Origin of the sequence: Polaribacter cellanae (assembly GCF_017569185.1) — a bacterium.
Lineage (GTDB): Bacteria > Bacteroidota > Bacteroidia > Flavobacteriales > Flavobacteriaceae > Polaribacter > Polaribacter cellanae.
This window is the reverse complement of record NZ_CP071869.1, coordinates 3,709,873-3,767,543: the sequence shown is the minus strand read 5'-3', so window position 1 is coordinate 3,767,543 and position 57,671 is coordinate 3,709,873. Positions and strand designations below refer to the sequence as shown.

General features: G+C 29.5%; 41 protein-coding genes and 2 tRNA genes (2 of these 43 only partly in view). 21 read left to right on the top strand and 22 right to left on the bottom strand.

Annotated elements, in window-relative coordinates:
- Positions 1 to 498 carry the 5' portion of a DUF6913 domain-containing protein gene (locus tag J3359_RS16705; protein WP_208078225.1) on the bottom strand. Its footprint begins 18 nt before the window's first position, so 498 of the gene's 516 nt are visible here — the first part of the coding sequence; the start codon lies at positions 496 to 498; the stop codon falls past the left edge of the window.
- Between the two features lie 37 nt (positions 499 to 535).
- Positions 536 to 1,618: an esterase-like activity of phytase family protein gene (locus J3359_RS16700; RefSeq protein ID WP_208078224.1), complete on the bottom strand. Its 1,083-nt coding sequence runs from the start codon at positions 1,616 to 1,618 to the stop codon at positions 536 to 538.
- Between the two features lie 85 nt (positions 1,619 to 1,703).
- Between J3359_RS16700 and J3359_RS16695 the strand changes: the two genes are divergently transcribed.
- On the top strand, positions 1,704 to 2,084 hold the full coding sequence (locus J3359_RS16695; RefSeq protein WP_208078223.1) for a DoxX family protein: 381 nt from the start codon (positions 1,704 to 1,706) through the stop codon (positions 2,082 to 2,084).
- A 344-nt stretch (positions 2,085 to 2,428) separates the two neighbouring features.
- Here the strand turns inward: J3359_RS16695 and J3359_RS16690 are convergent, their stop codons facing one another.
- From J3359_RS16690 to J3359_RS16680, 3 genes are all read right to left on the bottom strand, one after another.
- Positions 2,429 to 3,082: a lysoplasmalogenase gene (locus J3359_RS16690; RefSeq protein ID WP_208078222.1), complete on the bottom strand. Its 654-nt coding sequence runs from the start codon at positions 3,080 to 3,082 to the stop codon at positions 2,429 to 2,431.
- A gap of 26 nt (positions 3,083 to 3,108) precedes the next feature.
- Entirely contained in the window at positions 3,109 to 6,765 is a 3,657-nt protein-coding gene (locus J3359_RS16685) for an ABC transporter permease/M1 family aminopeptidase (RefSeq protein ID WP_208078221.1), read from the bottom strand.
- A gap of 62 nt (positions 6,766 to 6,827) precedes the next feature.
- A complete protein-coding gene (locus tag J3359_RS16680; RefSeq protein ID WP_208078220.1) occupies positions 6,828 to 7,715 on the bottom strand; it encodes an ATP-binding cassette domain-containing protein in 888 nt (295 codons plus the stop codon).
- A gap of 130 nt (positions 7,716 to 7,845) precedes the next feature.
- Here J3359_RS16680 and J3359_RS16675 point away from each other — a divergent pair, with 130 nt between their 5' ends.
- Together J3359_RS16675 and J3359_RS16670 are read left to right on the top strand one after the other, a co-directional pair.
- Positions 7,846 to 8,934 (top strand): M42 family metallopeptidase, encoded by a 1,089-nt coding sequence (locus J3359_RS16675; RefSeq protein WP_208078219.1) that lies wholly within the window; start codon positions 7,846 to 7,848, stop codon positions 8,932 to 8,934.
- 253 nt (positions 8,935 to 9,187) lie between these two features.
- Complete coding sequence (locus J3359_RS16670) at positions 9,188 to 9,730, top strand: NUDIX hydrolase (protein WP_208078218.1); 543 nt, start codon at positions 9,188 to 9,190, stop codon at positions 9,728 to 9,730.
- Between the two features lie 88 nt (positions 9,731 to 9,818).
- Here J3359_RS16670 and J3359_RS16665 read toward each other — a convergent pair whose 3' ends face one another.
- Entirely contained in the window at positions 9,819 to 10,586 is a 768-nt protein-coding gene (locus J3359_RS16665) for a DUF6503 family protein (protein WP_208078217.1), read from the bottom strand.
- Positions 10,587 to 10,952: 366 nt separating this feature from the next.
- Positions 10,953 to 12,860 (bottom strand): acetate--CoA ligase, encoded by a 1,908-nt coding sequence (gene acs / locus J3359_RS16660; RefSeq protein WP_208078216.1) that lies wholly within the window; start codon positions 12,858 to 12,860, stop codon positions 10,953 to 10,955.
- 553 nt (positions 12,861 to 13,413) lie between these two features.
- On the opposite strand from acs, the gene J3359_RS16655 reads away from it, so the two are divergent.
- The 13 genes from J3359_RS16655 to J3359_RS16595 all read left to right on the top strand — a co-directional run bounded on the left by J3359_RS16655 (position 13,414) and on the right by J3359_RS16595 (position 39,113).
- Positions 13,414 to 16,407, top strand: a complete 2,994-nt coding sequence (locus J3359_RS16655; protein WP_208078215.1) for a SusC/RagA family TonB-linked outer membrane protein — start codon at positions 13,414 to 13,416, stop codon at positions 16,405 to 16,407.
- 11 nt (positions 16,408 to 16,418) lie between these two features.
- On the top strand, positions 16,419 to 17,849 hold the full coding sequence (locus tag J3359_RS16650) for a RagB/SusD family nutrient uptake outer membrane protein (RefSeq protein ID WP_208078214.1): 1,431 nt from the start codon (positions 16,419 to 16,421) through the stop codon (positions 17,847 to 17,849).
- Between the two features lie 20 nt (positions 17,850 to 17,869).
- Positions 17,870 to 19,234: a glucoamylase family protein gene (locus J3359_RS16645; protein ID WP_208078213.1), complete on the top strand. Its 1,365-nt coding sequence runs from the start codon at positions 17,870 to 17,872 to the stop codon at positions 19,232 to 19,234.
- 31 nt (positions 19,235 to 19,265) lie between these two features.
- A complete protein-coding gene (locus tag J3359_RS16640; protein ID WP_208078211.1) occupies positions 19,266 to 20,618 on the top strand; it encodes a glucoamylase family protein in 1,353 nt (450 codons plus the stop codon).
- Between the two features lie 15 nt (positions 20,619 to 20,633).
- Positions 20,634 to 22,826 carry a beta-glucosidase BglX gene (gene bglX, locus J3359_RS16635; protein WP_208078209.1) on the top strand — a complete coding sequence of 731 codons (2,193 nt, stop codon included), beginning with the start codon at positions 20,634 to 20,636 and terminating at the stop codon, positions 22,824 to 22,826.
- 35 nt (positions 22,827 to 22,861) lie between these two features.
- A complete protein-coding gene (locus J3359_RS16630) occupies positions 22,862 to 25,390 on the top strand; it encodes a DUF8693 domain-containing protein (RefSeq protein ID WP_208078207.1) in 2,529 nt (842 codons plus the stop codon).
- A gap of 27 nt (positions 25,391 to 25,417) precedes the next feature.
- Complete coding sequence (locus J3359_RS16625; protein WP_208078206.1) at positions 25,418 to 25,597, top strand: hypothetical protein; 180 nt, start codon at positions 25,418 to 25,420, stop codon at positions 25,595 to 25,597.
- 108 nt (positions 25,598 to 25,705) lie between these two features.
- Complete coding sequence (locus J3359_RS16620) at positions 25,706 to 28,474, top strand: helix-turn-helix and ligand-binding sensor domain-containing protein (RefSeq protein WP_208078205.1); 2,769 nt, start codon at positions 25,706 to 25,708, stop codon at positions 28,472 to 28,474.
- A gap of 189 nt (positions 28,475 to 28,663) precedes the next feature.
- Entirely contained in the window at positions 28,664 to 29,944 is a 1,281-nt protein-coding gene (locus J3359_RS16615; RefSeq protein ID WP_208078204.1) for a T9SS type A sorting domain-containing protein, read from the top strand.
- A gap of 6 nt (positions 29,945 to 29,950) precedes the next feature.
- Positions 29,951 to 31,924, top strand: coding sequence for a carbohydrate binding domain-containing protein (locus J3359_RS16610; protein ID WP_208078203.1), 1,974 nt, complete (start codon positions 29,951 to 29,953; stop codon positions 31,922 to 31,924).
- Positions 31,925 to 32,057: 133 nt separating this feature from the next.
- The gene (locus tag J3359_RS16605; RefSeq protein ID WP_208078202.1) at positions 32,058 to 34,115 is read left to right on the top strand and encodes an MFS transporter; all 2,058 of its coding nucleotides are present in this window, start codon (positions 32,058 to 32,060) and stop codon (positions 34,113 to 34,115) included.
- A gap of 26 nt (positions 34,116 to 34,141) precedes the next feature.
- Positions 34,142 to 37,501 carry a GH36-type glycosyl hydrolase domain-containing protein gene (locus J3359_RS16600; RefSeq protein ID WP_208078201.1) on the top strand — a complete coding sequence of 1,120 codons (3,360 nt, stop codon included), beginning with the start codon at positions 34,142 to 34,144 and terminating at the stop codon, positions 37,499 to 37,501.
- A gap of 28 nt (positions 37,502 to 37,529) precedes the next feature.
- Positions 37,530 to 39,113, top strand: a complete 1,584-nt coding sequence (locus tag J3359_RS16595; RefSeq protein ID WP_208078200.1) for a T9SS type A sorting domain-containing protein — start codon at positions 37,530 to 37,532, stop codon at positions 39,111 to 39,113.
- A 454-nt stretch (positions 39,114 to 39,567) separates the two neighbouring features.
- Here J3359_RS16595 and J3359_RS16590 read toward each other — a convergent pair whose 3' ends face one another.
- The 7 genes from J3359_RS16590 to J3359_RS16560 all read right to left on the bottom strand — a co-directional run bounded on the left by J3359_RS16590 (position 39,568) and on the right by J3359_RS16560 (position 46,212).
- A complete protein-coding gene (locus tag J3359_RS16590; RefSeq protein WP_208078199.1) occupies positions 39,568 to 40,551 on the bottom strand; it encodes a hypothetical protein in 984 nt (327 codons plus the stop codon).
- Positions 40,552 to 40,640: 89 nt separating this feature from the next.
- On the bottom strand, positions 40,641 to 41,510 hold the full coding sequence (locus tag J3359_RS16585; protein WP_208078198.1) for a hypothetical protein: 870 nt from the start codon (positions 41,508 to 41,510) through the stop codon (positions 40,641 to 40,643).
- Between the two features lie 35 nt (positions 41,511 to 41,545).
- Complete coding sequence (locus J3359_RS16580; protein ID WP_208078196.1) at positions 41,546 to 42,541, bottom strand: head maturation protease, ClpP-related; 996 nt, start codon at positions 42,539 to 42,541, stop codon at positions 41,546 to 41,548.
- Positions 42,542 to 42,549: 8 nt separating this feature from the next.
- Positions 42,550 to 42,927 carry a hypothetical protein gene (locus tag J3359_RS16575; RefSeq protein WP_208078194.1) on the bottom strand — a complete coding sequence of 126 codons (378 nt, stop codon included), beginning with the start codon at positions 42,925 to 42,927 and terminating at the stop codon, positions 42,550 to 42,552.
- Between the two features lie 34 nt (positions 42,928 to 42,961).
- Positions 42,962 to 43,789 carry an AAA family ATPase gene (locus J3359_RS16570; RefSeq protein WP_208078192.1) on the bottom strand — a complete coding sequence of 276 codons (828 nt, stop codon included), beginning with the start codon at positions 43,787 to 43,789 and terminating at the stop codon, positions 42,962 to 42,964.
- Positions 43,790 to 43,857: 68 nt separating this feature from the next.
- Positions 43,858 to 45,942, bottom strand: a complete 2,085-nt coding sequence (locus J3359_RS16565) for a TnsB C-terminal domain-containing protein (protein ID WP_208078190.1) — start codon at positions 45,940 to 45,942, stop codon at positions 43,858 to 43,860.
- 3 nt (positions 45,943 to 45,945) lie between these two features.
- Complete coding sequence (locus tag J3359_RS16560; protein WP_208078188.1) at positions 45,946 to 46,212, bottom strand: hypothetical protein; 267 nt, start codon at positions 46,210 to 46,212, stop codon at positions 45,946 to 45,948.
- Between the two features lie 79 nt (positions 46,213 to 46,291).
- Between J3359_RS16560 and J3359_RS16555 the strand changes: the two genes are divergently transcribed.
- Together J3359_RS16555 and J3359_RS16550 are read left to right on the top strand one after the other, a co-directional pair.
- Positions 46,292 to 46,849: a helix-turn-helix transcriptional regulator gene (locus tag J3359_RS16555; RefSeq protein ID WP_208078187.1), complete on the top strand. Its 558-nt coding sequence runs from the start codon at positions 46,292 to 46,294 to the stop codon at positions 46,847 to 46,849.
- Positions 46,850 to 47,073: 224 nt separating this feature from the next.
- Entirely contained in the window at positions 47,074 to 48,372 is a 1,299-nt protein-coding gene (locus J3359_RS16550; RefSeq protein WP_208076639.1) for an IS1380 family transposase, read from the top strand.
- A gap of 619 nt (positions 48,373 to 48,991) precedes the next feature.
- Here J3359_RS16550 and J3359_RS16545 read toward each other — a convergent pair.
- Together J3359_RS16545 and J3359_RS16540 are read right to left on the bottom strand one after the other, a co-directional pair.
- A tRNA-Arg gene (locus tag J3359_RS16545) sits at positions 48,992 to 49,065 on the bottom strand.
- A gap of 58 nt (positions 49,066 to 49,123) precedes the next feature.
- Positions 49,124 to 49,208, bottom strand: a tRNA-Ser gene (locus tag J3359_RS16540).
- 240 nt (positions 49,209 to 49,448) lie between these two features.
- Between J3359_RS16540 and aroC the strand changes: the two genes are divergently transcribed.
- The 3 genes from aroC (at position 49,449) to J3359_RS16525 (ending at position 53,221) form a co-directional block, all read left to right on the top strand.
- Positions 49,449 to 50,516 (top strand): chorismate synthase, encoded by a 1,068-nt coding sequence (gene aroC / locus J3359_RS16535; RefSeq protein ID WP_208078185.1) that lies wholly within the window; start codon positions 49,449 to 49,451, stop codon positions 50,514 to 50,516.
- A 283-nt stretch (positions 50,517 to 50,799) separates the two neighbouring features.
- Entirely contained in the window at positions 50,800 to 51,399 is a 600-nt protein-coding gene (locus tag J3359_RS16530; protein WP_208078183.1) for a hypothetical protein, read from the top strand.
- Positions 51,383 to 53,221 carry an ATP-binding response regulator gene (locus J3359_RS16525; protein WP_208078181.1) on the top strand — a complete coding sequence of 613 codons (1,839 nt, stop codon included), beginning with the start codon at positions 51,383 to 51,385 and terminating at the stop codon, positions 53,219 to 53,221. Before J3359_RS16530 ends, J3359_RS16525 begins: the two co-directional genes overlap by 17 nt.
- On the opposite strand, the gene J3359_RS16520 is transcribed toward J3359_RS16525, so the two are convergent.
- The 6 genes from J3359_RS16520 to J3359_RS16495 all read right to left on the bottom strand — a co-directional run.
- Positions 53,214 to 54,575 (bottom strand): sigma-54-dependent transcriptional regulator, encoded by a 1,362-nt coding sequence (locus tag J3359_RS16520; protein WP_208078179.1) that lies wholly within the window; start codon positions 54,573 to 54,575, stop codon positions 53,214 to 53,216. The genes J3359_RS16525 and J3359_RS16520 overlap by 8 nt on opposite strands.
- A gap of 130 nt (positions 54,576 to 54,705) precedes the next feature.
- Positions 54,706 to 55,029 carry a hypothetical protein gene (locus J3359_RS16515; protein ID WP_208078178.1) on the bottom strand — a complete coding sequence of 108 codons (324 nt, stop codon included), beginning with the start codon at positions 55,027 to 55,029 and terminating at the stop codon, positions 54,706 to 54,708.
- 427 nt (positions 55,030 to 55,456) lie between these two features.
- The gene (locus J3359_RS16510) at positions 55,457 to 55,780 is read right to left on the bottom strand and encodes a hypothetical protein (protein WP_208078177.1); all 324 of its coding nucleotides are present in this window, start codon (positions 55,778 to 55,780) and stop codon (positions 55,457 to 55,459) included.
- A 509-nt stretch (positions 55,781 to 56,289) separates the two neighbouring features.
- Complete coding sequence (locus tag J3359_RS16505) at positions 56,290 to 56,853, bottom strand: hypothetical protein (protein WP_208078176.1); 564 nt, start codon at positions 56,851 to 56,853, stop codon at positions 56,290 to 56,292.
- Between the two features lie 11 nt (positions 56,854 to 56,864).
- Positions 56,865 to 57,368: a hypothetical protein gene (locus tag J3359_RS16500; RefSeq protein ID WP_208078175.1), complete on the bottom strand. Its 504-nt coding sequence runs from the start codon at positions 57,366 to 57,368 to the stop codon at positions 56,865 to 56,867.
- A protein-coding gene (locus J3359_RS16495) for a M48 family metalloprotease (RefSeq protein ID WP_208078174.1) crosses the window boundary here: on the bottom strand, positions 57,358 to 57,671 show its final stretch. It continues 541 nt past the right edge of the window; the window shows 314 of its 855 coding nt (coding positions 542-855); its start codon lies off the right edge, out of view; its stop codon occupies positions 57,358 to 57,360. Before J3359_RS16495 ends, J3359_RS16500 begins: the two co-directional genes overlap by 11 nt.

The following is a 57,671-nucleotide window of genomic DNA, read 5'->3' as shown; positions in this document are numbered from 1 at the left end:
TTGAAGGTATTTTTTTAACTCCAATGTAAATTCGTTTATATGTAAAATATCCTCTGAAATTTCTATTTCAAACAAGTTTGAATTTACATTCGAAAACCCCACTTTAAAAGTTGCTTTCGACTGTAAAACAGCACTTTCTATATACAAATTTGGTTTGTTAAAATAACCAATTAACAAGTCGAAAGGTTGTTGTAAAAAACTCTCGAAATTTTCTTGAACGAATGTTCCTTTCCAATTGATATCGTTTTCAGAAAAATGTTTATACGAAAATTCGTCTAACTTACTGTAAGGTCTAAAACTATATATTTTTGCATTTCTAACTTCTAAAACCTCTTCTATAATCGATGTAATATCTAGTTTCGAAAAAATTTCTTCTGAAGTTAAAATGCCTACAGACTGAATTTTCTTTTGAGAAACCATTCTATTATCAGTAGATTTCTGCAAAGCTTTGTCGAACTTTGTTTGAAGAATATTGTGTTTTAGTTTGGTAAATCTCATTCGAAAATATTAATTCTAAAGGTTGTAAAAATAAGAATTATTTGTGGGTAATTTCTAACAGAATAAATTGATTTAATTGTTTTCCATACGCTTGAAAATTATCGTCGGAAACCAAAATAAGTGATTTATTTCCATTGGCTAATTTGGGGCCAAATGTAATACCTTCTATATTATCTATAATTCCATCTGTTAATTTGTCTTTTACATCTTCAAAATTAAATAGTAATCGTTTTTTAAGAGGTAAAAATGCTGTATTGCTTAATGAATCTATTGCTATACTATTTGTTGAATTTTCTTCAATTTGAGCATCGAAAATTCGAATAATGTTTCCATAACTCCCATAACCACTTTGGTAGGTTCTTTCTATAACAAAAAAACAATTTTCTTCGTATTCTAAAATCGCAGTAACTCCATTTAAGTTTAAATTTCCTTTGGCTGGCTTTGTTATGTATTCTAATTGATAAGCAAATTGTTTTGTCGCTTTATTTGTTTTTTTATCGAAATAAGTAATTCTAATAGGAGAATTGGTTTTTGTAAATGTTGGCTCTACTCCATCCGATTTTAAAACACCTTCCATAGCTACCCAAAAACCTTTTTTATCGAAACTTTTGGAAGAAGCTTCAAAAGTGGCATTATGATGCATATTTTGTTCGTTTTCCAATGTTTTGGGAAGCGAAAAACTTTCAACAAAATTACCTTTTAAGTCAGTTTTAAAAACGGAAGGTGTTTTTTTATAGTGTACAGAACCTTCACTTACAAAATTGACTTCATTGGTAATTTCATCCACAAAAATAGATTCTAAATCTAAATGGTTTTCAGTATAAAAAGTAGTTGTGGAATCTTTTAAAAACACAACATCTTTAACTGCTATCTTTTTAATTTTATTTTCTTCAACAATTATTTTTGTTTTTAAAAATCTTGGTTTTTTTGCATCATCTACCACAAAATAATAAAATCCGTTTGCGTAATCTATTCCAGACAGCCCTCCTATTAAAGTATTTTTTATATACGTTGAATCCTGTAAAATATATTCATCTAAAAATTGAAGTTTTGTTTGAGGTTCTTTCTTGCAGCCAGCAAAAGCAATACAGAAAAAAATAAAGTAAATAAAATTTTTCATTTTTAAGGTTTCTTGCAAAGTTACTTTTTTTATGAATGAAGTAAGCTTAAAATGAATAATTCGTCTAAAAAAAAAAATAATCGACATGGTTTATAAAAGTATCTTCATTTTTAAAATAATTATATCTGTAATTATATTACAAACACTTTTTTATAAATTTTCGGGTGCAGAAGAAAGTGTTGTTTTATTTACAAAATTAGCAGGTAAAAATGAAGCTTATCTAAGAATTGGAACTGGTGTTTTAGAACTAATTGCTTGTATTCTTTTTTTTATTCCTAAAGCAATCTGGTTAGGAGCCATTATGATTGTTGGTTTAATGAGTGGAGCTATTTTTTCTCATTTAACTATTCTTGGTATCTCCCATAATAACGATGGTGGTTTATTGTTTGCTGCTGCGTGTTTATCTTTATTTGTAGCTTTTACTGTTCTTTATATTAAAAGAAAGAATATTCCTTTTTTTGGGTAAGAGTTTCAACTATTTTTTTTTTGAAATTAGACTGCTAAAAACCTCTTCTCTTTGCTAGAGTTAAGTTCAATTATTTTTTGGGCTTTAGATTTTAAATTTAAAATCTAATTAAAATAAAACACATTATTTTTCTTTTAATCTATTTTTTAACATTTTTTTCACTATAATTGCAACGTGTTAGAAATAAACATATTAAAAACACAATAACCCCTAACTGGTAAATAGAAAATTTTACTTGAGTTGCCCTAACAACAATAGTTAAAAGATATAGAAGTTTACCCCTATCTAAAAAAGCAACTACAAAAGTAGTTGCTTTTTTTGTTACTGCTTATGGGTAGTTTTCTTTAAGATTCTTTCGCTATTAAAGCCTTACATATTAAATATTGAGCTACAATATAGGTTACCATTATTATAATACCATATATTTCTTTGGCTTCGTAAAACTTGTTAATTGCCAAAACACTGTCTGATATTATAAAAATAAATGCTCCTAAAAACAACCATAGGTTTTCTGTACTTTTTTCTTGCACATAGTTTAAAAGAGTAACAGCTCCAAAAGTAGAAATGGTAATTCCATAAACAATTACTGGAATTAAAAAATCGCCTAAGTTATCTATTAAAAGCCATAATAGACTTATAAAAATAATTACAAATGGTATTGAAACTATTCGTATTTTCTGAGGTTTAATTTTCTTTAAAAACCTTGCTGAAATTTTTATAAATAAGAGATGTGCAAACAGAAAAGATGCCAAACCAAAAAGAAAGAACTCTTGTTTAAAAAGCAAGAAAACATCGCCCCAAAAAGAAAAGAATAAAGCAGAAACATACCAAAAATTAGGCTTTTTAACAGATACCAAGTAAATAATAACTAAAGTTATCATTAAAAATGGTTTTGTAAAAAATGCTAATGTATTGTTCTGTAAAAGTCCATATAAATGAAAAATAACAACTACTATAAAGAGTAAGGAAACAGCTGCTATTCTATTTTTTTTTGTCATGTTTAATTATAGTTGTTTTTGTCTGTTTATAATTTCCTTCTATTATCGTTAGATTTTGTGTCGATTAATTTGTTGTAAGGATCTACACCAACTTCTGTTGGTTTCTTATCTACAATAATGGTAATTTTATTATTAATTTGAGTAATCTTATGCTTTTTAAAGTACAATTGTTTTTCTTCCTTTTCACCATCAATTTCTTCTTCTGTAAAAATACCAATATCTATATAATCTGCCAAAGGAACCGAATAAATAGGTTTTTTAGAACCTTCTTTAGTATAGGAAATAGAATCTTTTTTATTATCACTATAATAACGTTTTCCTTTTTCGTTATTTCTATATTTAGAAACTTCAAATTCGATATCTACCTTATACTTTCCGTTTTCTAGTTCTGTAGAAGCTACGTTTACAATTCTATTTTTATATAAAGTAATGGTTTCGAACATGTCTTTAATTACATATTGTAAAGAATCTGGTGTTGCTTTTCTAATAAAATCGACCATTTCTATGGAGGTTGTGTAAGGTGGCTCTTGAAACTTTACTTTATTTACGTATTTTTTAATTGCTCCATTAAAGTTTTCTTCGCCAATATAATCGCTTATTGCGTATAAAACCATAGACCCTTTTTGGTAATGGATATATCCTTGACCATCGTTATACATTAAAGGTTTTTCTCTTTTAGATTCGAAAGTTCTTCCCATTAAGTAACCATCTAATGCATCTTTTAAAAACTTACGCATTTTTGTTTTTCCTTGTTGGTGTTCTAATACTTTTAAAGAAACATATTCCGACATACTTTCCGATGTTAAAGTTGCTCCTAAAACATCTGCTCCAATTACTTGATGCGCAAACCACTGATGTGCCAATTCATGTACTGTAATTGCAAAAGGATAATCTACACCTCCATCTTTTGTATCATCTACATCTGCAATAAAACCTACACCTTCCGAAAATGGAATTGTGTTTGGAAATGATTGCGCAAAACTTCCTCCTGTTCTTGGAAACTCTATAATTCTTACTTGTTTATGTTGATAAGGGCTAAAGTTCTTCGTGTTATAATCTAAAGAAGCTTTCATTCCTTTCATCATTCTATCTAAATTATATGTATGTGGTTTGTGGTAATAGATTTCTAAACTAATTCCATTCCACATTTCTTTTTTAATTTCATATCTGGCAGAATTAAAAGCATAGAAATTTAATATTTTACTATCCATTTTATAGTGGAAATATCTTCTATCTCCTTCCATCCATTCTTTTTGAAGATATCCTGGTGCAATGGCAATTTGATCTTTCGCGGTTGAAACTGTTGCTTCAAAATCTATCCAATCTGCATCTCTAGAAATATAGGTGTTTCCCAAAGCTGTAGAATCTGTTGGTTCTGGTTTTAATTTATTTGGTGGTAAATTGTATTTTTTTCTTGTTTGATCGTCAGACAATTCTCTTTCAGAAGAGTATCCTAAAGATGGAAACAAGGCTGTATTATTAACAAATGTTCCATTTTCTCTTACTGGAGATTTACTAGTTAAAAATGTGTTTTCTTCATTTTTAACCTTAAAGGAAAGAGTTACACTATCTCCTGGTTGTAATGGTTCTTTAAGCTGATAAATATCGAAATTATAAACAGTATCTTTTGAAACTAAATCATTTTCTCTATCGAAAGTAAATGTACTTGGATATTCGTTATAGCTCAAGAAAATACTATCGATAACCTCATTGGTTTTATTAATCATTTTATAAGTTCCAGATGATGTAAAATCTCTCGTTTTCGGAAAAATATTCATATCTACATTTACAGCAACAATTCTTGGCTGTGCACGATTTTCGAACTTTTTATAGGTTTTCTCCCATTTTACCCTTAATTTTTCTACTTCTTTTGAGGAAACACTTTCGTTTAAGTAATTGGTTTCGTAATAAATTCTACCTCCAATAGCCAAAAACACCAACGATAAAATAACAATAACTGCTGTTATTTTTCCATTTGCTCTTTTCCTCGCTATTCTTAAACGCTCTGCAAATGAATTCGGAACTCCTCTCGTCCAAAATAATTTAGCTAACATTAACAATACAATTCCACCAACAAACCAATAGGTTTTATAGGTAAAATATTTACTAAATGCGGCTCCATAACCATTCATATCTGAATAGCTATAACCTGGTGCTTGGTTGTATTTAAATACAATTTGCTCTATTCCTGCCAAAGACAATAGCGGAATTCCTATTAATAATATTAATAAAACAAATAAGCCTAAATACTGGTTCTTTACAATGGTTTGAACAAACATTGCCAATAAAGCCCAAATTGCAAAATGAATAAACATTAAAGCGTACAATTCAAATAAATAATGGCCAACTTCAAAATTATAATAGCCTTTATAAGTCTGGAAAACCATTCCAGCAACCATTATTACTGATAATAAAACCACTTGCATTTTTAATATGGCAACAAATTTAGAAAGTAAAAGTGTCCAATTTTTTACAGGAGTTACATCTACTAAATGATTTACTCTTGCAGTTTCTCCTCTTCTAATAAGCATTCCTGCGTATAGAAAAGTTAATAAATTAATAAAAAACGTAAATGTTCCTCCAGGTAAGAGTAGCATTTGCCAAGTTGTTGGTAATGTTTTTGTATCAAAAATTTCACCAGCAGTATTTGCAATTATTATTATGGAAATTAAACCAACTAACAAAATAGCTATAAATGGCCAACTTTTTACAATATATTTAAAATCTATATTTGAAAGCTTCCAAGTAATTTTTACATCATTCCAAAAAGAATAATCGTAAGTTGCTTTCGGTAGGTTAATTCTAGTAATACCTCCAAAGTTTTGTTTTATAGACCTTTCGCCTTTTTTCTTATTTAAGCTAAAAGTAAATGCATTCTGGCTAAACGAAAATAGCTTATATACCCCCAACATTACTAAACTAGCAACTCCTAACCACAATAACCTGTTGTAAATAATTACACCTTTTAATGGTGGCATTAATTCGTTTTGTTCTGCAACTGTCCAATAGCGCGTATAATAACTCGCTGCTTGACCTCCAAATGGGTCGAAAAGAGCACTCCAAAAACGGTGGTCTGGGTTTGATAGAAAACTTTCTGCAATAGATTGTACAAATAGTAACAAAACCACTGTTATAAAACCAGCAGCAATATTTCTTGTAAAAGTTACCACTCCAAAAATAATAATTCCAAACAGCAAAACATTAGGAATAATATACACCAAATAGGCATGTGCATAGGCAGAAAAATTAAAAGCATTTACCAATTCCTGGTTCGTTCCTGGCAATCGAAAACCAATAAACAAACCGAATCCTGCCATTAAAATAATTAGTAATACAATTGTAAATGCACTTAAAAATTTTGCTGATAAATAATTAAATTTCGAAAACGGATAGGAATATAAAATGGAATGCATATTGCTTTTGTAATCTCTATAAACCGCAACACCAATTATAGATGGAAATAAGAAAAATAATAGAACAGCCATTGTATTAAATAGTCCATTTATTGCCATTGGAGAATTTACTATTTTCGAAGAACCTGTTGTAACTGTTAAATTATCGAAAATTCCTGCGGAACTTGCAGATAAAAATACAGCTATTAAAAAGAAAATTACAGCGTAAATATAAGTTACGGGTCTATTAAACCAGTATTTTAATTCTTGTTTGAATATTGTTGAAAACATATGAAATGTGTAATTGTATAAATATTTAAATGTTTAGTATCTAAAATTTCGAGTATTGAACTTTAAGCTAAAACAGGTTCATCTTGTTTTAAAGCAATAAAATAAACATCATCTAATTGTGGTTTCGTAGCCACAAATTCTTCTGAAGGTTTTTCTAAAGCATGTACTCTTATGTTTAAGGTATTATCTTGATTGTAATTCGAAGATAAAATATTAAAACTTGCCTCTGCTGCATCTAAATCTTCTCTTTGAATTATTTTCGTCCAAATTGAGCCTTCCAATTCTTGCGTAGCTTCTAATGGAGTTGTATGTTTTAAAATTTTTCCTCCGTTTAAAATTGCCATTTCATTACATAATTCCTTTACATCTTCTACAATGTGTGTCGAAAAAATTACTGTACAATTCGTACCAACTTCACGTAAAACGTTTAAAAAACGATGTCTTTCTGCAGGATCTAAACCAGCAGTTGGTTCGTCTACAATAATTAATTTAGGGTTGTTTAATAGCAATTGTGCAATTCCAAAACGTTGTTTCATTCCTCCAGAATAACCTGCAACGTGTTTTCTTCTTACATCGTATAAATTCGTAATTTCTAAAACTTCTTTTACAATAGCTTTTCTTTCATCATTATTAGAAACTCCTTTTAAAGTTGCAAAATAATCTAACAAATCTTCTGCCGACATTTTTGGATATACTCCAAAAGATTGTGGTAAATAACCTAAAACCTTTCTTAAAGACATATTATCTTCTAGAACATTAATATCTCCAAAAGTAATGGAACCAGAATCTGGGCTTTGCAAAGTTGCAATTGTTCGCATTAAAGAAGATTTCCCAGCACCATTTGGCCCTAATAAACCAAACATTCCTGTACCAATTTCAATACTTAAATTATCTATTGCTTTTACGCCGTTTTTATAAGTCTTTGTTAAGTTTTTTATTACTAATTTCATTCTCTTAGTTTTAGATTTGTTTTACTTGTTGCATTAGTATGCAATTAACAACATTTGTTACAATTTTTTAAATTTTATTTGAATTGAAATCAAAAAAACGTTTTATTTTTACAAAAAATAGAAAGATATTATGGCAAAAAAATCAATATTAAATAAAAAATCCCTTACATTTTTAGAAAAATACTTAAACAATGCAGCTCCAACTGGTTACGAATGGGAAGGGCAAAAAATTTGGATGGAATATCTAAAACCTTATGTAGATGAATTTATTACAGACACCTATGGTTCTGCTGTGGGTGTAATAAACCCAGATGCAAAATACAAAGTTGTTATAGAAGGGCATGCAGATGAGATTTCTTGGTATGTAAACTATATTTCTGATAATGGTTTAATTTATGTGATTAGAAATGGAGGTTCAGACCACCAAATTGCACCAAGTAAAATTGTAGATATTCATACCAAAAAAGGCATTGTAAAAGGTATTTTTGGTTGGCCAGCAATTCATACCAGAGACAAATCGAAAGAAGAAGCACCAAAACCAGATAATATTTTTATTGATACTGGTTGTGCAACAAAAGAAGAAGTAGAAGCTTTAGGAATTCATGTGGGTTGTGTAATTACGTATCCAGATACTTTCCATATATTAAATGGCGATAAGTTTGTTTGTCGTGCTTTAGACAACAGAATGGGTGGTTTTATGATTGCTGAAGTTGCGCGTTTATTGAAAGAAAACAAGAAAAAATTACCTTTCGGATTGTATATTACAAACTCTGTACAAGAAGAAATTGGTTTAAAAGGTGCAGAAATGATTACCCAAAGAATTAAACCAAATGTAGCAATTGTAACAGATGTAACGCATGATACTACTACTCCAATGATCGAGCAAAAAAAAGCAGGACATTTAGAAATCGGAAAAGGACCAGTGGTTGCTTATGCACCTGCTGTACAACAAAAATTACGTGATTTAATTACAGAAACTGCCGAGGAAAAAAACATTCCTTTTCAACGCTCTGCTTTATCGAGAGCTACAGGAACAGATACTGATGCTTTTGCATATAGTAATGGTGGTGTTGCCTCTGCATTAATTTCTTTACCTTTAAGATACATGCACACAACTGTAGAAATGGTGCATAAAGATGATGTAGAAAATGTAATTAAAATGATTTATGAAACGTTATTGAAGATTAAAGATGGCGAAACTTTTTCTTATTTCGAATAGGTTATTGCACAGAAAATTATAGAGATAAAATTTAAAAACGAATTTCTCTAATTTTTACTGTTGAAAAAAAAGTTGACACAGATTTTTACGAATCTTTGTGTTGAAAAAATTTAAAATAGAGTTTAGACCCATCTGGTTTTAAAAACCTGAAGGGGCTTTCAACAATTAATTTAACAATAACAAACTAAAGAACAACATACTTTCACAAATATTCGCAAACCATTTTATCTGTGAAAATCTGTATCTAAAAAAAATGGACGAACTAATAGACATTATAACACCCGAAGGAAAACCAACAGGTAAAACCGCCCTAAAATCGGAAGCGCATAAAAATGGTTGGTTTCACGCAACTGTGCATATTTGGTTATTTACTGCAAACAAAAAAATCTTACTTCAAAAAAGAGCTTTTACAAAAGAAGTATTTCCAGGTTTATGGGATATTTCTGTTGCTGGACATATTGGAGCAGGAGAATCTGTTTTATCTGCGGCTAAAAGAGAGGTTTTCGAAGAAATTGGTTTAGAACTAAAAGAAAAAGAATTCATTAAAATTGGAACTACAATTCAAAATATTTCGCACAAAAACGGAATTCAAGATAACGAGTTTCATCATGTTTTTATTGTTGAATTAAAAGTGCCTGTGGAAAAATTAAAAATGCAAGCTGAAGAAGTTGCAGGTTTGCAATTATTTGATTTAACTGTTTTAAAAAATACAAAAAACCTCGAAAACGTTTTGCTTCCGAGGTTTCATGAGTATTATGTTTCTGTTTATGATGAGATTATTAAAGCTTTGTCGTAAAACCAATGACTTTTTTCTTTCGCAAAATCGCAAAGTTGATAACTGAACAATGCCTACTGAAGACTGAACACTACCAACTGAACACTACCTACTTACTAACTGGTTTATCAAAAAACGAATCCGCTAATTTTCCTTGACTTACCAGTGGCAAAGTAAACTCCATTGCAGGTTTTGCTGGTTCTGTTGGCATTCCTTTTTCGTCTTTTTTGTACCATGTAATTGCTTTTGGTAATAATAATCCGTTTACGTTTTCCCAAGAATTATAACGAATTAGATTGTATTTATCACTTGGTTCTTTAGAATTGAAAGTAACTGTATATGCCAACCATTCCATTTGATACGTTTTTGGATTGTAATAAATAATATAATTATCGTCTGGCGAAGTTCCTTTATCTGCATTATAAGAAATTTTATAACCTGGATAATTGGTTCCTTCGAAAGTAATCTCATCTGCTTTTTCGTACGTAATTCCGTCGTCGGCTAAAACAAATGGCATTGCATAAAAGTAGAAAAATAAATTGTAATAAAAATCTTTATTTCCTTTGTAAGCACCTTCTTTTGTTTCATCTAACCAAACTTCTTTTCCATTGTAACCTAAGGAATATGTTGGCGAATTTATTACAATGTGCCTTGTTTCTAAATCTGTTGTATGTACTTCTTCGTCTTTATTAAAAGATAAAACTTTGGCATTTCTCCACGCTTTAATTCCTCCATGTGCATCGAAAACTTTACTTAATTGGTCTGGAAAATGTTCTTTTTTAATAGTTGGTATTTCTTCTTTTTTTGTTACTTTTTTGGAATCTTTTTTACAAGAAACTACAAATGAGATAATTAGAAGTAAAATTAGTTTTTTCATTATTTAGTTTGTTCTTATTTCTTGATAAAGTTGAGTTTTAAATTCGATAATTACAAAGTAATATAAACAAAATATCGAGCGAAACATAGTGAAGTCTAGAAATTTCCATTTTTAAATTAATTCCTGAGATTTCTTCACAAGGTCGAAATAACCTGTGTTAAAAACCTAATTTTATTAAGATTCAGTAAGAGTACTAAATACAGAGCCTTTCGACTGCGATCAAGACAGCTATCTGTTTGAGCCCTTTTATTGCCCTTAGGTAATAAAAAGCGAGTAGCGAAAATCCGTGAAATCTATGTCAAAAAAAAATACAACTTTGCGTATCTCTGCGAAAAACTCTGAGCAACTCTACCTTTAAGTTCTCATCTACAATCTATTATCAATAATATTCTGCACTACTTCTGGATTTAACAACGTACTTGTATCTCCTAAGTTTTCTATTTCATTGGATGCTATTTTACGTAAAATACGTCTCATAATTTTTCCTGAACGTGTTTTTGGCAATCCTTCCGAAAATTGAATTTTATCTAACTTCGCAATTGGCCCAATATGTTCTGTAATTATCTGATTGATTTCGTTTCGTAAATTCGTTTGGTCTCTGCTTTCTCCTGTATCCTTTAAAATAACATAACCATACAAAGCGCTTCCTTTAATATCGTGTGGAAAACCTACAATTGCAGATTCTGCAACTGCTGGATGCTCGTTTATAGCATCTTCAATTGGTGCAGTTCCTAAATTATGCCCAGAAACAATAATTACATCATCTACTCTACCCGTAATTCTGTAATACCCAACTTCGTCTCTTAGAGCGCCATCGCCCGTAAAATATTTGTTTTCGTAGGCCGAAAAATAGGTTTCTTTGTATCGTTGATGATTTCCCCAAATAGTTCTGGCAATACTTGGCCAAGGAAATTTTATACACAAGCGTCCATCTACCTGATTTCCTTTTAATTCGTCTCCATTTTCGTCCATTAAACAAGGTTGAATCCCGATAAAAGGTAAGGTTGCATAGGTTGGTTTTGTAGGTGTTACAAAAGGAATTGGGGTAATCATCATTCCACCAGTTTCTGTTTGCCACCAAGTATCAATAATCGGACTTTTCTTTTTCCCAACATTATCGTTATACCAGTGCCAAGCTTCTTCGTTAATAGGTTCTCCAACCGAACCTAACACTTTTAAGGACGATAAATCGTATTTATCTACCAATTCTGTTCCTTGTTTTGCCAAGGCTCTAATGGCAGTTGGTGCTGTATAAAATTGATTTATTTTATGTTTTTCTATCACTTCCCAAAAACGACCAAAATCTGGATAACTTGGCACACCTTCAAACAAAACAGTGGTTGCTCCGTTTGCTAATGGGCCGTAAACAATGTATGAGTGTCCAGTAATCCAACCAATATCTGCTGTACACCAATACACATCATTTTCCGTATATTGAAAAGCATTTTTAAAGGTATAAGCTGTATACACCATGTAACCACCTGTGGTATGCACCATTCCTTTTGGCTTTCCTGTAGAACCAGATGTGTATAAAATAAACAACGGATCTTCTGCATCCATTACTTCTGAAGTACATTCTGTGGAAGCTTCGTCTAAAAGTGGTTGCAACCATTTGTCACGACCTTCTTCCATATGAATATCAGAATGTATTCTTTTTGCCACCAAAACGTTTTTTACACCTGCACAACTTTCTAAGGCTTCGTCTACAATTCCTTTTAAATCGATTGTTTTTTTCCCTCTGTAAGAACCATCTGCAGTAATGACCATCTTACAATCGGAATCGTTTATTCTAGTTGCTAATGCTGTTGATGAAAATCCTGCAAAAACTACAGAATGAATTGCTCCAATTCTTGCACAAGCCAACACAGAAATTGCCAATTCTGGAATCATAGGAACGTAAATACAAACTCTATCTCCTTTTTTAACGCCATTTTCTTTTAAAACATTCGCAAACTGATTAACTCTTTTGTGCAATTGCCTATAAGTGATGTGTTCTGCTGGTTCTTTGGGATTATTTGGCTCAAATAAAATGGCTGTTTTATCGCCACGAGTCGCTAAATGTCTATCGATACAGTTTTCTGTAATGTTCAATTTTGCACCTTCGAACCATTTAATTTCTGGTTTAGAGAAATCCCAATCTAAAACTTTATCCCATTTTTTACGCCATAAAAAATGCTCTTCTGCAACTTCTTCCCAAAAATTTTCTGGCTCTCGAATCGATTTTCTATAAACTTGATAATATTCTTCTAAGTGTTTGATGTGGTAGTTACTCATAATTCGGTTGTTTTTTTTGAGATTTTAAAAATATAAAATTTATATTTCTTTTTACTATTTTTTCTATCTATAACATTAATTTAACTACAAAAAACAATTTATTCTAATTTAAATGTGTAACCTGCACATCTCTACTTGATATTCTTATAGGCTCAACTAATATTTCTTGAACATTTTAGGAGGCACTATGATTATTTGTAAAATTACAATGACAATACACCAGATGCAGAGTCTTAATAATCGATTTCTAGAATTACAAAAAAAGGTTTTATTCATCAATTTTTATTTTAGATTAATAGTTAAAAACCATATTTATATCTATTGATTTTTTTTTATAAAACAATCCTTCTTCAATTTATACTCCTAAAAAAATCCAAAAACACCCACATCAATTATACATCAATTTGTTAAATAACAACATAAAACAACATTTTAAAACACTGAAAATAAAATAATTAAGTGAAAAAATAATTTACAAAAAACTACTACACTCTTGTTTTTAGAATAACAAACTATATTTACAGACACAAATAATATCAAATTACATTTCAATATGAAAATAAAGATTTTTTGCTTGTTTTTTTGCTTAACTATAGGACAAGTTACTTTAGCTCAAAAAAAAATTGAAGGAGTTGTTACAGACAAAAATAACTCCCCTTTATTAGGAGCTAGCGTTATTTTAAAAGGAACCACAAACGGAACACAAACAGATTTTGACGGGAATTTTTCTTTAAATGCAAAAAAAGGAGAAATATTAGTTGTACAATACTTAGGTTACTCCACAAAAGAGATTCAAGTAACTACAGAAACAAAATATAAAATTGTACTCGAAGAAGAACAGAATAGTTTAAGTGAAATTGTAGTAGTTGGTTATGGTACTCGTAAAAAAACAGTTCTTACGAGTTCTGTTGTAAGTATTAAAGGAGAAGAATTAGCAAAGGAACCTGTATTAAACGCTACACAGGCATTACAGGGGAAAGCTGCTGGTGTGCAAATTATCGCATCCGATGCTCCTGGCCAAGCTTCTAAAGTAATTATTAGAGGTTTAGGAACTGTTTTAGGGAATGAAAATCCATTATATGTTGTCGATGGAATTTTAACAGATAATATTAATAATATAAACACATCAGACATCGCTACAATGAATGTCTTAAAAGATGCTTCTGCTCTAGCTATTTATGGAAATAGAGCTTCTAACGGAGTATTAATAATTACAACTAAAAAAGGAAAAAAAGGAAAAATTAAACTAACCTTTGATACATTTACTGGAGCAAGATCCATATTAAACAAAGTTAAATTAGCGAATTCGAATGAGTTTATAACTTATAGTAACGAAGCTATTTTAAGAGATTTACAAAGAGATGATGATGCAACCAACGATAACGATAAAAGCGATTTTATTTTATCTGGTCAACCATACAACACAAACTGGTTAGATGCAATAACAAGAGTTGGTAGAGTATCTAATTATAATATCTCTGCTTCTGGTGGGTCTGAAAAAATTAGAGGTTTCTTTAGTGCTGGTTTTAATAAAGAAGAAGGTATTTTAATTGGTAACGATTTTAATAGACTAACACTTCGTAGTAATATCGATTACGAATTAAATAGTAAGTTAAACTTTTCTAACAGTATAAATGTACAATTAGCAAATTCTGTACCTAAAAATTTTAATGCATTTACAACTGCATATAAACAAAGCCCTACCATACCAATTAGAGATAAAAACGGAGCTTATGGTTCTTCTATTGGAATTAACAATGTGGGTAATCCTGTAAAAGATTTAGATTTTCAAGACGAAAAACAACGTTATTTTAAAGTACAAGGAACCTTTAAAGTAAATTACAAAATATTAGAATCTTTATCTTACACCTCTGCTTTCTCTATTGAAACAGAGTATGCTCGTTTTCATACTTTCGAAGATCGGTTAGGCTCTTTTTTAGCAAATAACCCATCCAATTCGGAGCAACTATATTTTAACGGAAATGCAGATAGAGAAAAAACTTTTTTATCCGTAAGACACACCAATAAATATCATTGGTTTATAGACAATTACCTAACCTATAATAAAACATTTAACGATATACATAATTTTAATGCAACTATAGGTACGAGCTCTGAAGAAGATAGGTCTGAAGAACTATTAGGTACTGCTATAAATGTTCCTTTAAATAAGAATTTAAGATACAACCTAAATAATGGAGATAATAACGAAACTAGAAATTCGTCTGGAGGTTTCTCTCCATACAAAAGATTAAACTCTTACTTTGCAAGGATTAATTACGATTATAAAAACAAATACCTTTTAGGCGCTTCTTTTAGAAGAGATGGTTCTAGTCAGTTTAAAAAAGATTTTAAATTTGGTAACTTTTACGCTATTAGTGCAGGTTGGATAGTAACAAAAGAGAAATTTATGGAAGATTCTTTTTTCGACAAGCTAAAACTAAGAGCAGGTTATGGTGAGGTAGGAAACCAAAATGTACCTCTACAAATAGTTACGTTATCTACTGGAGATGGAGGTTTTTATCCTTTTGGAGCTAATCAAAACCTTAATCAAGGTACAACAATATCTTCCACATTAGCAGAAAATTTAAGTTGGGAAACTACCAAAGAGTTAAATTTTGGTGCTGAGTTTACTTTATTTGACTACAAATTAAGTGGAGAAGTCGATTTTTACATCAAGAAAACTTCAAATGCTATTCTTCAAATAAAATTACCAGACGTTTTTGGTATAGACCCGTATTTAGACCATATTGGTGAAATAGAAAATAAAGGAATAGAAACTACACTTAATTGGCAAGACGAAATTAATGACAATTTAAAATACAATGTAGGCTTAAATTTTGCTTTAAATAAAAACAAATTAACCAAAGTAACCAATCCGTACTTTAATGAATCTATTGGAGGCTATCTAGGAAATGGCCAATACACAAAAAGAGTTCGAGTAGGGCAACCAGTAGGTAGTTTTTTCCTATACGACGTAATAGGAATAGACGATAAAGGAGAGTTTGTTTATGATGATGTTAATAACAATGGAATTACAGATGAAGGAGACAGAAAGTTTATGGGCTCTTTTATTCCTAAATACAATATTGGTTTTAATTTTGGTTTTAACTACAAAAATTTCGACTTGGCAGTAGACACCTACACAAGTTTAGGCGCTAAAGTATATAATGGTAAAAGAGCACAGCGTTTTGGAAACGAAAACATAGAACAATCTGTATTTAATAATCGTTGGACTTCTGGTAGACCAAGTAATACTGGACGAAGAGCTTTTAATGAAGTGCCATTATCTTCTAATTATTATTTAGAATCAGCAGATTTTTTTAGAGTAAATAACATTACTTTAGGCTACACACTAAAAGAAAATACGACTAGTTTCTTTAATAGAGTTAGAATTTATGCAACTGCTAAAAATCCTTTTATCGTTAAGAAATTTTCAGGATTCACAGCAGAATTACCTGGAGGAGCTTTATATAATGCTGGTATAGAATTAAGTGCATACCCTACATTAAGATCATTTTTTATAGGAATTAACACATCATTTTAAAAATTAAAAAAATGAACAATAAAATAACTAAAAATTTAAAATACGTTGCTTTTGCAATCTTATTACTCTCATTTTCTTGTAGTAAGGATTTTTTAGATGTTGAAGCAACAGGTGAAACTGAAGAAGCACTAACAGCAGACAAATCTATTGAGCTTGTTAATGCAGTTTACAATAGATTTCTACAATGGCAAATGAGCTCTTTTTCTTGGAATGGCTTAACAAGCATTACTACAGATGATGCAGATAAAGGAAGTAGCACTGGAGACACAGGAACAGATAAAGACATCTTAGACGCCATCGCTTTCGATCCAACAACAATTTCTATTGGAGAAGTTTGGAGTGAGCATTACAATGCAAACCAACGTATTACACAAGCTATAACACGTATTCCAGAATTTGATATCGATAAAAAGCTGAAAACAAGATTAATTGGCGAAGTTAAATTCTTAAGAGCATTAATATATTTTAGACTAGTAAAAACATTTGGAGGTGTGCCACTAATATCAGACAAATCAGATCTTTCAAGTCCAGATATCTTAAAAAGAGCATCTAAAGAAGAGGTATATCTATTTATAGAAAATGACCTACAAGATGCCATAAACTCATTACCAGAAAAAAATGAATACGCAGCCGCAGATTTAGGTAGAGCAACAAAAGGTGCCGCAAAAGCTTTATTAGCAAAAGTAAGTATGTATCAAAATAAATGGCAAGAAGTATTTAGATTAACAAATGAAATTATTGCATCAAACCAATACGATTTAACTCCCAATTACGAAGATATTTGGAAAGAAATAGGAGAAAATAATATAGAATCTATTTTCGAAATTCAAGCAAAAGGAGGAGATGCTCCTACAGCTGGGGTACAAGGTTATAGTGTAACCCAAGGAGCCAGAGGAGATGGTGGCTGGGGCTGGGGCTTTAACACACCTACAGAAGATTTAGCCAACTCTTACGAACCAAATGATGCTAGAAAAGATGCAACCATAATTTTTAGAGGAGAAACTTTATTTGATGGCAGGTTGGTACCCAATACCGTTACAAATGCAATGTATAATCAAAAAGCATATTCTAGCGCAAATTCAGATGCTTGGGAAACAGGGAAAAATGTAAGAATTTTACGTTTTGCTGAAGTTTTATTAATGAATGCTGAAGCTGCTTTAGAAGTTGGTGGAGACGCAGCAACACCTTTAAACAGAGTAAGAAAAAGAGCAGGTTTAAATGATGCTACTGTTGTTGATAAAATGACCATTTGGAAAGAAAGAAGACACGAATTAGCTTTCGAACACGATCGTTATTTCGATTTGGTTAGACAAGGTCGTGCAGGAGAAGTTTTAAGAGCTCATGGAAAGAATTTTGTCGATGGAAAACATGAGGTTTTTCCAATACCACAAGAACAAATAGATAAAAGTGGAGGAATTCTAACCCAAAACCCAATGTATTAAAAATTAAAACTGATAGAATTATGAAATTCACAAAAAAGATAAAAGTACCATATATAGTAAACTTTTTTTTATTGTTGGCTGTAGCAATAGGTTGTACAGAAACTGCGGTTACTCCACCTCCACCAGATGTAGAAGCTATTTTTGAACGCCCTGTAAAAGAAATTCCTTTTGAAGATCTATTAGATGTAGTGCAAGAACGTACATTTAATTATTTTTGGGACTTTGCAGAACCAAATAGTGGGTTGGCAAGAGAACGTTCTCAAGAAAATGCCTTAAATGGGCAATCTAGAAGAGTTGTTACAATGGGTGGTTCAGGTTTCGGTCTTTCTGCCTTTCCAATAGCAGTAGAAAGAGGTTGGCAAACAAAAACTAAAGTAATAGAACGTTTACAAAAGATACTTACATTTTTAGAAGGAGCAGAAAAATATCATGGTGCATTTTCTCATTGGTATTTTGGCGATACTGGTATGACAAGACCATTTAGTACACAAGATGATGGAGGAGACCTTGTAGAAACTGCATTTTTAATTCAGGGTTTATTAATTAATAGAGAATATTTCTCTGGAAATAATGCTGAAGAAAAAGACATTAGAGATAGAATTACTGCTATTTGGGAAGGTGTAGAATGGGATTGGTACACAAGAAATAAAAAAGTAATAACTTGGCATTGGTCTCCTACACACAAATTTGCAATCGATTTAAAAGTAAAAGGTTGGAACGAAGGATTAATAACCTATGTTTTAGCAGCTTCTTCACCTACACATTCAATTGACAAAGAAACTTATATAAATGGATGGGCTTCTAATGGAGGCATGAAAAATGGAAATTCGTATTTTAACATACAACTTCCTTTAGGACCACCAAAAGGAGGCCCTTTATTTTTCTCTCAATATTCTTTTATTGGTTTAAATCCAACAAACTTAACAGATCAGTTTGCTAATTATTTTGAACAAAACAAAGCACATTCATTAATTAATTACAACCACTGTAAAGAAAATCCTAATGGTTACAAAGGTTATGGTGGAGATAGCTGGGGCTTAACTGCAAGTGACGATTTTAATGGTTACGCAGTACATGAGCCAGAAAATGATATTGGCGTAATAACACCAACAGCTGCTTTATCCTCTTTTCCTTACACGCCTGTAGAGTCTAAAAAGGCACTGGAATATTTCTATTATAAACAAAATGCAAAACTTTGGGGAGAATATGGTTTTTACGATGCATTTTCAGAAACGAACGCATGGTATTCAGATGGTTATTTAGCAATTGACCAAGGACCAATTGTTTGTATGATAGAGAATTATAGAACTCAATTACTTTGGAATCTTTTTATGCAAAATCAAGAAATTAAAGACGGTTTAACAAAATTAGGTTTTACATATTAATTATCATTTCAATTTTTTAAAACGTAAAATTATGTTTTCAAGTAAGACTTCCTTTTTTCCAAAATTAAATATTGTAATCGCATTTATTGGAATTGTTCTTTTTTTGAGTAACTGTAAACAAAACAAGAAAAAAGCTACTAATCAAAAAATTTCTTTCGAAAATTTGTTAGATACTGTTCAAAAGAAAACCTTTAACTATTTCTGGGATTTTGCTGAAGAAAAAAGTGGTCTTGCAAGAGAAAGGTCTCATAGCGATGCCTTTAATGGAGAATCTAAAAACATCGTTACCACTGGTGGTACTGGTTTAGGTATTGCTTCTTTTCCTACTGCAGTAACAAGAGGTTGGGTTACGAGAGAAGAAGCGATAAATCGTTTAGATAAAATATTAACATTTTTAGAAAAATCAGAAAAATACCATGGAGCATTTTCTCATTGGTATTTTGCAGATTCTAATAAAACACGCCCTTTTAGTGATTTAGATGATGGTGGAGATATTGTAGAAACCGCACTTTTATTACAAGGACTTCTTATTAATAGACAATATTTTTCAAAAGAAATATCAAACGAAAAACAAATTAGAAATAGAATTACTGCTATTTGGGAAGCTGTAGAGTGGAATTGGTATACACAAGGTAAAAAGAGTATTTCTTGGCATTGGTCTATAAAAAATGGCTTTAAAGCTAATTTACCTGTAAGTGGTTGGAATGAAGCATTAATTGTATACGTGTTAGCAGCTGCATCTCCAACCTATTCTATAGACAAAGAAACTTACATTAATGGCTGGGCAAGAAATGGTGATATGAAAAACGGAAAATCTTTTTATGGCTATAATTTGCCTTTAGGAGAAGATTTTGGAGGTCCATTATTCCTATCACAATATTCTTTTTTAGGGTTAGATCCAAGAGATTTAAAAGATGCTTTTTGTGACAATTATTTCGAACAAAATAAAACCCACACATTAATCAATTACGAATACTGCAAAGAGAATCCGAAAAACTTTAAAGGATATAGCGAAAATTCTTGGGGCTTAACCGCTAGTGACAATTACAATGGATATTCTGCACACAGCCCAACAAACGATTTAGGCGTAATTACACCAACTGCAGCTTTATCATCATTTCCATACACACCAAAAAAATCAAGAAAAGCTTTAGAACATTTTTACTACAATTTAAAAGATAAACTTTGGGGGAAATATGGTTTTTATGATGCTTTTTCTGAACAACAAAATTGGTTTTCTAAAGGATATTTAGCCATTGATCAAGGACCAATTGTGGCAATGATCGAAAATTATAGAACACAACAACTTTGGAATTTATTTATGAATGATAAAGATGTAAAATCTGGATTAAAAAAATTAGGTTTTTCAAGTCCAAAAATATAAACCCATTTTATTCTAATGACTAAAATTAGCAAAAAAACAGCAAACACCTATCTTACTTTTAACAATCCTAATATAGAAGAAAAGGTAACACAACTAATGTCTCAAATGACTTTAGATGAAAAGATAGGACAAACTGTTATGTATGCTAGCGAAATGGATGTTACAGGGCCTGTCTTAGATGCAAATTATTTAGAATACATAAAAAAGGGAGAAGTTGGAGCTGTGTTAAATGCTTCTGGAGTTTCTTACGTTAGAAAAATTCAAAAATTAGCCGTAGAAAATTCTAGACTAGGAATTCCGTTACTTTTTGGTTTTGATGTAATTCATGGTTACAAAACTATTTTTCCAATCCCGTTAGCAGAATCTTGCAGTTGGGATTTAGATTTAATGGAACAAACTGCACAAATAGCTGCTAGAGAATCTTCTGCAGCAGGTTTACATTGGACTTTTGCTCCCATGGTCGATATATCTAGAGATGCAAGATGGGGTAGAATTGCAGAAGGAGCAGGAGAAGATGTTTATCTTGGAAGCCTTATTGCCAAAGCAAGAGTTAGAGGTTTTCAAGGAAATTTAGAATCGACCAATAATATTTTAGCCTGCGCAAAACATTTTGCTGGTTATGGTGCAGCACAAGCTGGTAGAGACTATCACACAGTAGATATGTCTGATATTGAATTAAGAAACACACACCTACCCCCTTTTAAAGCTGCATTAAATGAAGGCGTTGCAACATTTATGACAGCTTTTAACGAATTAAATGGGGTACCAGCAACAGGAAATAAATATCTGTTAGATACAATTTTAAGAAAGGAATGGAATTTTAAAGGTTTTGTTGTAACAGACTATACTTCTATTACAGAAATGATTGCTCATGGCTTTGCAGAAAACCTAAAACACGCAGGAGAAATAGCAATAAATGCAGGTTCAGATATGGATATGCAGAGTGGTGCTTATAAAAATCATCTAAAAGAATATTTAAACGAAAAAAAATTAGATAAAGAAAGATTAAATGAAGCTGTTAAGAGTATTTTAAGAATGAAATTTAAATTGGGTTTATTTGACGATCCCTATAGATTTTGTGATGAAGAAAAAGAAAAACAATTCATTTTAAGCAAAGAACATCTAAAAAAAGCAACAGAAACAGCAAAGAAATCTATTGTATTATTAAAAAATAAAAACAAGGTTTTACCATTAAAAAACACTTCTAAAATAGCACTTATTGGACCTCTTGCAGATGATACACACCATATTTTAGGTACTTGGGCAGCATTTGGTCGAGAAAACAAAAATATCATCAGCATAAAAGAAGAGCTAGAAAATAAAAATATCGATTTTAAATATACAAAAGGATGTGACATTTTAGAGGAAAACAGAGAAGATTTTAAAAATGCAATTGCCATCGCAAAAAAATCTGATGTGGTAGTAATGGTTATGGGAGAGACTGAAAATATGAGCGGAGAAGCCGCTTGCAGAACCAATATAAAACTACCAGGCTTACAACAAGAACTAATTGCCGAAATAAAAAAAACAGGAAAACCTATAATATTAGTTCTAATGAACGGAAGACCATTAGACCTTTCTTGGGAAGATAAAACTGTAAATGCCATTTTAGAAACTTGGTTTTTAGGCACAAACTGTGCTGCTGCGATTACAGAAGTACTTTTTGGCACTTACAATCCTTCAGGAAAATTAACCGTTACATTTCCAAGAAATGTTGGTCAAATTCCTCTTTTTTACAATCAAAAAAATACTGGAAGACCTACAAATGTTCCAAATGCAGACCCAAGATATACTTCTAAATATTTAGATGTAGCAAACAGCCCCTTATACCCTTTTGGCTATGGATTAAGCTACACAGAATTCACTTACAGCAAAGTAACATTAGATGCTAACACTCTTTTTTTCAATACATCTATAAAAGCTTCTGTAACCATTACTAATACAGGAAACTATGATGGAGAAGAAATAGTACAACTTTATATAAAAGATGTTGTTGGTAGCATTACAAGACCTATAAAAGAATTAAAAGGTTTTAAAAAAATAACTTTAAAAAAGGGAGAATCTAAAACAGTACAGTTTGAAATAACTGCAGAGCTTTTAAAATTTTATAATCAAAAACAAGATTTTGTTTGCGAAGAAGGTGAATTTAAACTTTTTATTGCAGGAAGCTCTAATCATAAGTTTACAAATACATTTTTTTTAAAATAATTAAACTCAAATACGAACCATTAAATTAGATACTTATGAAAAAAATAGTACTTCTATTGGCATTTATTTCTTACAATGCTTTTTACGCACAATGTGCAGATCCGATTATTACAAATTTTGAGTGCTCACCTCCCTCCTACACCCCTACTGGAAATTTAACCCCTGTAACGAACCCATTTTCTGAAAGCATAAATACCAGTGCAAATGTTGGTCGATATACAGATGATGGTACTGCCGCTTTTGATAACTTAACTTTTGATAAAGGAGCAGCTATTGATCTTTCAACAAATAATATTTTAAAGTTTAAAATATATTCTACAAAATTAGTTCCATTAGTAGTAAAATTAGAAGGTGGAGCAACTTCAACCGCTTTAGAAACACCTTTAACAATAGATGTAACTAATTCTTGGGTAGAATACACTGTGGATTTAAGCAGTCAAAGTGCGGAAGATCACCAAAAATTAGTTTTCTTTTTTAATTTTAATAAAACAGACGGAACTGCTACTGACATTTATTATATAGATGATATCAGATGGGAAGCATCTACAACAAGTACAGACCCAGTTGTAACAGATTTTGAAAGCACAAAACCTTCTCAAGGAGGCTTCCCAAACAATAAGTTAACAATAGTATCGAACCACGTTTCATCTGGTATAAACACCAGTGCCTCTATTGGTAAATACAAAGATGATGGTACCAATGGTTTTGATGGTTTAATTTTTGAATATGGTACTGCTATAAATTTGGCTACAAATAATATTTTAAAAATTAAGTTATATACCCCTACATCTATTCAAATTTTAGCAAAATTAGAAGGAGGAACAGAAGCAAGAGAAGTATTTTCTCCCTTTAGCACAGCTATCGGTCCCGTTAATTCCTGGATAGAATTTACTTTTGATTTTAGTGCATATGCAAACAATGCAAGTGGAGGTGATGGAAATACGAGAATCGTTTTATTTGTAAATGCTGCTGTTACTAGTGGAACACCTTCAGATATTTATTATTTAGATGATATTATTTGGACTAACAAAACAACTTGGACAGGAGCTGTAAGTACAGATTGGGCTTTACCAGGTAACTGGACAGGAGGCGTACCTACTTCAACATCTGAAGTAATAATTCCAGATGTAGCAAACGACCCAATTATTGGTGTACTTACTTCTACAGGAGCAGTAACAGGTAACATAACAACCAACAATGTACTAACAATTGCCAGTGGAAGTTCTTTAATTGTAAATGGTATTGCTACAGGAGAAGTAACTTATAAAAGAAATCTTGTAACACCTGCATTAACTGGCGATGCTGTTGCAGATAAATTAGAAGGATGGCATTTAGTAGGCTCTCCAGTAAACGGACAAGGTTACAATAACTCGTATGCAAATACAAATGGTATTGCTACTTCTGGAACAAAAAGAGGTATTGCAACCTATAACAATGCTGTAGCCACTGGTAACTGGTCTTATTTACAAGATAATGATAGTAATAGTGGAACTTTTAGAACAGCAACTGGTTATACTGTAAAAACGGCTACGACTTCAAATGTATCATTTAAAGGCACACTTAATACAGTAGAAGTTAACAAAGCAATTACTGTTGGTGCAGGTACTCCGTTTAATCTATTAAGTAATCCTTTTGCTTCGTATATAAATAGTGGAGCTTTTTTAAATTTAAAGAAAAACTCAGATAAACTTACAAGTAAAACAATTTGGGTTTGGAATTCTTCTACAAAAAATTATGACACTAAAGTTTCTGGCGATGCATTTAAATTAGCACCAGGACAAGGCTTTTTTGTAAGCAGCTCTTCTGCAGGAGATGTAACTTTTGAAAAAAGCATACAAAGCCATCAAGGAACAGATACTTTCTTAAAACCTGAACCTAAACCAGAGGTAGAACTTACTATTACAGATGGAACCCTTAACAGATATGCTAAATTATATTATAACAAACTAGCTTCTAAAGGTTTTGATAATGGTTTAGATGGAGAAACTTTTGGAGGTGTACCAAATAAGTTAGATGTATTTACACAATTGTTAGAAAATAACAAAGGCAAGAACTACCAAATTCAAGCTTTACCAAATACTAATTTAGAATCTAATATAATTCCTGTAGGAATTAAAGCAGAAGCTGGAAAACAAATTACTTTTTCTGCTAAAGCTATAAATTTACCTTCTAATATTTATGTTTTTTTAGAAGATAGAATTACCAACACATTTACAAATTTAAGTGAAGAAAATAGCAATTATAAAGTTACTTTATTTAAGAGTTTAAATGGAATTGGTAGATTTTATTTACACACAACTCAAAGTACTTTAAGTGTTGCAGATGCTCCTATAGAAGATATAAGCATATATAAAACAGATATAAATAACTTAAAAATTGTTGGTTTACCAAACGGAAACACAAGTATTAAATTATTTAATATTGTTGGTAAACAAATAATTAATTCTTCATTTACATCTAATGGTGTTAAAGATATTACTTTGCCAAAAATAGCAAATGGAATTTATATTGTTCAGTTAATTACGGAAGCTGGTCAGTTAAATAAAAAAATAATTTTAGACTAATTAACGAGAATTAAAAGACAATATATCATGAAAAAACAAACAGAATTTACACAAGATACAGCTCAAGAAATTACTCGTAAAGATGCTATTAAAAAAATAGGAAATTATGGTAAATATGCTGCGTTAACAGCTTTAGGAACCTATCTAATTTTAAACCCGCAAAAAGCACAAGCAGCAAGCCCAGAAGCTCCTGGTACTGGATTTTAATATTATATAATTTAATTACTTGAACGCCTCGATTTTATCGAGGCGTTTTGTTTTTAAAAAAAACTCTATATTTATAACTTTCAAAAAAATAAATTCCTTAGTTTTAATATGCATAGATCTCTTCTATTAAAATTCAAAAAATATACTTTCTTTATTTCACTTCTCTGTGTAAGCCTTTGTTCGGTAGCACAAACATTACATTCAGATGTAACTAATTATTCTATTAACCAATACAATGCAGAAAATCAAAATTGGGGAATAGACATTAATAATAAAGGTGTAATTTTTGCCGCAAATAATAAAGGGCTTTTAAAATACAATGGGCAAATCTGGAAACTTTATCAACTACCTAATAAAACCATTATTAGGTCTGTTCTATGCTCTAACGATAGAATATATACTGGTTCTTATGAAGAGTTTGGATTTTGGAAAAAGAATAAATTTGGCGATTACGAATACACTTCATTAATTCCGCTTTTCGATAAAAATCATCAATTTGTAAATGATGAATTTTGGCAAATTATAAATTATAAAAACAAAATTATTTTTTGGTCCTTCAGTGGTTTATATATTTATAATGGAGAAAAAATAATTACAATTAAAGACAGTGAAAATATTTTAAACTCTGTTGTATATAAAAACAAACTAATTGTATCAAGCTTACAAAAAGGAGTAAGAGAATTAAAAGAAAATAAACTTGTACCACACGAATTATCTAATAAATATAAAAATGTAAACCAATTAGCAACAATTAACGATAAATTATTTTTATATGATGCAGATAAAGGCGCTGTAATATATTCTACGAATAAAAAAACAAGCCTATCTAAAGAGTTAAATAATTTATTAGAAACATTTGTTTTAAATAAAGCCTCTTTTATAAATAACAATCAACTTCTATTAGGAACTATTAAAAACGGAGCACTACTCTACTCCATTGATAATAAGGAAATTGAAATAATAAATGTAAAATCTGGTTTACAAAATAACACAGTTTTAAATCAAAAAGTAAGAAAAAATAATATTTGGTTAGCTTTAGACAACGGTATTGCTAAAATTAAAGTAAAAAATTCTAATAAGTTTTATAAAGATTTTTCGGGAACAATAGGCACTGTTTATGACATGGCATACCTTAAAAATAAATTATACATAGCAAGCAATACTGGCTTATACACTTTTACAGATAATAAATTAAAATTAATAGAAAATACAGAAGGGCATATATGGGATTTATTTATTGTTGATGACAATTTAATATGCGCACACAACTCTGGAATATTTATATTTAAAGATGAAAAATTAGTTTACCAAAACTCTAAAAATGGAGGAGTTTATACTACGAAAAGAACAAAAAACCTTAAAAACATATTTCTACAAGGAACATATACAGGGCTAAATCTCTTAAAAAAAGAAAACAATGTTTGGAGTTCTAAAATTGTTAAAAACATCTCGTTTCCTGTTGATAATATTGAATTTGAGTCCGATTTTATAATTTGGGCTACACACCCTTATAAGGGAATCTTTAGAATTAAACTAAACAAAGATTATAGTGCTATTGTTAATATTGAATCGTTTGGCGAAAATGAAAATTTTAAAGATTATAAAACAAAAATTTTTACGATTTACAATACCATCGCTTTTTACAATAATAAAAAATGGTTTACCTACTCTAAAAAAAATAACAGCATCAAAAAATTTGAAGAATTACAACAATTTAATGGTAAAGATTTTATTGGAAACGATATAAATGGCTTATGGTTTATAGATAAAAACAGAGATGTTTTTTACATAAACAAAAACAACAAAAGAATTTCTTATATAAACTCTTCTCAAACAAAAGAAAGGCTACTTGTTAACAACGAAAAAATAATTATTAAAAACGACTCTTTAAGATTAATAAATTTAAATGATGGTTTTACACAATTCAATTTAAAAAATTATAACTCAAAAAAAGAAAACACTAGCTTACCTGAAATAGAAAAAATATATACTCAAACAAACAATTATTCTATTAAAGATAGTATTTTAAAAATTCCTTATCATGAAGCAAAAATTATCTCTCTAGAATTTTTTACACCTAATACTTATGAAAATAAAAATTCTTTTTCTGTTTCTGGAAAAATAAACTCTAATGGAATAGTAAAAAACGGAAAGATTGAACTTCAAAATTTAAAATATGGTAAATATACCATTAGAATAAAAAATGAAAACAACAATATTTCTGATGAAGATAAAAAATCAAGAAAAATTTATTTAGAGGTCTTACCCCCTTGGTATTTATCTATTTGGATGAAAATTTTATACCTTTTACTATTAGTAATATTATATTTTGTGTTAAGAAAAAGAAATCAGCTAAAATTTAGAAAAGAACAAATTAAAATTCAAAAAGAATTGGTTAGAGATACCCAGAAAAAAATTAATAAAATTGAAAAAGAAAACCTTAAAAAGGAGGTAAACAATAAAAAAAGAATGTTAGCAACCATAACAGCTTCCATTATAAAAAAGAACGAAATTATTATTATCTTAAGAAATGAACTTAATCGATTATCAAAAACATTTCCAGATCAATATATATCAAAAAAATTATTAAAAGTAGCAAACGATTCTATAAGCAATAATAAAGATTGGAAAATGTTTGAAGACAGTTTTAATGAATTACATGAAGATTTCTTTAAAAGGTTAGTTTCAGAATATCCTAAACTAACAAGTAAAGATTTAAAACTTTGTGCCTATATTAAAACCGGCCATACTTCTAAAGAAATTGCTCCTTTAATGGGTATAAGTTTAAGAGGTGTAGAGTTGCACAGATATCGTTTAAGGAAAAAAATCAATCTCACAAAAAACAAAAGTATTTTCGATTTTCTAATTACCTTTTAAAAACACTAAAAAAATAGCCATCAAATAACACATCAATAATACATCATTATGTTAAAAAATAAATAGATTAAAATTCTAAACACCTTAAAGTCAATTTATTAAACCATTATTTTATTTATTAACAAGTACTACAGTTCAATTTTAAAAGTCTTATTATAAATTTACGAGATAATTTAAAAAACTCATCTCATGAAAAAAATATTACTTTTAATAATCTTAATTTCTTATAATGGTTTTGCACAATGTGTAGATCCTGTTATAACAAATTTTGAATGTACACCAGCATCCTATACTCTTACTGGAGCATTAGTTTCTGTTGCAAATCCATTTTCTTCTGGAGTAAATACAAGTGCAAATGTTGGCCAATATACAGATGATGGTACAGCAGCTTTCGATAATTTAACTTTCGATAAAGGTGCTGCAATTAATTTAACAACCAATAATGTTTTAAAATTTAAAGTATATTCTACAAAAAAAGCACCTTTAGTTGTAAAACTAGAAGGAGGAACTACTCCTGCAAAAGAAATAAACCTTTCTTTAGATGTTACAAATAAATGGATTGAATATACTGTAGATTTTAGTTCCGAAAACACAAGTAATCATCAAAAAATAGTTTTCTTTTTTAATTTCAATAAAACTGATGGTACAACAACAGATATGTACTATGTCGATGATATTAGATGGGAAACCTCAACAACAAGTACAGCTCCAGTATTAACTGACTTCGAGAGCACAAAACCTTCAGATGGAGAATTTTTTGGAACTCCTCTTGCTGGTTCTACAAATTTAAAATTAACAATAGTTTCAAATCATGTTGCATCTGGTATTAACCTAAGTAAAAATATTGGTAAATACAAAGACGATGGCACTAATGGATTTGATGGACTTGTTTTTGATTATGGTTCTCCAATAGACTTAACAACAAATAATTTTTTAAAAATAAAATTATACACACCAACATCTGTTCAAATTTTAGCAAAATTAGAAGGGGGTGCAAATGCAGTAGAAATATATTCTCCATTTAGTACAGATAATGGCCCTTTAAATTCTTGGATAGAATTTACGTTCGATTTTAGTACTTATTCTAATAATTCTTCTGGTGGCGATGCAAATACTAAATTGGTATTATTTTTAAACCCAGCAAAAACAAACGGAACAACTTCAGATATTTATTATTTAGATGATATTGTTTGGTCTTCGTCTGCAACAGCAGGTATTAATAATCTTGCTTTAGAAAAAGAAATCCTAGCATTTCCAACAATTACTAAAGATCATATAAATATAAAAACAGCTAGCAATAACATTCAAAATATTAACGTCTATAATGTTAGCGGTCAAAAAGTAATTCAAAATAAAAACATTAATAAACAAGAATATTTATTAGACATCTCTACATTAAGTAAAGGTATTTACTTTGTTAAAGTAAAATCTAATAAAAATGTTAAAGACATTAAAATAATTAAACAATAGCAATCTATGAAAAATGTACTGTTACATCTTAAAAAATATACTATTTTATTGTTAATAGTATTTAGTTACTCTTCTTGTGAAAATGAATTAGAGAAATTTCCAACAATTACCTTTACACCTTGTGAAAGTACAAATGTTGTTGTAAATCCTAATATTATTAACGACTTCGAGTGTCAATCTAATATTGTGTTGGCAAACGTAGAAGCTGTAAGAAACCCTGCAGAAATTCAAATAAATAAAAGTCGTTTTGTTGGAAAATATATAAATTCTGATGCTGCAGCTAAAAATATTTCTATAGATTTAAGTAAAACAATAGATTTTAAAAATTTTGCAATTTTTAAAATTAAAATTAGAACAGAAGAGGAAGAAAGTAAAATTAATGTAAGATTAGAAGGTGGCAAAACTGGCGCAATTAATCGAGAACAAAATATTACTGCAGATAATGGTTGGAATGAATATACATTTGATTTTAGTGATTTTTCTAATGAAGAACATAACAAATTAACCCTAAGTTTTAACTCACCTAATAGTGGTGCAATCTATTATTTAGATGATTTATCTTTAGATGCCTCGAAAAATATTTGTGAAGGTATAGATAAAGATAAAAGTATTGTTAACGATTTCGATTGTCAAAAAAATGTAATTATTCCAGAAGTAGAAAAGGTATTAACACCTAACAAGTCTCCAATAAACGAAAGTAACTTTAGTGGTAAATATGTAGATGGACTTGGTGCTTGGGATGCAGTAATTATAGATTACAAAGAAGCAATTGATTTATCTATAAACAACATTTTTAGTATTAAAGTACACGCACCAGTTGCAGGAACTTTAAAGGTAAAGTTAGAGGGAGGAACATCTGCTGCCATTGAAAAAGACCAACAAGTAATTGCTGGAGAGTGGAAAGAATACACATTTAACTTTTTAGATCAAGCAACAGAAAACCATACCAAAATAGTACTATTTTTTAATGCTGGTGTAGATACCAATGGAACTGACGAATACTTTATAGACGATTTAAGGTTTATTGAAGACCCATGTGCAAATACAGTTGCAGATACATCTATTTTAAACGATTTCGATTGCCAAGTTAATAGAAATCCAGAAGGTAATGTAACAACAGAAGTTGTAGAAAACCCAAATAAAAATGCAAATAACACAAGTTTAAACGTTCTTAAAGTAACCGATAACGGAACAGAACCTTTCGACTTTTTAGTTTTCGATAATACAGAAGCAATAGATTTAACGTCAAAAAACATATTAAAAATTAAAGTTCATTCCTCCAAATCTGTTCCATTATTAGCAAAATTAGAAGGAGGAACTTCTACACCAAGTGAAATTTGGGGAACAATCGATACAGTTGGAGATTGGAAAGAATATAGTTTCGACTTTAGTAGCCAAGCAAACGAACAACACAACAAAGTGGTTTTCTTTTTTAATGGAGGACAAACTGACGGAACAACAGAAGATATTTATTTTATTGATGATATTAAATTCGTAGAAGCCAACACAATATCTTGTACTGGTGTTGTAACAGATGAAACAATTGTAAGCGATGCAGAATGCCAGCAAAATTATACTATCGAAGGAGACGCTGCTACAACAGTTATAGATAACCCAAATAAATCTGGAATTAATAATAGCGAAGCTGTTTTAGAAGTTAGAGATAATGGAACAAATGCTTGGGATCATTTATTGTTTAACTTTGGTAAATCTATAGATTTATCTACAAAAAACGTATTAAAAATTAAAGTTTTATCATCCAAAAACGCACCTCTTTTAGCAAAGTTAGAAGGTGGTACCTCTGCTGCAAATGAAATCTGGGGAGCTATAAATACAACAGGAACTTGGACAGAATATACTTTCGATTTTAGTTCGCAAGCATCAAAAGATCATCAAAAAATAGTTTTCTTTTTCAATGCAGGAGAAGCAACTGGAGCTAACCCAGATATTTATTATATAGACGATATTAGATGGGAATAAAACCATTGCTTTCTTAATAAACCCATTACATCACTTTAATTTAAACAAGTTTTAACTTATTTATAATAAAATAAAGCGATGTAATGTTTTTTTATACCCTAAAGAAAAAATTAGTTACAAAAAAAATATAAAAATGAGTAATTCTCCACAAAATCACCCACCTGTAAAAAAAGATAGCAAAATTCCTTTTTTACAATTAGCTGCTTATGGTTTTGGTGGTATTATTCCCATAGCATTATTTAATATTGCAGGCCAATTAATGGGGCTTATTGGAAACATTAGTATGGGATTAAGTGCGCTTTGGCTTGGAGTAATATTAATTATACCTCGTTTATGGGATGCTATTTCGGATCCAATTGTTGGACATTTTTCAGACAATATTAGAACACCTTGGGGTAGAAGAAGACCTTTTTTATTAATTGGAGGAATTGCTGTTGCTATTAGCTTTGTGTTAATGTGGTGGATTCCAGATGGTAAATTGGTACATGAATGGTTTTCTACAGAAGAGAGTTTTCAATGGTTTCAATTAGGTTATATTCTTTTTTGGCTTTTAATTTTTTTTACAGCTTGTACAATTTTTGAAATTCCTCATGGTGCTTTAGGCATGGAAATGTCTACAGATTATCATGAAAGAACAAGATTATTTAGTGCAAAAAGTTTTTTAGGAAACCTTTTTGCAATGAGTACTCCCTGGCTTTTTGCTTTGGCAAATATGGAATATTTTAAGGGTGCAGATGGTAACGAAGCAGATGGAATGAAGTATGTTTCTATGTTAGTAGCTGTTATTTTAATTCCACTTTCTTTTTGGTGGTTTTTTACTGTAAAAGAACCAGGTTTTAAAAAGGTTAAAAAACAAAAAAAAACGCCATTTTGGAAAGACATAAAACACACCTTTAAAAACAAAACATTTATTAGATTGGTAGCCATTGTTTTTACGTTGGCAATGGGTTTTAATTTTGTAAACTTATTAGGCTATTATATTCCTATCTATTACATTTTTGATGGAAACAAAGAAGTAGCTTCTACCCTATTAGGAATCAACGGAACTATTTGGGCAATTACAGGTTTACTGGCTGTTTTTCCATTAAATTGGTTAAGCCCCAAAGTTGGTAAAAGAAAAACACTATTAATTGCAATAGGTTTAATGTTTTTGGCTCAATTATCTAAAATTGTTTGTTATAATCATGAGTTTCCCTATTTAATAATAATTCCAACTATTTTATTATCTGTAGGAATGTTGTTCTTTTTTACTTTAGGTTCTTCTATGGTGGGTGATATTTGCGACGAAGATTATTTAAAAACAAATAGAAAATCGGAAGGTAGCTATTATTCCATTTTTTGGTGGTTTATAAAAATGGGAACTGCATTGGCAAGTTTTGTGGCTGGTTTGTTAATTGTTTTTACTCAATTTGATGAAACACAAGTAATAAAAGTAGATGACTTTAAAGGTTCCATAAATAAAATTGAAAAAAACATCGCATTTGTTAAAGAATCTCAAAAATTAACTTTTGTAAAATATCAAGAAAATTTAAATACACTTTACAAAGAAAATATAGCGGATGTTAATGATTATTTAATTACTCTAAATAATTTAAAAACTAAAATAGCAGAAAACACAGAAGCAACAGAAGCAGAAAAAAACTTTAAGAAAGACTTATATCTAACTGCTACAAAAAATATAAAAAAGATAAAAAATACTTTAGAAAAGGAGCATTCTATTTTAGATTATAAAGAAGCAACTTCAAAATTTAAAATGGTTGCGAATAAAAATATTTCATCTTTTTCGAAAATTGAGCTTACCAGAGCCAAGTTAAATGGTGCATTATTATTAGATCATTTAAAGAAAGAAGCTACAACAAATAAAAATAGTACAGAACATTATAAAAATCTTGTTACAAATTTATCTGAAATTAATCATCAACTTAAAGATTTACAAACAACCAATTTAGATGAGTTTTTTACAGCTATTAAAGATATAAAACTGCAAGTAATGCCTCTTAATCAACAATCTCCTTACACACTTTTAATGATGAGAGCTGTGGAAATTGGGTTGCCTTTAATTCTTTGTGTTATTTCATTTTTATTCACTTTAAGGTATCCTTTAACAGAAAAAAGGTCTTTTGAAATTAAAGCTGCTATAGAAAAAAGAGAGCAAGAGCAAGAGCAAGAGCAAGAAGAAATTAACATATAATTTTCCAAAATAAAAAAAAACAAGTTATGCCTTTAAATAATAATTTAAATATAGAAAACTCAAAAGGTCTTTCTTTTCAGTTTTTAGAGAATGGTTTAATTAAAAGTATAAAAGCAACTCCTATAAGAATTAGCTTAAAAGAAACCTCTTTATTCTCTAAAGTTGGAGCGAATTTATATTTAAGAAAAAAAACAAATGGTTATTCATATAAAGCAATTTTAGGACCAGAAAGCAATAGTACGTTTACTATAAATAAAAACTCTTTTATAGCAGAAGGTATTTGGGGTACTATTTCTTATAAATGTACATTACAATTATCTTCTAAAAGTTTAAGTTGGCAATGGTCTTTAGAAACTAAAAACACCTCTGATACAGTTTTAGAATTAGATGTAATTTATATACAAGATGTGGGTTTAAAAGAAGTCTCTAATGCTTTGGTAAACGAATATTACGTTAGTCAATATTTAGAAAGACGTATTTTAGAAGACAGTAATTATGGAGCTGTTGTTTGTTGCCGACAAAACTTTAAAGCAAGCGAAGAAACACCTTGGTTACTTTTAACTTGTAAAAATAAAGCAGCATCTGCAAGTACAGATGGTATTCAATTTTACGGAAAAAATTATAGAGAAACTGGTGTTCCAGAAAGTTTATTGAAAGAAAAATTAGACGGAGAATGTTCTGGAGAATTAGCCATTGTTGCTTTACAAGAAAAACCATTTTTGTTAAAAAAGAATGAAACACACCATAGTGTTTTTATTGGAAAATATGTTTCAAATCACCCAGAAGCTACAACAGAAAAAGATTTAGACCTTTTGCCTAATGTTATAAATGAGTTTAAAGAGAATACCATTCTTCAAAAAAAAGAAAACATTTTTAAACCCAGCAAAAACATCTTTAATGCTGCTATTTTTTTACCTGTACATTATTTAGGTTTAGAAGAATTAAATCATTACTTCAGTAAAGAAAAACGCCATTTAGAATATAAAGACAATCAATTATTATCCTTTTTCTATGAAGAAAATAATCACGTAGTATTAAAAGAAAAAGAAATATTAGTAGATCGCCCACATGGACATATTATGCAAGCAAAAGCTGGTTATACTCCAGATGAAAGTATTGTTTCTACCACTTCTTACGCATGTGGTGTTTTCAACTCTCATATAACACAAGGTAATACCAATTTCAATCGTTTTTTATCACTCTCTTCGAGTCAATTTAATTTAGAAGTAGAAACGGGACAAAGAATTTTTGTAGAAATTGAAGATAAAAAATATCTTTTAGGGATTCCTTCTGCCTTTGAAATGGGTTTAAATCACTGTAGATGGATCTATAAATTTAAAAGCCATTGTTTTCAAATAAGAACTTGGACATCTAAAGATGTACCACAGGTTAATATGGACTTTAAAGTGCTAACAGGCTCTAAAGTAAGTATATTAGTTACCAACAATTTAGACGAGGCTATAGATTGGAAAATTCAGGAAGAAAACCCAGAAGAATTTGTAGCAAAACCGAATAAAGAAAGTCAAATAGCAAGTAAATTTCCAAACGCACAATTTAGAATTCGAATACAAAGTAACCAAGTAAATTATAAAATTACTGGAAGTGAAACCCTTTATAATGATGGGAAAAAACATGGTGGTTCATTCTTTAATATTTCAATAAAAGAAACCTCTAATTTTAGTATCAGTTTCTTAGGAGAAGTTGTAAAAACCTCTAATTTTATTAACATAAAAAACACTGATACACAGTTTACTTTAGATTGTAAAAATGCCAAGGAAAATTGGAATCATTTATCTTCTAACCTTTCTCTAAAAGGAAATAATAAAGATATTTCTATATTACAAGAAATTTTACCTTGGTATGGAGTTAATGCACTTACACATTTATTAACACCACACGGTTTAGAGCAATTTGATGGAGCTGCTTGGGGAACAAGAGACACAACACAAGGACCTTTTGAATTACTTTTATGTACAGAAAAGTACGATGAAGCAAAAGAAATATTAAAAATTATATTCTCTAACCAAAATACAGATGGTGGTTGGCCACAATGGTGGATGTTTGATAGTTTTTCTGAAATTAGAGCAGGTTCTTCTCATGGAGATATTCATCATTGGTGTATTATTGCCTTAGGAAATTATATAAAAGCAACAGGAGATGCAGAATTTTTATCTGAAATACTTCCTTATTATAATGAAAAAGGAAAAGAAACTGCTGAAAAAACATCACTTTTAGAACATGTAGAAAGGCTTATAGATATGCTAGTAGACTCCTTTATTCCTAATACTTCTTTTGTGCCTTTTGGTGGTGGAGATTGGAATGATTCTATGCAGCCCGCAAGCAAAGATTTGGCAGAAAAACTAATCTCTAGCTGGACAGTTGAGCTAAATTACCAAGCATTTTCTAACTTTACAGAAGTATATCAATTAATTGGAGACCATAAAAAAGAAACACGCTTAAAAAATATTTGTTCTAATATAAAAGCAGATTTTAATAAATACTTAATTAAAGACAATATTGTTGCGGGTCATGGTTTAATTGAAGATGACAATAGCATTAGTTTGCTACTGCATCCTTCAGACACAAAAACAAATATTCAGTATCGTTTGTTACCAATGATTAGAGGAATTATCAGTGGTATTTTCACAAAAGAACAAGCCCAATTTCATTTAAATTTAATTGAAAAACATTTAAAAGGACCAGATGGTGCACGTTTAATGAACAGACCTCCAAAATATAATGGTGGTATTCAAACCATATTTCAAAGAGCAGAAAGTAGTAGTTTTTTTGGTAGAGAAATAGGTATTATGTATATGCATGCACACTTACGTTATGCAGAAACACAAGCAAGAGTTGGTAATGCAACTGCATTTGTAAAAGCTTTAAGACAAGCCAACCCAATTGCATATAATAAAATTGTTTCTTGTGGAGATTTTAGACAATCTAACTGTTATTACAGTAGTTCTGACGTTACATTTAAAAATAGATATGAAGCCGATGAACGTTATGAAGCACTAAAAGAAGGTAAAATAACTTTAAAAGGTGGTTGGCGAATTTACTCTAGTGGTCCAGGAATTTATATGGGGCTTTTAGTTTGGCATTTATTAGGTCTTCGTACAGAATATGGCAAAACAATTATAGATCCAGTACTTCCTAAAGATTTTAATGGTTTGTCTGCCGCTATTAATTATAAAGGTTTTCCTTTAACTATTCATTTTTCTGTGCAAGAAGAGGAATATCATCCAAAGAAAATAACAGTAAATGGTAAAAATATCGATTTTGAATATCAAAAAAATCAATATAGAAAAGGAGGTGCTGTTTTAGATTCGAAAAACTTTATTAAAACATTAAATTCAGAAAAAAATAATATTGAAATAATTATTTAAAAAATAATTGACTTAAAAACCCCTAAAAATGAAAAAAATACACTACAAAAAAATAGTAATAATTACTATTTTACAAATTTTAATATTCAGTCAAAAAACAATTGGCCAAATTACAATAGATCAATTATTAGAAAATACATGTAAGTTGTACGAATCTATGAGATTACCAAATGGAATGTATAGAGATGCAAAAATTATAAAAACAGGCTGGTCTGATTATCACCCGATTTCTGCTGCTAATGTTGGCACTGGCCTTATTGCATTATGTATAGCAGACAAAGCAGGTTATATTACAGATGCTGAAACAAAAGCAATAGAAACTTTAAAAACTATTTTAGGATATACCACAGGTTTTACTCCAGATAGAAACAATAAAGGGTATTATAGACATTTTTTAGATATAAATACTGGTGCACAGGCTTGGAATTCTGAATATAGCACAATTGACACTGCATTATTAACAACAGGTGCCTTGTTTGCAAAGAAATACTTTAGTAATAACACACAAATTGCTACTTATGCTAATGAACTTTTTTTATCTGTAAATTGGGTTTCTGCAATAGATAATCCAACAACTGGTTCTATTTGGTTAGAGCAAAATGCATTAGGAAATGGGCAAGGTTCTTCTGCAAAACCATTTAACGAGTATATGATAGTTGCATATTTAGCAAAAAAATCTGAAGGAAACTCACTAGGAAATGGAACAACTGCTTGGAATGTTTGGACTCAATTAAGTAATTTTGCCTATGCAAATTATTGGGGATACCAAATATTATCAGATTACAACTCGACGAATAGTTTCCGTTCAAATTTTGTAATTCAGTTTCCTTTTTATTTAGTTCCTTGGGCGCATAACAGTACTGTATATAAAACCTATATGTCTAACAGCTTAGCCGCAGATAAGCTATATTATACAAAAATTCAAAGTTCTTATCCTACAGGTCATATTAGTAATTATGAATGGGGATTAGGAGCTGGAAGTTCTCCTACAACTATTGGTAATACAGCTTACACAACTATTGGTTATCATGCAGATGACATAAATAATCATCCAGCAAAAGTTGTTTCTCCTCATATTATTGCAGGTTTTTTACCAACAGACGCAACTGTAAAAAATGATTTAATTCAAATGTTATCTGGCACAAGAGGGCTGTACAATCTCCCAACAGGAGAAACTCTTTTATGGAGATATAGTTTAGACGAAATAACTTGGAAACCTAACGAAATTCAAGGGGTAGATTACTCTTCTATGCTATTTGGTTTGGCTGCTAACAAATTTGGAAATACATTTTTTTCTACTTACAATAATTATGATTTTCCTGCAACTACTAAAACAGCCAATAAGACACATGTTCTAAATACAAAACCTAAAATAGATATTAGTAACTTTAACATACATCCAAATCCAGCATCAACAAATTTAACTATTGTACTTCCAGCAAACACATCAAACACAATAGTTAATATTTATAACTATTTAGGAAAATTAGTCCTAAAAAGGAAGCTAAACACCTCTAACATATTAGAGGTTAAAAACTTATCTAAAGGGGTTTATATTTTAAAACTTAACGTTGGTAATAAAATTTATATCAAAAAATTTATAAAAGAGTAAATAAAAAAATAACCTTACTTCTTTCTTCGAAAAATTCTCATTAATTAGGTAAAAAGTATGTTCATAAACATTACTATTATTTGAACAAAATAGCTTTAAATAGATAATATTTCAATAAAAAATTAACATATTCGACTGTTCACGTTACATAAACAAGTGACAGAAATGAATATAAATCTTTAGAAATAAAGGTTATATTAATCGTTTAGATTTATTTGACGGCGATAATTTTGATACACAAATTGTTGCTGTAAATTATTGGCTGAAAAATATATAATCGCCAAAACCACATAATACCATTAGTTAAAACTAAATAATACTATTCAAACCCAAAAAAAGACAAAAAAAAATCAAGTATTTTAGTTTGAAGGAACTACAGTCCAACTCTTAAAATGACTTGATTTAACGTGGTTCAAGAACAAAGTCGAGAAGCGTTGAGCAAATATATAAAAAATTATGTAACTACTTTCTCTCCTAAATTTACTTTTCGCCTAAAGCCAGATTCTGAATAATCAATTACAGTACTTTCTACATAATATAAACCAACCCTATCAGGATAAACTTCACTTTGTAATTGAACTTTCATACCGTGTTCTATTTTAGGACTACCAAAGCAAGTTATAGAGCCAGTAAACTTATTTACTTTGTATTTTTTTAAATCTAAAATTGCTAATTTTTCTAATTCAGCTTCAACCTCAATACCATAGTAAGAAAGTTGTTTTTCTACACCATTCTTATCGCCTACAATAACTTTTACAGTGTTGCCGTTAGATAGTTTAGAAACTGCATTTATACGTATTAAGATGTCTTCTTTTGTTGTATAGTTTAAATCTTCATTTACTATATTTTTTTCTAAATGAAGATTAACAGTTTCAACTTCAAAATCATCTGCATATATTTTCCCACAAACCAAAGTTCTAGCTTTCATATAGCTATATAAACTGTATTCAGTTTTTAGATACTCGAGTACTTGCGCAACTGTAGTTTTTGGAAATCTAACTGGTGGAATCTCAATTTCTAAAGCTTCAATTTCATATTTTGGCAATATTGTTTTCAACAATTTTTCCAATGTTATTTTTGGTAATGCAATATTAACAGGCGTTCTTTTTAGGTGGTACATTTCATCTTCGCATTTTATTACTAAAGGTACTCCGTCTATAACTTCCGTTACATAACCTATAAACTCTTTGTTTAAGACACCATTATAGCCTAATTCTATAATTACTGGGTCGCCTTTTCTTATGAGTTTATAGACACCAAAAAAACTAAAATCTGTGCCATTTTGATTTTTGACACTAGCGTTTTTTCTTGGTAAGGTTATTACTGCTATATCTGTTAAACGTTTCCAACTTTTCTCTATATGTACAGAAGTTATTTTTCTTAAAAAATAAATCTCTGAATGTACATCAGTAGATGGAAAAGTAATTTTACAATTCATTGCTAAAACCATATTTTTTTAAATTTAAAAAGCCCCTTTGCAGGGGCTATAATTACCGTGAGAAGCTTTTTTACTGTAGGGTGTACTTTTTATACAGGAACGGATACAATTGCACCTATACCTTTGTTTCTGATTGGTAAAGCAACAAAACGCTTATCAAAACCTACAATTGTTGCACGTTCTTTAGGGTCGTCTTTTGTTTCATACATTTTTACACTACCATCCGCTTTCATTACTTCGTCTTTTTGGAATGAGAAACTACTATGGTTACCAGCTGTAATAGAACCAAAAGGAATTTTAACTAATGCATTTGTATATTTAGGGTTTTTTGTAAACTCTAACATATTAAAACCTGCAAAACGTTTAGGATTTCCTTTTGAAAAATCTGTTATATCCTTGAATGATTTTAAATCAATTTTTATTAAATCTTCTGTATGTTTAGGGTCTAGTACTAAATATCTACCCTCTTTTGGGATGTCTAAATCATCATACCTACGTTTTAATAATAGAATATCATTTACAGTTAATCTTTTAAAACCGTCGCCATTATCATCTCCTGTTGCTTCAATTACTGGAGTAAATGTAGTTTCTGAATTTGGTGCAAAGGCATGAGCTGCTTTTTTTGCAGTTGTTGTTCTTAAATTCATTTTATGACCATAAAGTACACTTTCTAACTTTTCGTAAGCTAATTCTACAGCTTCCGGTCTTCTAATAAGTGTGTTTTCAGTTTCAAATAAATCTAACGTAATTTCAAGAGCAGTATCAGTTCTTTCTGCTACCGTTATTGGATACGTTGTATTATTGATTAATACTTCGGGATCTATTCCCACTTCTGTCATTGTGATTTTGTCATACTCTACTAATGGAGAAAAATCTTTTGCAAACTGCAAAAAAGAATACTCAGGGTAAAAGTTTTTCATTAAGTGTTTTACCCAAATTTGTTTTTTTAATGTTGCCATTGATAATTTTTTTAAAATATTTATGTTCGTATTAATTATTGTTCGTCTGGAAATGCTTTAGCTACAAGCTCTTGGTACAACTTTGGTTTTCTTTTTAACTCATTTGGAGCGTATTTTCTGTAGTCGTCTAGTTCCCATTTACTTTTATCTTTTTCAATTGGTGTTTTAGCACTAGAACCTCTAACTAACATTTCGGATATTGGAATTTTAATACCTATCATTTCATTAATTAAATCATTGGTTCCTGAATAATCTAAATTCAACATTTTCTCAAAATGTCCTCTTAAATTTGGCGTAATTTTCTTTTCTTTTTCAGCCATATTTAATATGGCATCAATACTTTCTTTTGTAGCTTTTTCGCCTTTCTTTTCTTTCTTTTTTTGTTTCTTCAGTTTCTTAACTGCTTTAACGATTTCTTCATCACTAGCACCTTTTTTTAGGTCTAATAACTTTAAAACTTCTTTGTTCATATTTTCGGATTTATTAATTACATAACAGGCGAATATTTCGCTAGGGTTGTTTGCTAAACTGTTTACTTTCTTTGTTAAAACATTATTTTTAACTTCATCAATAAAACCATTTTTTAAAGCTTCATCAGAATTTAACCACGTTTCTTTATCAAGCATTTTAGAAAGCTTGGTTTTTTTGATACTTGTTTTTTCAAAATAAGCCTCAATTAAAATGCTTTTTATTTTATCTAATAAATCAGCACTTTTTTTCATTTCTTTACTATCTCCTTGAGCGCTCATTGTAGGGTTATGTATCATATACATAGCATTTTTTGCCATTACAATTTTATTACCTGCCAAACAGATAACAGAAGCCATAGAAGCCGCTACACCATCTATATGAACGGTTATGTTTCCTTTATGTTCTTTTAAAGCATTATAGATTGCATAACCTTGGAAAACACTTCCACCAGGAGAGTTTATTTTTAAAGTAAAATCGCCCTGGACTTTCTTTAATTCCTGTAGAAAACTTTCATCTGTAATTTCTCTACCTATTTGACCGTATATTGTTAGTTCTTTCATTGTATTTATTATTGATTTGAAGCTATTTCAATTAAATCATTCTTTACTAAATTTGGTATTTTTTGCCAATATTCTTTTGGTGGTGTTTCTTTCAAAACACGTAATTCTTCTGTAGTTTCAAAATGCTTTTTCTTCAATGCTGTTAAATCTTCTAATACCCTTGTAGGTTCAGCAAAAGCCCTTTTTAATTGTTCGTCATTAAGCTCTAATTGTTTTACAAGATGAATCGCCCAAAAAATTGTTTCGGTATCATTAAAATCTTCTTTTCTTTGTGTAATTAAATCTAAAATTGAATCTCTTATTAAGGTTACGTCTTCTTGAGGTTGAAAATCATACTCTATTTCTACTACTATTTTTTTGTTTTTTGTATCTATATGTACGCTCATAATTTTTAGCTTTTAAATGTTGTTTTAATTAGGTTTAAATGGTTTTTAAATTCTGTATTGCATTTCTTATTAATCGAAAGTTTGCACCTCTGTAAAGTGTTCTTTTTAACTTTTCATCAGTAATATTGTTATGCTCACAAATGGTGTTAATTTCTGCTTTCGTAGGTGTGTTTAATTTTTGCCAATAACTTACTCTACTATAAAATTCGGGCATTCCAATTTTGTTTTTATCAGAAGCCTTTTTAATATTTGTGTACAAATACTCTACACCTGCTAAAACAATACCTGCATTATCTTCTACACCATCCCAAATGTCTTGTATGTACATTAAAGCGTTTTCTGACAGTTTACTTGCCTCATCAATAATTAGAAGCGTACCGCTATTTTTATTCATTTCATCTATAATTCGTTTAGTCATTTCAAAATCAGAAGACAAAAAATTAACACCAAAACCCTTTAAAATTTCATTTAAAAATTGTTTGGTTCTCATAGCTCTTGAACACGTTACCATATAGGTATTACTATTGTTGTTATAGTAATTGCGTAAAGCCAACGTTTTACCTGCTCCAGCATAACCTATAATACCAACCATTTTATGCAACATTTTAGCTTCGTTGCAACTCTTTTGTATGGTGCTAAAGTTGGCGGTTTCTATGGCAACCCATTCTTTAGTATCAAAAAAACTTCTAATTTTTAAAAGCATACTTTGATTTAGTTTCTCCCAATTTTCATTTAGTAAATTGGTAATCGTTGCAGGACTTACGCCCAACATTTCAGCCATTTTATTCTGACTTACTTCTTTGATTTTTAAAAACGCTTCAACTAACGTTTTTACTTCTTGCTGAATTACTTGTTTTTTCATACTTTTGCTTTGAGATTAATACACTTATTTTGATATATTGCTTTATATCAATTTTAAAAGAGTTCTTTTTATGAAGAACTCTTTTTTATTAATAGTTCTTCAAAATCTTTTACACCAGAGTGTAATATTGTTTTAATTGGCTTTTTTGTTAGTTGATATTCAGCATCTTTTGTAATACCATTTTCATTGTAATAGAGTTCTAAAAAGTCTTCACTTTCTTTAGTGTTCACTTGATTTTTTTGTAATGATAGCGGATGTACAAGCTCTAAATTGTCTTCATTTTCATGCTCTAAACCTTTGTCAATGATTTTTTGCGTTTGGTTCTTTAAATAGTTGTGGTAACTTTTCTTTTTGGCTTCGGATTTTATAATATTTGATACTTCTTTACTTTTTGGGTCTTCTGGTGCTAAAAGTTCAGCTTTTATAGAAGCTTTACACTCGCAAATAGCAGTATCTGTGTTGTAATCAAATAACATTATCCAATCTAAATCATTTTCATTGTAGCGAATTGCTACTTTTTTGCCTTGTAATTCTGCCTTTGTTTGGTGTTCTTTTATCTCGAATGTATGTTGTACTTTATTTACTTTAAACTTAACCATACCACGCTTTATAGTAGTACTGGTTTTGCTCCAAAATAGTAAGGCGGTTCTAACAGCATCCATAGGAACTGCATTTGGTTTATCAAAAGAACTACAAACCTCATTAGGCGATTTGCGACCACCAATAGAACGCTCGTTATATTTTGCAATCATAGTAGCAATTTGGCTTTTCATTTCGTTAGGCATTAACAAACCGTTTTTCTTTGCCATTTTTTGCAGAAATTCTGCATTAGGCCTGTTATTCCTTTTACTTGTAATTCCTTCGCCTATATATCCTTCATATAAAGCACATTCTACAGATTGGAACGTACCAAAAAAGCGTTCTATATAACTCTTATCTTGCGCATTACCTACTTTAGAATTACGCCATGAAACGCCTAATTTTGCCATTTGATTTTTTAAATCAATGATTTCTTCGGTTTTTCCTGCACTAAAATTGTCTGAAACTATTTGAGAGGGTAAATACCCCTCACTCATAACTGCTAATTTTAACGCATTTAAGATGTTAAAACGAGTTTCTGAATAACCAATATCAAAACCAACTATTTTGCGACTACAAACATCTATAATTGCAAATAAATACATTCTTACTTGCTTGGTGCGGTCTGAATTCCAACAATAAAATTGCATCGGCGTTCCGTCTATCATCCATACATTAGCAGGAAATTGTGTAACATTTCTAACTGTATGAGGTAAAATAGTATCGCTAAAGTATTTTTTACCATATCTGTAAGAATCTACCAACGTTCTAAATTGGTTATCAGTCGTCATAATATGCTTAACAGAGCTTTCTGAAATTGTTTGAAGTCCTTTTAGTTCGCAATGATGGTTTACTAAATCGGTAACCACTCTATAAGAATAAATTTGCTCGTATTGTAAGTAAGAAAGCAGTAACATTTTATGAAAATCTGTTATTTTTACATTTGCTTCATTTGGCTTTAAACTATTGTTAATAATAACATCTAAACCAGTTTCGCCTTTTAATAAAGCTTTTCGTAAAGCAGTTAATTTTACTTTAAAATGAATGGCACTTCTTACTTCTGATTGTAGTATAATTTCACTTTTTTTGATAAGTGCTAAATGAATTTTAAACATTCTTTTAATGCTACCATAAGTTGCCTTTTCTAAAGTGCCAGTTAAATGAATCATTTCTAACCAGTAAGCGTGTTCTTTTGCATAAGGTATTGCTAATTCATTTTGCTTATCTGATGAATAAGCTAATCTATTCCAATAAATGTTTATGTATTGTTGATAGTTTTTTGAGTAGGCATTTAATAGGTATTCTGCATTGGGCCCATCAAGTAAGGTTGTATTATTTGAAAAATCTTTGCTTTGTAGTTTCTTGTAATCTTCGGAGGTTGGAATATTGTATTTTGTACGCGTTCCTTTTGGTATGGTATCTAAATTTATTAATATTTTACGCTTATCTTTTGCATCTTTAATATTTTCCCATGATGGAGATTTACCTTTACGGAAGTTAAATAAACCGTTTTTTAAGGTATTAACGCTAATTCCGTAGCTTAATATTTCTTTATATGGTACAAAACCTATCATTAATTACTGGAATAGATTATTTATGTCATCAGCTAACTTTTTATTTAGGCTTAATAAAGCTTGAGCTTTTAAATGTTTATCCTGTAGTTCCTTTAATATATTAACTGCTTCAGTCATAATTTTTAAATATGTAGTACTTCTACATTTCGTTTTGCACTTAAAAAAATCGCCTACCGTTTTTTGGGTAACATTAGTACGTTCTGCAATTAGTTTTTTAGAACCATGTGGTAATGCGTTTCCTACTTTAATAATATTTTCGTTATTTTGCATGGTAGTAAATGTTAGTTTTGACACTTTAAATATCATTTTGACACTACAAATATACATTTTTATTTTAAATAGCAAAGAAATGAGTTTAATTTTAAGGGAGATTAGAAAAAAATACAGCCTGACACAGTCTGAATTCGCAGTAAAATTAGGTGTTACAAGAAGTGCTATAAGCCAAATAGAACTTGGCAGGAATGAACTTTCAATGAGTATGGCAAAGAAAATTTCGAAGTTATTTGAAGTGTCATTACGTGATTTAATAGAAGATAATCATGCAGGAATAAGTCAAGAATTATACAAAGGAAATGATATTCATAACTCTATTTACGGTCAAATTTCATTAATACCATTTAATATAGATCAAGTTGAAATTGTATTATTAACTATTGATGAATTTTGTACTGATAAAAAACTTAAAAAAGAATTTGTATTATCTTCATTTGAAATATTTGTAGAAGCATCAAAATACGAAGAGCTTATAAAAGAGTTCTATCAAAGAGAATCAAATAAAACGTTAAATCTTGAGTTTGTGGAAAAAGTAACTAATACAGTAAGTGAATGCTACCGTATAGCACTAATTGCATTATTTAACGTTACATCATTTAATTATAAATCGATAGAAAGGTATTATAAAAAATAGAGAATCATATTCACACCTAATTTTAACACCTAAATAATTATAAGCTTCACACCTAATCTTTTAAAATTTAGTATACTTATTTTTAAATTGCTGATATTCTTACATTTAACCTATTGATTAATCTTTAAAATATAGTTAAACCTGAATTATGCAATAGATGATTTAAAATTTTGTATAAACGATTACGATTATTAGCTTTACAGTGAATTTAACACATAACCCAAATGGTTAATCTCCCTATAGAGTATTCAAGTAAGAAAGTCACCCCTTTTGGAGGGATGAGCTTAATGAAGCGTTTTATTGATCAAACAGAAATTAGAGAACAACTAGCACAATTAGATTTACCTCAACCAAGCTCTAATGCGGGTTATAATCCTGCACATATAACTGAAGCTTTTTGGTTGAGTATTTGGACAGGAGCCTCTCGTTATATCCATTGTGATTGGTTACGTTATGATAGCGCATTGCAAGAAATTTTTGGATGGAATCGTATGCCTTCACAAAGTACCTATAGTCGTTTTTTTGGCAAGTTTTCTCAAAAGCGCAATACAGAAGTATTTCCAAAGTTGCAACATTGGTTTTTCAAGCAATTAGATGTTGACAACTTAACTATAGATTTTGATAGCACAGTTATTACAAGATATGGAGAGCAACAAGGTAGCGCAAAAGGTTATAATCCCAATAAAAAAGGCAGGAACTCACATCACCCATTAATGGCCTTTGTGAGCCAAACCAGAATGGTTGCCAATGCTTGGTTAAGACCAGGCAATACAGCAGATAGTAGTAGCTGTAAAGAGTTTATGGAAGAAACCTTCAATGAAGCTTTAAAGGACAAAAGAGTTGGTTTAGTTCGTGCAGATAGTGGTTTTTACACACAAGATTTATTAGATTATCTAGAAGGCAAACAACTCAATTACATTATGGCAGCACGTATGTATCCAAATATAAAAAATACAGTTTGGAGTTTGGATAATTGGATAGAGCTCACAAAAGGAATTGAGCTTAATGAGATGATTTTTAACCATACAGATGGTAAGTCAAGGCGCTATATTGTCATAAAAAAGAAAGTAGAAGATCGTCCAAAAGCAGCAGGGAAATTACTCTTTGATGATCTGCCTGGTTATCGTTTTAGTTGCTATGTAACTAATCTAGATTTACCCCTAGACCAAGTTTGGAATATCTACAACACCAGAGCTGATTGTGAAAACAGAATCAAAGAACTCAAAGAAGACTTTGGATTGGACAACTTTTGTTTAAAGAATTTTTGGGCAACTGAGGCTTCCTTTAGATTCATTATGGTGGCTTATAACCTAATGAGTTTGTTTAGGCATTTTGCCTTAAATCATCATAATCGAGCAACTTTAAAAACCCTAAAAGTCTATTGCTTTGCATTAGGAGCTTGGACAGTAAATCATGCTAACAGAAAGGTGTTAAAGATTGCTTTGAACACTAAAAAAAGACCTTGGATGGACGGATTATTCTCCCAAATTAATAATTTAAGTCCTCCTTTTGTTTATTCCTAATGCATAATGCGGGTTAAAGCTATTAATACTATTTAGGTGCGATTATTTACTAACAAACTCCCAAAAACCTTTTATTAATTAGCTTTTCAGCATTTTTCACAAAAACCTAAAAAAAGTATCACTTCATATTTAGGTAATAAAAAACGCGTTTTTATCTCTTAAATTAAAATGGTGTTTTTTCAACTTAAATTTATTATTATACCTTTGTTTTAGTAGCAAGTAGTGGTTTTTTTTGTTGCCAATGGTACAAAAATTCCAGTAAATTAACCTTTATAGTCAAGATGTTTCAATACTTTGTTTTTAGTAAAATTACTTTAAAGCCTTTATTCCCGTAGGTTTTTCGCCTTTTTGGGGGTGTTTCCCTTAAAGTAAAAAGTATTATAGGGGGTTAACTGTTATAAATAAAACCTATTATAAATCAAAATAAAAAACATTATTGTAAATATTCTTAAAAAAGTAGTACAAAAAAATGAAACAGAAATCCCAGAGATTATATTAGCTCAAACTATAAACAAATCTACAAAAGTCTTTATATTTTATTAGATAAATTAAGTCTCCGCTATTCGATCCTTTAAAAACAAAAAACTCTTGAAAACCAAAAGGTTAACAAGAGTTTAAGTGAGCCCTGAAGGATTCGAACCTTCGACCGCCTCCTTAGAAGGGAGGTGCTCTATCCAGCTGAGCTAAGAGCCCTAATTAATATTTTTAAGAAATTTAAACCCTTGAATATACAAGGGTTTAAATTTCTTAGCGGAGAAAGAGGGATTCGAACCCCCGGACCTGTTACAGTCAACAGTTTTCAAGACTGCCGCATTCGACCACTCTGCCATTTCTCCAGAAGTCTATCAGGTATTCCCTGAATGCGGATGCAAATATATAAAGCTTTTTTAACTCTATAAAAGAAAAAAGCTATTATTTTTTATCTTATTTGAATATAATTATTTTATCAATCTATCTTATTCATTATCAACAACTATTTTACCACTAAAAGATATAGAAATCATTATAAATAAAGAAAAACCAAATATTCTAATAATCACTTTAGTATATTTGTAATCTAAATAAAAGCAAAAACAATGTCATTTAATTCTTTTGGAAACTTATTAAAAGTAACAACATATGGTGAATCTCATGGAACTGCTATTGGTGGAGTTATAGATGGGTTTCCTGCGGGTTTAGAAGTTGATTTTGATGCGATTCAAGAAGAATTAAACAGACGTAAACCTGGGCAATCTAAAATCGTTACTCAAAGAAAAGAACCAGATACTGTAGAGTTTTTATCAGGAATTTTCGAAGGAAAAACAACTGGAACTTCTATTGGTTTTGTTATAAGAAACACCAATCAAAAAAGTAAAGACTACAACCATAACACAAATGTGTATAGACCCTCTCATGCAGATTATACTTATGATAAAAAATACGGAGTTAGAGATTACAGAGGTGGTGGAAGAAGTTCTGCGCGTGAAACCGCAAATTGGGTTGTAGCTGGTGCTTTGGCAAAACAACTAATTAAAAATATTCGTATAAACGCTTTTACTTCTTCTGTTGGCAATATTTTTATTGATAAACCGTATCAAGATTTAGATTTTTCTAAAACTGAACATAATATTGTTCGTTGTCCTGATGAAGCTTCAGCAGAAAAAATGATTGATAAAATTAAAGAAATTAGAAAAGCCGGAGACACAATTGGAGGAACTATTACTTGTATTGCACAAAATGTTCCAGTGGGTTTGGGTGAACCTATTTTTAATAAACTACATGCAGAATTAGGTAAAGCAATGCTTTCTATTAATGCTGTAAAAGGCTTTGAATTTGGTAGTGGTTTTTGTGGTGCGAAAATGAAAGGTTCTGAACATAATGACGTTTTTAATGAAGATGGTTCCACCCAGTCTAACCTTTCTGGTGGTATTCAAGGAGGAATTAGTAATGGAATGGACATTTACTTTAGGGTAGCTTTTAAACCTGTTGCAACTATTATGAGTTCTCAACAAACCATAAATTCTAATTATAAAGTAACAGAGATTACAGGAAAAGGAAGACACGACCCATGTGTAGTGCCAAGAGCCGTACCAATTATTGAAGCTATGACTGCACTAGTTTTAGCAGATTTTTATTTATTGAACAAAACAAGAACTGTATCCTAAATCTCTTTTTAATATCTAAATAAAACTTTATAATACCTTGTTTCTATATTAGGTAATTACAGAATTAAAAAAAACACCTGTTTTATAAGCAATAAATTAAACTATACTATGCTTTAATTTTTTTTCTAAAAATAACAATATTTTCAGCTCACATAAAAATGAGTTTTTTTATATTCTATTTTACTTTCTAAGTATTCTCTATTTAAACAACAAAATATACTCTTATCCGTTTTTAAGGTATAAAAAGAAACGTAAATATTTTTATAATTTCGCTTATCTTTATATGAAAACTTCAAAACATAGAATTACTTTTAAAATCTTAGCTGGCTATATTACAATTGGTATTTTAGCGACCGTTTTTGGTTTTTTGATATTGTCTGAAATTAAAACCTTTACCAAAATACAAGGACAAGATATTACAGACCAAAATAAGATTTTAAAAGTTGGAAGTCTTATTGCAGATATTTATAAAAACGAGAGTTTAGCCAGAGCCGCCATTCAATTAAATTCTTCGAAAAAATTTAAAGAATATAGTCAAGAAAACAAAAGATTATTACTTACTATAGATTCGTTAAAATACTTTACAAAAAAAACTTCGCAAGAATTTATTTTTGATAGCATTAAGGTTATCATCAATAAAAAACTTAAAAATATTACTAGTTTAAAAAACTTAAAACGCAGTTATAATTCCGACGACCCAATAAGTACTGTAATAAATAAATTAAGTGCCATAGATTCGCTTTTAGAAAAAGATTCTATGGACGATATTATAAAAAGCCCTGCTTTTATAAATTTACAAGCACGTTTAAAGTTCGAAAAATATAATAAAATAATTAACGGATATCAAAAAGACACTGTTATTCTAGATGAAAAAAAAAATTGATTCTTTAATATCCATCTCCAAAAACATGTTGGAGAAAGCACAAAAAGAAACTTTAAAACAACGAATATCTTTACTAAGAAAAGAAAGTCAATTAATAGAAAATGATTTGATAATTTCAAGAAAACTACAAGAGTTACTAAATACTTTAGAAAAAGATGTTGTTGCTTACAACAATAGTATTAATAAACAAAGAGAAAAAACGTTAAGTCGTAGTAAAAACATTATTTTACTTGCTGCAGGGCTTAGTATGTTGATAATCATATTTTTTTCTATCACCTTTTTAAATGATTTTTGGAAAAGCCAGCGTTATCGAAAACAATTAGAAAAAGCCAATGAAAAAACATCCTCTCTTCTAAAAAATAGAGAACAAATAATTTCTATGGTTAGCCACGACTTGCGAACACCTCTTAGCACAATTACGGGTTATAGCGAATTGCTTCAAAACTCGAAATATACCACTAAAGAGAGTAATTATATCGACCATATTTCAAATGCTTCAAAATATATGGGACAGTTGGTAAACGATCTTATGGAATTTTCTAAACTTGAAAGTGGAGAAACTTTGCTTGAATCTATTCCTTTTGATTTAAAAAAACTAATTAATGAAGTTACTTTAAGCGCTAAAACTTTAATTAAAAATAAACCTATCGAGTTTGCTGTAAAGCATGGCTCAAAATTAAACCATTCTATTATTAGTGACCCCTTTAGAATAAAACAAATTCTAACAAACTTAATTACAAATGCTTGTAAATTTACTAAGCAAGGCTCTATAACTATAGAGAGTTTTTTAAAGATGAATGGTAATGAACAAATTTTAGAAATCTCTGTAAACGATACTGGAATAGGTATTTCTAAGGAACAGCAAAAAACTATTTTTAAAGCTTTTACACAGGCAGATACAACTAAAAAAAGTAATCGAAACGGTTTTGGATTAGGTTTAACCATTTCTAAGAAACTAACAGAATTATTAAATGGTACGTTAACTTTAAAAAGCGAACTTTCTAAAGGAAGTGTATTTACCCTAAAAATTCCAGTAAAGATATCTAGTGAGCCTATAAAAAGTTCAGAGAGTCCAAAGCCAGAAGTTATTTTTAATTTAAATGCAATTGTAGTCGAAGACGATGCCTCTATAAGGCAACTACTAAAAGATTTTCTTAAACAATATGCTATTAAAAGCTATATTTTTAGCGATGCACAAAGTGCTTTAGAAGCTGTTGACGATATTCCTTACGATTTTGTGTTAACAGACATTCAACTTCCAAAAATGAATGGAATCCATTTTATGGAAACTTTAAAAAAGCAAGAATCATATAACAATCAGCCAATAATTGCGATGACAGGAAGGTTGCATTTATCTAAAGACGATTATGCAAACAGTGGTTTTTCTGAGGTATTAATTAAACCTTTTCGCGCTATTGACCTGCAAAATATTTTACATCAATTTTTTGGCTCTAATTTTTTAAAATCTAAAACTACATATAAAATTAATGATGATAAGCACACAAACGAATTTAATATAACTTCACTAAAAACATTTTTAAATAACGATTCTATAGCCATTAAAAAAACATTAGCTGTTTTTTTACAAGATACAAAAAAAAATATTTTACTTTTAAAACAAGCAAAAGAAAATAGCGATTTACAAACATTTAATCTAATTAGCCATACTATGTTAAGTATGTTTAAACAATTAGACGCAAGAAATATAGTGCCTTTTTTAGAAACTTTTGAAAACGCAAAAAGCATTGATAATAAACTCTTTACAGACTTTAAAAATGCTTTAGAAAATTTTATAAAATCTTTAACCAGTTATCTTAATTAAGACTGTATTCCTTCATTTTATTATAAAGTGTTTTTCTTGTAATTCGTAGTAATTTAGCGGCTTGTGTTTTATTATTACTAGCTTCTTTTAGTGCTCTAATAATAAGTTCTTTTTCATTTTCTTTCGTAGAAAATTTATGAACCTTTGTATTATTTTGCGCTTGAAGCATTTCTTCTGGCAAAACACTTTTATCTATAATATCTTCTTGCGACAATAAAGTGGCTCTTTTTATAAAGTTAGATAATTCTCTTAGATTTCCAGGCCATTGATAACTTTGAAAGAACGTTAAAACTTCTTTTGAAAAGCCAACTATAGATTTGTTTAATTCTTTGTTAGCTTTGTCTAGAAAGAAATCTGCATACAAAATTATATCGTCGTTTCTATCTTTTAAACTAGGCACTTTTATAGAAAATTCATTTAAACGATGGTATAAATCTTCTCGAAAATCTCCTTTTTTAACAGCTTCTAATAAATCTTCATTTGTTGCAGTAACCAAACGAATATCTACCATAATTTCACTACTACTTCCTATAGGTTTTACTTTTCTTTCTTGTAAAGCACGCAATAATTGTATTTGATTTTCATAAGATAAATTACCTACTTCATCTAAGAAAAGTGTACCTCCATTTGCAGCTTCGAAATGCCCTATTTTATCATTAATGGCTCCTGTGAACGAACCTTTTTTGTGTCCGAAAAATTCACTTGAAGCAATTTCTTTTGGTATAGAACCACAGTCTACAGCAATAAATGGCTTATCGCTTCTTGTACTTTTTAAATGGATACTTTTTGCTACAACTTCTTTTCCAGTACCACTTTCTCCTGTTATTAAAACAGAAATATTAGTTGGTGCCACAAGTTCTATATATTCATTTAAAACTTTAGACTCTGCACTAATACCTTTTACAAATTCAGGTTTAGAGTTGGTATTGTTATTTTTGTTTGAAGTATTATTTTCTTTTTTAGAAGTATTAGCAGCCTTACTTTTGTTCTCTTTTTTAATTTCTAAAGCATTGCTAACCACCTCTAACACTTCATCTGGGTTTAAAGGTTTAGAAATATAATCGAATGCGCCTTGCTTCATTGCTTGTACTGCTGTAGAAACTTCTGCATAACTAGTTAACAAAACAACAGGAATATTGGTGTTTTCGTCTTTTATTTGTTTTAATAAATCTATTCCATTTCCATCTGGGAGTCTTAAATCTGTAAAAACTAAATCGTAATTATTTTTTTTTAATTGAGCTGAAGCACTTCGCATATTAAAACTTACATCTACTACATATTTATTACGTTCTAGAAAATGTTTTAACATTTTAGAGAACGTAATATCATCTTCAACTAATAGTATCTGTTTCATAAAGCTTTTAATTTTAGCTCAAAAATATTAAGATTAAATAACTTTTAATTACAAAAAAAGCATAAAAAAAAGGATGTTTATAAAAAACATCCTTTTTAAAGTGATCGTTAAAATAAATTCCCCAATTATTTTACTTCTCTTTATTATCGATAATATCAGTTTCTTCTAACCAGTTTCCATCTTTATCGATATAAACAGTACTTATAACTTCATCTGTATTTAGTTCTAATTTATACTGCTTACTTTCATTTACATACGCTTTACTTATTTTTGATTTTGCATAGTCTTTTAATACTGCATCTAAAACAGCTTTTGGTAATTTATCTACTGCAATTTCTTTAAAACCTTCAATAGATACTACACAAATTGTTTCTGCTTTTACAATATTGTTTGGTGTTGCAAAAGTTGAAAATCCGCCTGCTAAAATTGCTACTGTTAAAATTAATTTTTTCATGATTTTAATTGTTTTATAGTTATTATTTTAATTATTAATTACGCTTATCTTAAAGAAATAAACGTGCCGAGAATAATTAAAAAACATAAATAATATTAAACCTTTAATTATCAGTTAAATAAAATAATTTATGTGTATTTATTAATTATTTTTATGTGTAAAAATGTGTATAACACAGAAAAAACTGTGTAAAAAGTACTCTATCATAATATAAAATGCAACAAATTAAAAGACTCTAAAATTTTGGAAAAGAATTACTTCAATAAAAAAATAAAAACTAAAGAAAGTAATTTTCTTAAAATATTTTATACTTACAAATCTTAACATATCTGTTAAATGTTAAGGTTGTATAATCTTAAAATTGAAGCATAAAAAAAGGATGTTTTTATATAAAAACATCCTTTTTAACTAAACTTAGGGGGTAAACCTACTTTTTCTCATCATTTACAATGTCTGCTTCTTTTAACCAATTTCCATCTTTATCGATGTAAACAGTACTTTCTACTTCTGCTGTTTTAAGTTCTATTTTATACTGTTCGCTATCATTTACATAAGCTTTGCTAATAGTAGAAGAAGAATAGTCTTTTGCTATAGCATCGCTTACAGCTTTTGGCAATTTGTCTAAAGCAACTTCTTTAAAATCTTTAACTACAGAAACTGTAATAGTTTCTACTGGTAAAACGTTATCTGAAAAAGCAAAAGTTGAAAATCCACTTGCTACGATTGCTACTGTTAAAATTAATTTTTTCATGATTTTGATTTTTTAATGTTTGTTTTTATTATTTACAATTATCTTATAGAAAAAAATATGCCGCGAATAATTAAATGCCATAAAAAATAATAAAGCTCTAAATATCAATGCAATAAAAAAAATAGAACTTATTTTTATAAAAGTTTTGTGTGTAAAATTGTGTGTAGAAACTTATCAAGTGTGTAAAAGATACACTGTTTTATGTTTTTTTCTAAAACTAATCTTAATATCTTTTAATACATAAATCGTAAGAAAAATATAAATTTCTTTAGAAACTTTTATTTACGTTTAATTACATCTTTTCTAATATTGATATCAATTAAAACAAACGATTTTCCAAGATTATTAATTTTTGATAAGAATATGATTAATAAATAATTTAGAAATAGAGAACAAAAAATATTAGTTTACATTGGCTTTATTAATTCTTTTTATAATAGTAAAAAAAAGAAAACGAGATAACACATTCTTTAATATGAATAGATTTTAACTTAGTGATTTAAAGGGTTTTAAATCATAATTACAGAGTAGCAAATTAAGAAAACTCCTGAAATACAAAAAATTTCAAAACTATTTTTCTTTTCTTCTTGAATATATATTTCTAAACCTAAAACAAATATTCCGACTAAGATCATTAAATAGTCTAAAATAGTTATGTAATGAAACCATTTTGTCGTTTTAAGCTCAGCAAAAAAACTGTTATCATCTATCAGATTAGAGATCGGTAGTTTTAACATTGTAAAATCTATAAATAATCTTATAAACTGAAATACTGTGAAAATTAAAGTAATCAAAGCAAAAGCCTGTATAACAGAATTCATTGAAATGTTAAAATCAAAAATTTCAATTACAAAATAACAAATAATTAAAATCAATATAATTATGAAAATAACAAAAAGAGATGTTATAATCATATTAACATTACTTGATAACTTAATAATATTAATATATTTAGAATTAAAATGATTATTTAAAAAATCAATTCTGTATTTACCTTCTACTAATAGTAAAACTAAATATAATACTAAGCATTTCGAAAAAAAAGATAATGATTTGTTTATAGATGTATTCATTAAAAAATGTATTATAAAACCTCAATTAATGATGATAAAAACAATAAGAAAGTAGGTATTAGTAATTCTTTTATGTTTGGAAATAATTTAATACCTAACTCATTAGAACCAATAAGTTTTTTATAAAAATTAAAACCCCTAAAACCGATAATTGAAAACAAAGCAAAAGCATAAATTTCTATAGGTAGATGTTTTGAATAATATAAAATAATATTAATATTCTGATGAGAGGAGACCACAGATGCATAAATTATCCATAGTAATATAAAATTCCAAAGTAAAATTAACAAAGTGATAATACCTCCTGTAAAAAAACCTACAACTGATAAAACAATTCCTGCCATAAGGTTCGTCAAAAAAATGTTGATATAATCATACTTAGTATGTAAAACCTGTAAATTACTAGTAATATTTTTAGTGCTCTGACTCTCTAAGTTAATATGCGAAGGTTTAAAACTACTTAAAACCAAAATTAATAATAAAACAATAGCTAAATGATATTTATTAACTTTCATTTTTTTCTAGACTTTGAAGCCTTTTTTCTAATTTAGGATGTGTAGCATTTCCTTTGGTAAGTACGCCATTAGAAATTTCATCTAATCTTTTTAAAGCATTAATTGTAGCTATTTTACTATACTTATTCGCAGCATATTTATCCGCCTGATATTCAAATTGATAAGAAATTTTACTTGGAATATAAAAAATTACCAATCCAACAAAACCTGCTGTGAGAACTCCAAATAAAGGCTCCATAAAAGCATGCGTATAATGGATTTTATTAAGCGTGTAAAATAATAAAAAAGCACAAGTCTGTAGTA

What these genes read in the sequence shown, in the direction of transcription:
- aroC (WP_208078185.1), top strand. Translation starts at nt 49,449, where the DNA reads ATGTCATTTAATTCTTTTGGAAACTTATTAAAAGTAACAACATATGGT.
- J3359_RS16625 (WP_208078206.1), top strand. Translation starts at nt 25,418, where the DNA reads ATGAAAAAACAAACAGAATTTACACAAGATACAGCTCAAGAAATTACT.
- J3359_RS16580 (WP_208078196.1), bottom strand. Translation starts at nt 42,541, where the DNA reads ATGAAAGAACTAACAATATACGGTCAAATAGGTAGAGAAATTACAGAT.
- J3359_RS16520 (WP_208078179.1), bottom strand. Translation starts at nt 54,575, where the DNA reads ATGAAACAGATACTATTAGTTGAAGATGATATTACGTTCTCTAAAATG.
- J3359_RS16610 (WP_208078203.1), top strand. Translation starts at nt 29,951, where the DNA reads ATGAAAAATGTACTGTTACATCTTAAAAAATATACTATTTTATTGTTA.
- J3359_RS16700 (WP_208078224.1), bottom strand. Translation starts at nt 1,618, where the DNA reads ATGAAAAATTTTATTTACTTTATTTTTTTCTGTATTGCTTTTGCTGGC.
- J3359_RS16505 (WP_208078176.1), bottom strand. Translation starts at nt 56,853, where the DNA reads ATGAATACATCTATAAACAAATCATTATCTTTTTTTTCGAAATGCTTA.
- J3359_RS16650 (WP_208078214.1), top strand. Translation starts at nt 16,419, where the DNA reads ATGAACAATAAAATAACTAAAAATTTAAAATACGTTGCTTTTGCAATC.
- J3359_RS16565 (WP_208078190.1), bottom strand. Translation starts at nt 45,942, where the DNA reads ATGATAGGTTTTGTACCATATAAAGAAATATTAAGCTACGGAATTAGC.
- J3359_RS16680 (WP_208078220.1), bottom strand. Translation starts at nt 7,715, where the DNA reads ATGAAATTAGTAATAAAAAACTTAACAAAGACTTATAAAAACGGCGTA.
- J3359_RS16655 (WP_208078215.1), top strand. Translation starts at nt 13,414, where the DNA reads ATGAAAATAAAGATTTTTTGCTTGTTTTTTTGCTTAACTATAGGACAA.
- J3359_RS16515 (WP_208078178.1), bottom strand. Translation starts at nt 55,029, where the DNA reads ATGAAAAAATTAATTTTAACAGTAGCAATTTTAGCAGGCGGATTTTCA.
- J3359_RS16550 (WP_208076639.1), top strand. Translation starts at nt 47,074, where the DNA reads ATGGTTAATCTCCCTATAGAGTATTCAAGTAAGAAAGTCACCCCTTTT.
- J3359_RS16595 (WP_208078200.1), top strand. Translation starts at nt 37,530, where the DNA reads ATGAAAAAAATACACTACAAAAAAATAGTAATAATTACTATTTTACAA.
- J3359_RS16555 (WP_208078187.1), top strand. Translation starts at nt 46,292, where the DNA reads ATGAGTTTAATTTTAAGGGAGATTAGAAAAAAATACAGCCTGACACAG.
- J3359_RS16620 (WP_208078205.1), top strand. Translation starts at nt 25,706, where the DNA reads ATGCATAGATCTCTTCTATTAAAATTCAAAAAATATACTTTCTTTATT.
- J3359_RS16560 (WP_208078188.1), bottom strand. Translation starts at nt 46,212, where the DNA reads ATGCAAAATAACGAAAATATTATTAAAGTAGGAAACGCATTACCACAT.
- J3359_RS16605 (WP_208078202.1), top strand. Translation starts at nt 32,058, where the DNA reads ATGAGTAATTCTCCACAAAATCACCCACCTGTAAAAAAAGATAGCAAA.
- J3359_RS16570 (WP_208078192.1), bottom strand. Translation starts at nt 43,789, where the DNA reads ATGAAAAAACAAGTAATTCAGCAAGAAGTAAAAACGTTAGTTGAAGCG.
- J3359_RS16665 (WP_208078217.1), bottom strand. Translation starts at nt 10,586, where the DNA reads ATGAAAAAACTAATTTTACTTCTAATTATCTCATTTGTAGTTTCTTGT.
- J3359_RS16510 (WP_208078177.1), bottom strand. Translation starts at nt 55,780, where the DNA reads ATGAAAAAATTAATTTTAACAGTAGCAATCGTAGCAAGTGGATTTTCA.
- J3359_RS16645 (WP_208078213.1), top strand. Translation starts at nt 17,870, where the DNA reads ATGAAATTCACAAAAAAGATAAAAGTACCATATATAGTAAACTTTTTT.
- bglX (WP_208078209.1), top strand. Translation starts at nt 20,634, where the DNA reads ATGACTAAAATTAGCAAAAAAACAGCAAACACCTATCTTACTTTTAAC.
- J3359_RS16630 (WP_208078207.1), top strand. Translation starts at nt 22,862, where the DNA reads ATGAAAAAAATAGTACTTCTATTGGCATTTATTTCTTACAATGCTTTT.
- J3359_RS16575 (WP_208078194.1), bottom strand. Translation starts at nt 42,927, where the DNA reads ATGAGCGTACATATAGATACAAAAAACAAAAAAATAGTAGTAGAAATA.
- acs (WP_208078216.1), bottom strand. Translation starts at nt 12,860, where the DNA reads ATGAGTAACTACCACATCAAACACTTAGAAGAATATTATCAAGTTTAT.
- J3359_RS16590 (WP_208078199.1), bottom strand. Translation starts at nt 40,551, where the DNA reads ATGAATTGTAAAATTACTTTTCCATCTACTGATGTACATTCAGAGATT.
- J3359_RS16585 (WP_208078198.1), bottom strand. Translation starts at nt 41,510, where the DNA reads ATGGCAACATTAAAAAAACAAATTTGGGTAAAACACTTAATGAAAAAC.
- J3359_RS16600 (WP_208078201.1), top strand. Translation starts at nt 34,142, where the DNA reads ATGCCTTTAAATAATAATTTAAATATAGAAAACTCAAAAGGTCTTTCT.
- J3359_RS16615 (WP_208078204.1), top strand. Translation starts at nt 28,664, where the DNA reads ATGAAAAAAATATTACTTTTAATAATCTTAATTTCTTATAATGGTTTT.
- J3359_RS16675 (WP_208078219.1), top strand. Translation starts at nt 7,846, where the DNA reads ATGGCAAAAAAATCAATATTAAATAAAAAATCCCTTACATTTTTAGAA.
- J3359_RS16500 (WP_208078175.1), bottom strand. Translation starts at nt 57,368, where the DNA reads ATGAAAGTTAATAAATATCATTTAGCTATTGTTTTATTATTAATTTTG.
- J3359_RS16695 (WP_208078223.1), top strand. Translation starts at nt 1,704, where the DNA reads ATGGTTTATAAAAGTATCTTCATTTTTAAAATAATTATATCTGTAATT.
- J3359_RS16525 (WP_208078181.1), top strand. Translation starts at nt 51,383, where the DNA reads ATGAAAAAAAAAATTGATTCTTTAATATCCATCTCCAAAAACATGTTG.
- J3359_RS16690 (WP_208078222.1), bottom strand. Translation starts at nt 3,082, where the DNA reads ATGACAAAAAAAAATAGAATAGCAGCTGTTTCCTTACTCTTTATAGTA.
- J3359_RS16530 (WP_208078183.1), top strand. Translation starts at nt 50,800, where the DNA reads ATGAAAACTTCAAAACATAGAATTACTTTTAAAATCTTAGCTGGCTAT.
- J3359_RS16670 (WP_208078218.1), top strand. Translation starts at nt 9,188, where the DNA reads ATGGACGAACTAATAGACATTATAACACCCGAAGGAAAACCAACAGGT.
- J3359_RS16640 (WP_208078211.1), top strand. Translation starts at nt 19,266, where the DNA reads ATGTTTTCAAGTAAGACTTCCTTTTTTCCAAAATTAAATATTGTAATC.
- J3359_RS16685 (WP_208078221.1), bottom strand. Translation starts at nt 6,765, where the DNA reads ATGTTTTCAACAATATTCAAACAAGAATTAAAATACTGGTTTAATAGA.